At 46.2% G+C, this 51922-nt stretch carries 47 protein-coding genes and 5 tRNA genes; 36 read left to right on the forward strand and 16 right to left on the reverse strand.

Going from position 1 to position 51922, the window contains the following annotated elements:
• The 7 genes from aroK to trpS all read left to right on the forward strand — a co-directional run.
• A partial coding sequence (aroK, locus tag VNE01S_RS17065) for a shikimate kinase AroK (RefSeq protein WP_061781656.1) occupies positions 1 to 408 on the forward strand: 408 nt, incomplete at its 5' end.
• 30 nt (positions 409 to 438) lie between these two features.
• On the forward strand, positions 439 to 1542 hold the full coding sequence (aroB, locus tag VNE01S_RS17070) for a 3-dehydroquinate synthase (RefSeq protein WP_053396544.1): 1104 nt from the start codon (positions 439 to 441) through the stop codon (positions 1540 to 1542).
• A 91-nt stretch (positions 1543 to 1633) separates the two neighbouring features.
• Positions 1634 to 3091, forward strand: coding sequence for an SPOR domain-containing protein (locus VNE01S_RS17075; protein WP_053396545.1), 1458 nt, complete (start codon positions 1634 to 1636; stop codon positions 3089 to 3091).
• Positions 3092 to 3158: 67 nt separating this feature from the next.
• The gene (locus VNE01S_RS17080; RefSeq protein ID WP_053396546.1) at positions 3159 to 3986 is read left to right on the forward strand and encodes a Dam family site-specific DNA-(adenine-N6)-methyltransferase; all 828 of its coding nucleotides are present in this window, start codon (positions 3159 to 3161) and stop codon (positions 3984 to 3986) included.
• A 103-nt stretch (positions 3987 to 4089) separates the two neighbouring features.
• Positions 4090 to 4761 carry a ribulose-phosphate 3-epimerase gene (gene rpe, locus VNE01S_RS17085; RefSeq protein ID WP_053396547.1) on the forward strand — a complete coding sequence of 224 codons (672 nt, stop codon included), beginning with the start codon at positions 4090 to 4092 and terminating at the stop codon, positions 4759 to 4761.
• A complete protein-coding gene (locus tag VNE01S_RS17090) occupies positions 4762 to 5448 on the forward strand; it encodes a phosphoglycolate phosphatase (protein WP_156309896.1) in 687 nt (228 codons plus the stop codon).
• Positions 5449 to 5564: 116 nt separating this feature from the next.
• Positions 5565 to 6581, forward strand: a complete 1017-nt coding sequence (gene trpS / locus VNE01S_RS17095; RefSeq protein ID WP_053396548.1) for a tryptophan--tRNA ligase — start codon at positions 5565 to 5567, stop codon at positions 6579 to 6581.
• Positions 6582 to 6650: 69 nt separating this feature from the next.
• Here trpS and trmL read toward each other — a convergent pair whose 3' ends face one another.
• From trmL to VNE01S_RS17115, 4 genes are all read right to left on the reverse strand, one after another.
• Positions 6651 to 7130, reverse strand: coding sequence for a tRNA (uridine(34)/cytosine(34)/5-carboxymethylaminomethyluridine(34)-2'-O)-methyltransferase TrmL (gene trmL / locus VNE01S_RS17100; protein ID WP_053396549.1), 480 nt, complete (start codon positions 7128 to 7130; stop codon positions 6651 to 6653).
• Positions 7131 to 7237: 107 nt separating this feature from the next.
• Positions 7238 to 7855, reverse strand: a complete 618-nt coding sequence (locus VNE01S_RS17105) for a superoxide dismutase (RefSeq protein ID WP_053396550.1) — start codon at positions 7853 to 7855, stop codon at positions 7238 to 7240.
• 77 nt (positions 7856 to 7932) lie between these two features.
• Positions 7933 to 9315: an envelope stress sensor histidine kinase CpxA gene (gene cpxA, locus VNE01S_RS17110; RefSeq protein WP_053396551.1), complete on the reverse strand. Its 1383-nt coding sequence runs from the start codon at positions 9313 to 9315 to the stop codon at positions 7933 to 7935.
• Positions 9315 to 10001 carry a response regulator gene (locus VNE01S_RS17115; protein WP_053396552.1) on the reverse strand — a complete coding sequence of 229 codons (687 nt, stop codon included), beginning with the start codon at positions 9999 to 10001 and terminating at the stop codon, positions 9315 to 9317. Before VNE01S_RS17115 ends, cpxA begins: the two co-directional genes overlap by 1 nt.
• Before the next feature lie 185 nt (positions 10002 to 10186).
• On the opposite strand from VNE01S_RS17115, the gene VNE01S_RS17120 reads away from it, so the two are divergent.
• The 3 genes from VNE01S_RS17120 (at position 10187) to pfkA (ending at position 12942) form a co-directional block, all read left to right on the forward strand.
• Positions 10187 to 10690, forward strand: coding sequence for a CpxP family protein (locus VNE01S_RS17120; RefSeq protein WP_053396553.1), 504 nt, complete (start codon positions 10187 to 10189; stop codon positions 10688 to 10690).
• A gap of 110 nt (positions 10691 to 10800) precedes the next feature.
• Positions 10801 to 11709 (forward strand): CDF family cation-efflux transporter FieF, encoded by a 909-nt coding sequence (gene fieF, locus VNE01S_RS17125; protein ID WP_053396554.1) that lies wholly within the window; start codon positions 10801 to 10803, stop codon positions 11707 to 11709.
• A gap of 270 nt (positions 11710 to 11979) precedes the next feature.
• Positions 11980 to 12942, forward strand: a complete 963-nt coding sequence (gene pfkA, locus VNE01S_RS17130) for a 6-phosphofructokinase (RefSeq protein ID WP_053396555.1) — start codon at positions 11980 to 11982, stop codon at positions 12940 to 12942.
• 124 nt (positions 12943 to 13066) lie between these two features.
• On the opposite strand, the gene epmB is transcribed toward pfkA, so the two are convergent.
• Positions 13067 to 14089, reverse strand: a complete 1023-nt coding sequence (epmB, locus tag VNE01S_RS17135) for an EF-P beta-lysylation protein EpmB (protein ID WP_053396556.1) — start codon at positions 14087 to 14089, stop codon at positions 13067 to 13069.
• A 33-nt stretch (positions 14090 to 14122) separates the two neighbouring features.
• On the opposite strand from epmB, the gene efp reads away from it, so the two are divergent.
• The 3 genes from efp to rraA all read left to right on the forward strand — a co-directional run bounded on the left by efp (position 14123) and on the right by rraA (position 16319).
• Positions 14123 to 14689, forward strand: coding sequence for an elongation factor P (efp, locus tag VNE01S_RS17140; protein WP_053396557.1), 567 nt, complete (start codon positions 14123 to 14125; stop codon positions 14687 to 14689).
• 114 nt (positions 14690 to 14803) lie between these two features.
• A complete protein-coding gene (locus VNE01S_RS17145) occupies positions 14804 to 15721 on the forward strand; it encodes a 1,4-dihydroxy-2-naphthoate polyprenyltransferase (protein WP_053396565.1) in 918 nt (305 codons plus the stop codon).
• Between the two features lie 76 nt (positions 15722 to 15797).
• A complete protein-coding gene (gene rraA, locus VNE01S_RS17150) occupies positions 15798 to 16319 on the forward strand; it encodes a ribonuclease E activity regulator RraA (protein WP_053396558.1) in 522 nt (173 codons plus the stop codon).
• A gap of 41 nt (positions 16320 to 16360) precedes the next feature.
• Here rraA and VNE01S_RS17155 read toward each other — a convergent pair whose 3' ends face one another.
• Together VNE01S_RS17155 and tpiA are read right to left on the reverse strand one after the other, a co-directional pair.
• Positions 16361 to 17713 carry an MATE family efflux transporter gene (locus VNE01S_RS17155; RefSeq protein ID WP_053396559.1) on the reverse strand — a complete coding sequence of 451 codons (1353 nt, stop codon included), beginning with the start codon at positions 17711 to 17713 and terminating at the stop codon, positions 16361 to 16363.
• Between the two features lie 102 nt (positions 17714 to 17815).
• A complete protein-coding gene (gene tpiA / locus VNE01S_RS17160) occupies positions 17816 to 18586 on the reverse strand; it encodes a triose-phosphate isomerase (protein ID WP_053396560.1) in 771 nt (256 codons plus the stop codon).
• A 301-nt stretch (positions 18587 to 18887) separates the two neighbouring features.
• Here tpiA and VNE01S_RS17165 point away from each other — a divergent pair, with 301 nt between their 5' ends.
• Together VNE01S_RS17165 and VNE01S_RS17170 are read left to right on the forward strand one after the other, a co-directional pair.
• Positions 18888 to 19235: a 5-carboxymethyl-2-hydroxymuconate Delta-isomerase gene (locus tag VNE01S_RS17165; RefSeq protein ID WP_053396561.1), complete on the forward strand. Its 348-nt coding sequence runs from the start codon at positions 18888 to 18890 to the stop codon at positions 19233 to 19235.
• A 33-nt stretch (positions 19236 to 19268) separates the two neighbouring features.
• Positions 19269 to 19694 (forward strand): DUF805 domain-containing protein, encoded by a 426-nt coding sequence (locus VNE01S_RS17170; protein WP_053396562.1) that lies wholly within the window; start codon positions 19269 to 19271, stop codon positions 19692 to 19694.
• A gap of 76 nt (positions 19695 to 19770) precedes the next feature.
• Here the strand turns inward: VNE01S_RS17170 and coaA are convergent, their stop codons facing one another.
• Complete coding sequence (coaA, locus tag VNE01S_RS17175; protein WP_053396563.1) at positions 19771 to 20694, reverse strand: type I pantothenate kinase; 924 nt, start codon at positions 20692 to 20694, stop codon at positions 19771 to 19773.
• A gap of 207 nt (positions 20695 to 20901) precedes the next feature.
• On the opposite strand from coaA, the gene VNE01S_RS17180 reads away from it, so the two are divergent.
• The 13 genes from VNE01S_RS17180 (at position 20902) to rpoC (ending at position 34919) form a co-directional block, all read left to right on the forward strand.
• A tRNA-Thr gene (locus VNE01S_RS17180) sits at positions 20902 to 20977 on the forward strand.
• A 36-nt stretch (positions 20978 to 21013) separates the two neighbouring features.
• Positions 21014 to 21098: transfer RNA gene (locus VNE01S_RS17185), tRNA-Tyr, on the forward strand.
• A 35-nt stretch (positions 21099 to 21133) separates the two neighbouring features.
• Positions 21134 to 21208: transfer RNA gene (locus VNE01S_RS17190), tRNA-Gly, on the forward strand.
• 12 nt (positions 21209 to 21220) lie between these two features.
• Positions 21221 to 21296 (forward strand) — tRNA-Thr (locus VNE01S_RS17195).
• Positions 21297 to 21432: 136 nt separating this feature from the next.
• Positions 21433 to 22617, forward strand: a complete 1185-nt coding sequence (gene tuf, locus VNE01S_RS17200) for an elongation factor Tu (RefSeq protein WP_061781645.1) — start codon at positions 21433 to 21435, stop codon at positions 22615 to 22617.
• A gap of 273 nt (positions 22618 to 22890) precedes the next feature.
• Entirely contained in the window at positions 22891 to 23271 is a 381-nt protein-coding gene (gene secE / locus VNE01S_RS17205; RefSeq protein WP_053397180.1) for a preprotein translocase subunit SecE, read from the forward strand.
• 13 nt (positions 23272 to 23284) lie between these two features.
• Positions 23285 to 23833: a transcription termination/antitermination protein NusG gene (nusG, locus tag VNE01S_RS17210; protein WP_053397181.1), complete on the forward strand. Its 549-nt coding sequence runs from the start codon at positions 23285 to 23287 to the stop codon at positions 23831 to 23833.
• Between the two features lie 144 nt (positions 23834 to 23977).
• On the forward strand, positions 23978 to 24406 hold the full coding sequence (gene rplK / locus VNE01S_RS17215) for a 50S ribosomal protein L11 (protein ID WP_008078231.1): 429 nt from the start codon (positions 23978 to 23980) through the stop codon (positions 24404 to 24406).
• Positions 24407 to 24410: 4 nt separating this feature from the next.
• Complete coding sequence (gene rplA / locus VNE01S_RS17220) at positions 24411 to 25112, forward strand: 50S ribosomal protein L1 (RefSeq protein WP_053397182.1); 702 nt, start codon at positions 24411 to 24413, stop codon at positions 25110 to 25112.
• Between the two features lie 318 nt (positions 25113 to 25430).
• Positions 25431 to 25925, forward strand: a complete 495-nt coding sequence (gene rplJ / locus VNE01S_RS17225) for a 50S ribosomal protein L10 (protein WP_053397183.1) — start codon at positions 25431 to 25433, stop codon at positions 25923 to 25925.
• A 57-nt stretch (positions 25926 to 25982) separates the two neighbouring features.
• Positions 25983 to 26351 carry a 50S ribosomal protein L7/L12 gene (gene rplL, locus VNE01S_RS17230; protein WP_053397184.1) on the forward strand — a complete coding sequence of 123 codons (369 nt, stop codon included), beginning with the start codon at positions 25983 to 25985 and terminating at the stop codon, positions 26349 to 26351.
• 230 nt (positions 26352 to 26581) lie between these two features.
• The gene (rpoB, locus tag VNE01S_RS17235) at positions 26582 to 30610 is read left to right on the forward strand and encodes a DNA-directed RNA polymerase subunit beta (RefSeq protein WP_053397185.1); all 4029 of its coding nucleotides are present in this window, start codon (positions 26582 to 26584) and stop codon (positions 30608 to 30610) included.
• A 106-nt stretch (positions 30611 to 30716) separates the two neighbouring features.
• Positions 30717 to 34919 carry a DNA-directed RNA polymerase subunit beta' gene (gene rpoC / locus VNE01S_RS17240; RefSeq protein WP_053397186.1) on the forward strand — a complete coding sequence of 1401 codons (4203 nt, stop codon included), beginning with the start codon at positions 30717 to 30719 and terminating at the stop codon, positions 34917 to 34919.
• Positions 34920 to 35144: 225 nt separating this feature from the next.
• Here rpoC and VNE01S_RS17245 read toward each other — a convergent pair whose 3' ends face one another.
• Positions 35145 to 35639 (reverse strand): Rsd/AlgQ family anti-sigma factor, encoded by a 495-nt coding sequence (locus VNE01S_RS17245; RefSeq protein ID WP_053397187.1) that lies wholly within the window; start codon positions 35637 to 35639, stop codon positions 35145 to 35147.
• A 178-nt stretch (positions 35640 to 35817) separates the two neighbouring features.
• Here VNE01S_RS17245 and nudC point away from each other — a divergent pair, with 178 nt between their 5' ends.
• The 6 genes from nudC to VNE01S_RS17275 all read left to right on the forward strand — a co-directional run bounded on the left by nudC (position 35818) and on the right by VNE01S_RS17275 (position 41113).
• Positions 35818 to 36600: an NAD(+) diphosphatase gene (nudC, locus tag VNE01S_RS17250; protein ID WP_053397188.1), complete on the forward strand. Its 783-nt coding sequence runs from the start codon at positions 35818 to 35820 to the stop codon at positions 36598 to 36600.
• 121 nt (positions 36601 to 36721) lie between these two features.
• Positions 36722 to 37213 carry a hypothetical protein gene (locus tag VNE01S_RS17255; RefSeq protein WP_053397189.1) on the forward strand — a complete coding sequence of 164 codons (492 nt, stop codon included), beginning with the start codon at positions 36722 to 36724 and terminating at the stop codon, positions 37211 to 37213.
• Positions 37214 to 37217: 4 nt separating this feature from the next.
• Positions 37218 to 37961, forward strand: coding sequence for a hypothetical protein (locus tag VNE01S_RS17260; RefSeq protein ID WP_053397190.1), 744 nt, complete (start codon positions 37218 to 37220; stop codon positions 37959 to 37961).
• A 303-nt stretch (positions 37962 to 38264) separates the two neighbouring features.
• Positions 38265 to 39332, forward strand: a complete 1068-nt coding sequence (gene hemE, locus VNE01S_RS17265) for a uroporphyrinogen decarboxylase (protein ID WP_053397191.1) — start codon at positions 38265 to 38267, stop codon at positions 39330 to 39332.
• Between the two features lie 113 nt (positions 39333 to 39445).
• Entirely contained in the window at positions 39446 to 40081 is a 636-nt protein-coding gene (locus VNE01S_RS17270; RefSeq protein ID WP_053397192.1) for a TetR/AcrR family transcriptional regulator, read from the forward strand.
• A gap of 75 nt (positions 40082 to 40156) precedes the next feature.
• The gene (locus VNE01S_RS17275; RefSeq protein WP_053397193.1) at positions 40157 to 41113 is read left to right on the forward strand and encodes an acetyltransferase; all 957 of its coding nucleotides are present in this window, start codon (positions 40157 to 40159) and stop codon (positions 41111 to 41113) included.
• An 86-nt stretch (positions 41114 to 41199) separates the two neighbouring features.
• Here the strand turns inward: VNE01S_RS17275 and VNE01S_RS17280 are convergent, their stop codons facing one another.
• From VNE01S_RS17280 to rsgA, 7 genes are all read right to left on the reverse strand, one after another.
• A complete protein-coding gene (locus VNE01S_RS17280) occupies positions 41200 to 42336 on the reverse strand; it encodes a murein hydrolase activator EnvC family protein (RefSeq protein WP_053397194.1) in 1137 nt (378 codons plus the stop codon).
• Positions 42337 to 42479: 143 nt separating this feature from the next.
• Positions 42480 to 44012, reverse strand: a complete 1533-nt coding sequence (gene gpmM, locus VNE01S_RS17285) for a 2,3-bisphosphoglycerate-independent phosphoglycerate mutase (protein ID WP_053397195.1) — start codon at positions 44010 to 44012, stop codon at positions 42480 to 42482.
• A 250-nt stretch (positions 44013 to 44262) separates the two neighbouring features.
• Positions 44263 to 45150, reverse strand: coding sequence for a DMT family transporter (locus tag VNE01S_RS17290; protein ID WP_053397196.1), 888 nt, complete (start codon positions 45148 to 45150; stop codon positions 44263 to 44265).
• A gap of 74 nt (positions 45151 to 45224) precedes the next feature.
• Entirely contained in the window at positions 45225 to 47105 is a 1881-nt protein-coding gene (locus VNE01S_RS17295; protein WP_053397197.1) for a methyl-accepting chemotaxis protein, read from the reverse strand.
• A gap of 259 nt (positions 47106 to 47364) precedes the next feature.
• On the reverse strand, positions 47365 to 48780 hold the full coding sequence (locus VNE01S_RS17300) for an SLC13 family permease (protein ID WP_053397198.1): 1416 nt from the start codon (positions 48778 to 48780) through the stop codon (positions 47365 to 47367).
• 171 nt (positions 48781 to 48951) lie between these two features.
• On the reverse strand, positions 48952 to 49815 hold the full coding sequence (gene asd, locus VNE01S_RS17305) for an archaetidylserine decarboxylase (RefSeq protein WP_053397199.1): 864 nt from the start codon (positions 49813 to 49815) through the stop codon (positions 48952 to 48954).
• A gap of 110 nt (positions 49816 to 49925) precedes the next feature.
• A complete protein-coding gene (gene rsgA / locus VNE01S_RS17310) occupies positions 49926 to 50981 on the reverse strand; it encodes a small ribosomal subunit biogenesis GTPase RsgA (protein ID WP_053397200.1) in 1056 nt (351 codons plus the stop codon).
• Between the two features lie 111 nt (positions 50982 to 51092).
• On the opposite strand from rsgA, the gene orn reads away from it, so the two are divergent.
• Together orn and VNE01S_RS17320 are read left to right on the forward strand one after the other, a co-directional pair.
• A complete protein-coding gene (gene orn / locus VNE01S_RS17315; protein WP_053397201.1) occupies positions 51093 to 51638 on the forward strand; it encodes an oligoribonuclease in 546 nt (181 codons plus the stop codon).
• A gap of 179 nt (positions 51639 to 51817) precedes the next feature.
• Positions 51818 to 51893, forward strand: a tRNA-Gly gene (locus VNE01S_RS17320).
• Positions 51894 to 51922 lie beyond the last annotated feature (29 nt).

Consider the following 51922-nt stretch of genomic DNA (forward strand, 5'->3'; position numbering starts at 1 on the left):
GTGATCGAAGAGCGTACAGGTGCAGATATCGCTTGGGTATTTGATGTTGAAGGTGAAGAAGGCTTCCGCGTTCGCGAAGAGAAGGTGATTAACGATCTGACTGATGAGCAAGGTATCGTACTTGCGACAGGCGGCGGCTCAATCAAGAGCAAAGAAAATCGTAATCGTTTATCTGCTCGCGGTATTGTTGTGTACCTTGAAACAACTATCGAAAAGCAACTTGCACGAACTAACCGTGACAAGAAGCGTCCTCTGCTGCAAACTGACAATCCACGTGAAGTATTGGAAAGTCTAGCAGAAGAGCGTAACCCACTGTACGAAGAAATTGCAGATTACACGGTACGTACAGACGATCAAAGTGCAAAAGTGGTAGCCAACCAGATTGTAAAAATGCTAGAAGAACGTTAAGACGTAATTTTTAGCAACTGGAGACGCACCATGGAACGGATTACGGTCAGCTTAGGCGAACGTAGCTATCCCATTTCAATTGGCGCCGGATTATTTAATGATCCGGCCCACCTTTCATTCCTTAATCATTTCCAACAATCAGCCAAACAAAAAGTGGTGGTGATCAGTAATGTGACTGTCGCACCTTTGTACGCTGATAAAATCCTTTACCTTCTCGAACAGCAAGGTTGTGAAGCCTCATTGCTTGAACTGCCTGATGGAGAGCAATACAAATCGCTGGATACTTTCAATACGGTGATGAGTTACCTATTGGAAGGGAGCTACGCCCGTGATGTTGTGATCATTGCCCTTGGCGGTGGTGTGATTGGCGATTTAGTCGGATTCTCGGCGGCTTGTTATCAACGCGGTGTGGATTTCATCCAAATCCCGACTACGCTGCTATCACAAGTCGATTCTTCCGTTGGTGGTAAAACAGCGGTTAACCACAAACTCGGTAAAAACATGATAGGGGCCTTTTATCAGCCCAAGTCGGTTATTATCGATACCGATTGTTTAGCGACATTGCCTAAACGCGAGTTTGCTGCGGGTATTGCGGAAGTCATTAAGTACGGCATCATCTACGATGAAGCGTTTTTCGTTTGGCTAGAAGAACACCTAGACAAGCTTTATGCCCTAGATGAACAAGCCCTGACTTACGCCATCGCGCGATGCTGTCAGATTAAAGCGGAAGTGGTCGCGCAAGATGAGAAAGAGTCTGGCATTCGCGCTCTGCTTAACCTTGGCCATACATTTGGCCATGCGATTGAAGCGGAGCTTGGCTACGGCAACTGGCTACATGGCGAAGCGGTATCTGCCGGGACGGTGATGGCGGCAAAAACGGCCCACCTGCAAGGTTTGATCTCAGAGCAACAACTCGAGAGAATGATCAACTTACTCAAAAAAGCTCAGCTGCCCGTTCATACTCCGGCACAAATGATGTTTGCCGATTTCATGAAGCACATGATGCGTGACAAAAAAGTGTTGGCAGGTGAACTCAGATTGGTGCTTCCAACCAGTATTGGGACTGCCGAAGTCGTGAAGGGCACTCCAGAATCCATCATTGAGCAAGCGATTGATTTTGGTCGCGGTTTATAATCTTGCTGTCTGTTAACCAGCTTACTGGCGTTGTTAATATAAGCGCAAAGGGCACGTAAGCTGGTTTATCGATTTATTTTTCAAGGATCTCATGGGTATGGTGCTAAATTCACATGTTTTGGAGTTAGACTCTCAGTCGGAATTGCTTGAACGTTTGCAACTACTGACCCACTTCAGCTCCAACCTTGTCACCATCTCTGGAGAGAAAGGCGCGGGTAAAACTTGGCTGGCTCAGCGTTATTTAGAAGTTTGGGCTCCGGAGAAAAACCAGGCCTTATTGATTAACTTTGCGGCTCAGGATGACTCGCAGCGCAGAGTGATGCTCCTTTCCCAACTCGTCTCTGAACCACTTTTTAATCCTGCTGATAGTATTGCTGAATCGTTTGTTCACCTGATGGAGGGCAAAACTTGCGATATAGTTATTGCTATAGATGACGCACATTTGCTCTCAGATGCGTTTATCTCTGAGCTTTGGGTGTTGGTACTGGAAGCGCAACAAAACCCGCTGTGGACGGTTAATGTCCTGTTATTTGTGCAGGCCAAAGCCGCAGCAAAGATCGATGCTCTATTAACGCGTTTTAGCTACGGTCAAGCACAAAAGCCGATCAACTTAGAGATAGAAACGTTTAGAGAACAAGAAGCGGACCGTTTTTTTGAGCAACTGGTGATCCGCTTTGTTGAGGACGACATGGAAAAAAGAGTGCGCCATGCCTACCGCTCTGTTGCGCGTCGTCCCGGAGAGATCATGGCCTTGGGAGATTATAGCGTGGAAAAAAGGATCATTATTCGATCGATCGTCGGCTCGCCATTGAATATCGCTTTAGTGGTACTCACTTTGCTGGCTTTGATTGGTGGCGGGTATTGGTGGTTAATGTCACAGCCATCTCCTGATGATAAAGCCAGCCAAATCACGAGCACAGTGGAACAAACTGTGATTCCGACACTGCCTGAGAATGACGATCTCGACGATATTGCTAGTGAAGATGACTCACACGCTTTGCCGCCGTCAGTAACCAAAGAAGTGTCCACAGTCGGTGATTCTGAACTTCAGCAGCAACGTGTTGTGATCAACTCAGAAGTCGTTGATGCCTTGCTGGAAGGTCGCGCGGACTCTGTCGATACCAGTAAAATTGATAAAGTGGTCGAAGACTCTATTCCAAAGCCTGAGGTTGAGCAAGCTGCTGAGGTTGTGGAGCCAGAAGTTAACAAAGAGATCGTCCAGTCGGTTGCCAAACCTAGCCCCCAAGTTTCTTTTACAAGCGAGCAATTAGCGCAGTTTTCTCCGCGCAGTTACACATTGCAACTAGCGGCTGTGACTACGCTAGAAGAAGTAAAAGCCTTCCTTGAAGAATATGACTTAACGGAGAAAATTTATATTTATCCGACAGTTCGCGATGACGTTGATTGGTACATCGTGACCTACGATAACTTTCCAACTATACAAACTGCGCGTGATGCGGTAGCTACGCTGCCAAAAGCGTTGCAGCAGGCAGATCCTTGGGCAAAATCGCTGAGCCAAGTTCAGAGTGAAATAGAGCAAGGAAAATAGTCGGAGATTCAATGCAAAATATGTTACATTCCGCAGCCTTGTTTTTGGTTGATAGATAGAGCAATAGATGAAGAAGCAGCGTGCCTTCCTGAAATGGGCGGGTGGTAAATACGGACTTGTCGAAGATATTCAGCGTTGTTTGCCTGAAGGGCGTAAGCTGGTAGAACCGTTCGTAGGTGCTGGTTCGGTGTTTCTTAATACCAATTACGAGCAATATTTGCTGGCGGATATTAACCCCGATCTGATCAATCTCTACAATTTGCTAAAAGAGAAGCCAGAAGAATACATTGTCGAAGCGAAACGTTGGTTCACGCCGGAAAACAACCGCAAAGAGGCCTACTTGCACTTCCGTGCAGAGTTTAATGCCACAGACGATGTCATGTTTCGCTCTTTGGCCTTTTTATACATGAACCGATTCGGTTTTAACGGGTTATGCCGTTATAACAAAAAAGGTGGCTTTAACGTCCCATTTGGTTCATACAAAAAGCCTTACTTCCCAGAAGCTGAGTTGGAGTTTTTTGCGGAAAAGGCCAAAAAGGCCACGTTTGTCTGTGAAGGTTATCCTGAAACGTTTTCACGCGCACGTAAAGGCAGCGTGGTGTATTGCGATCCACCTTACGCACCACTTTCAACGACCGCCAATTTCACTTCCTATGCAGGTAACGGCTTTACGTTAGATGACCAAGCTGCGCTAGCGGATATTGCGGAGAAAGCAGCCACTGAACGTGGAATTCCGGTGCTTATCTCTAACCACGATACGACGCTAACACGCCGTTTGTATCATGGCGCGGACCTCAATGTTGTCAAGGTAAAGCGTACCATCAGCCGTAATGGCGCAGGGCGCAATAAAGTGGATGAGCTGCTGGCCCTCTTCAAACCTGTCGATAACGTATAATCACATTTCTCTTTCTTCACCTACCATCTGACTGCTAGCTTAGGTAGAATTGCGCTCAACTCTTATCCAGTGCAATGATGCCAATTAATTCTAGAGGTCAGGTATGAAAGATTTCCTTATCGCTCCATCGATTCTGTCTGCAGACTTTGCTCGCCTTGGCGAGGATGTCGAAAAAGTACTCGCAGCCGGTGCGGATGTGGTTCACTTTGATGTTATGGACAACCACTACGTGCCAAACCTGACTTTCGGTGCACCAGTGTGTAAAGCGCTGCGTGACTACGGCATTACCGCGTCGATTGATGTTCACTTGATGGTGAAACCTGTCGACAGCATCGTGCCTGACTTCGCTAAAGCTGGCGCATCTATGATCACCTTCCACATCGAAGCGTCCGATCACGTTGACCGTACCCTTCAGCTCATCAAAGAGCACGGCTGTAAAGCGGGTGTGGTTCTTAACCCGGCGACTCCGCTTGCGCACTTGGAATACATCATGGATAAAGTGGACATGATCCTGCTGATGTCGGTCAACCCAGGTTTTGGTGGCCAGTCGTTTATTCCAAATACATTAGACAAGTTACGCGCAGTGCGTAAGATGATCGACGAGTCTGGCCGCGATATCCGCTTGGAAATCGATGGTGGCGTTAAGGTAGACAACATCAGAGAAATCGCAGAAGCGGGTGCGGATATGTTCGTCGCAGGCTCAGCGATTTTCGGTCAGCCGGATTACAAGGAAGTGATTGACCAAATGCGAGCACAATTAGCAGAGGTAAATTAATTGATTTCTAACAATATTAAACTGATCGCGTTCGATCTTGATGGCACTCTTTTAGATAGCGTGCCCGATCTTGCTGTTGCGGCAGACCAAGCCGTACAAGCGCTAGGCTACCCAGGCGTTTCAGAAGAGAAAGTGCGTGATTATGTTGGTAACGGTGCAGACGTTCTTGTCGGTCGCGCATTAAGTCAAAGTATGACCATCGACCCGGCACTGAGCAGTGAATTGCTGGTAAAAGCTCGCGAGCTGTTTGATGACTTTTATGACAAAAGTGGTCACAAACTCAGCCATCTATATCCAGCAGTGAAAGAGACGTTGTCTGAGCTGCAACAAGCTGGATTCACGCTGGCGCTAGTCACCAATAAACCGTCTAAGTTTGTTCCAGAGATCCTAGAGCAACATGGCATTGATAAGTTCTTTGTTGATGTTTTGGGTGGCGATGCGTTCCCAGAGAAGAAACCAAACCCAGTCGCGTTAAACTGGTTGATGGAGAAACATAACTGTCAGCCGCAAGAAATGCTGATGGTCGGTGACTCTAAAAACGACATTTTGGCAGCGAAGAATGCGGGTTGTTACTCGTTTGGCCTGACTTACGGTTATAACCACGGTGAGCCAATTTCGGCGTCTAAGCCAGACTTTGTCGCGGACATCATCGCAGATTTGGTCGACGTTGTAGCGGTTTCGGCTTAGTTGCAACAAAAGATCTTCCAAAATACTTGTTAATGAGTACACTGAGTAAACCGTGTGAAGAGAACTCACACGGTTTTTTTCATTTATTAAGCTAAGAAGTCAAAGGAATTATTCCCATGAGCAAACCCATTGTATTGAGTGGTGTTCAACCGTCAGGTGAACTAAGTATCGGTAACTACTTGGGTGCTCTACGTCAATGGCAGCAGATGCAAGATGATTATGATTGCCAGTACTGCGTTGTGGATCTTCACGCGATTACGGTTCGTCAGGACCCGAAAGCACTACATGAAGCGACACTAGACGCACTCGCAATTTGCCTTGCAGTTGGTGTTGATCCGCAAAAGAGCACGCTATTTGTTCAGTCACACGTACCAGAGCATGCTCAGCTAGGTTGGCTTCTTAACTGCTACACCCAAATGGGTGAACTGAGCCGTATGACTCAGTTTAAAGACAAGTCCGCTCGCTACGCGAATGATGTCAACGCGGGTCTATTCAGTTACCCAGTGCTGATGGCGGCTGATATTCTGCTGTACCAAGCGAACCAAGTACCAGTGGGTAATGATCAGAAGCAACACTTAGAGCTAGCGCGTGATATCGCGACTCGCTTTAACAACATTTACTCACCAGAGAACCCAATTTTCACGATTCCTGAACCTTACATTCCAAAGGTGAACGCTCGTGTCATGAGTCTTCAGGATGCGACGAAGAAAATGTCGAAATCGGATGATAACCGTAAGAACGTGATCACTCTGTTGGAAGACCCTAAATCGATCATCAAGAAGATCAATAAAGCTCAAACTGATACGGAAACACCACCGAGTATCCGCCATGATATTGAGAGCAAAGCCGGTATCGCAAACCTAATGGGCCTGTATTCTGCGGCGACGGGTATGAGCTTTGAAGAGATTGAAGCGAAGTACAAAGGCGTTGAAATGTACGGTCCATTCAAGAAAGATGTGGGTGAAGCGGTTGTGGCAATGCTTGAACCAATCCAATCTGAATTCCACCGTATTCGTGCCGATCGCGCTTACATGAACGAAGTCATGCAGCAAGGCGCAGAGAAAGCTTCAGCGCGTGCAGCAATTACGCTAGAGAAAGTATACAAAGCGGTTGGTTTTGTGGGTCGTCCATAAGTAATACGCGAATGTCCTATTAAAAATCCCGGCTGTCATGGCCGGGATTTTTGGTTTCTATCGCTCTGTTTATTGGGCGCCTTCAAAGCCCATCTGACGCCAAGCTTCAAAGGCAATGATGGCGACTGCATTTGAAAGGTTCAGGCTGCGCGCGTCGGGCATCATTGGAATACGAATACGCTGTTCCATCGGCATGCTGTCAATCAAATCGGCAGGCAGTCCGCGCGTTTCTGGGCCAAACAGCAACACATCTCCCTGTCGGAAGTTGGCATCAACATGATGACCCGTCGTTTTCGTCGTACAAGCAAAAATACGGTAACCGTCTTTGCGTTCGTTTTCTAAATACTCAATAAAGGCTTGGTAGTCTTTGTGGCGAGTAACTCGGGCCAGATCATGGTAGTCCAAGCCGGCGCGGCGTACTTTCTTCTCTTCTAAATCAAACCCTAGTGGCTCAATCAAATGCAGGTTAGCGCCGCAGTTCGCACAAAGGCGGATAATGTTACCGGTGTTGGGTGCGATTTCTGGCTCGTATAGGGCGATATCGAACATAGTGTTAGTGTCTTATCTGCTGATGGATGTGAGACGAGAAGTATAAGGCGGCTTGCTTAGGCCGCCAAGTCTGACACTGTTAGATTGTGTTCCGGCTTTTTATACAGTTACGCATGCTGGGCTAGCGCAACGGCGTAGTTTTCACTGACGGCATCCCAGTTCACCACATTCCACCATGCATCAACGTATTCAGGGCGGCGGTTTTGGTAGCTAATGTAATATGCGTGTTCCCACACATCGAGTGCAAGAATCGGTTCGCCTTGTGCTTCAACGACATCCATCAGAGGGTTATCTTGATTACTGGTGGAAGTAATCGCCAGTTTGCCATCTTGAACGATGAGCCAAACAAATCCTGAGCCAAAGGTATTGACTGCGGCTTCAGCAAACATCTGCTGGAATTGCGCAATGCTGCCAAAATGCTCAATGATAGCGTCAGCCAAGTCACCGTCGGGTGCGCCGCCGCCATACTGTGACATGCAGTTCCAATAAAGAATGTGGTTGTAATAACCGCCACCGTTATTTCTGACGGCTGGTGGATGTTTGGAAATATGCTTAAAGATATCACTCAGAGGGGTTTTCTCTAGCTCAGATCCCTTAATTGCGGTGATGAATTTGTCGTAGTAGGTGCGGTGATGCTTGCTATAGTGCACTTCCATGGTTTTGGCATCGATATATGGTTCAAGTGCGTCATAAGAGTAGGGCAGGTCTGGGAAAACGTGAGACATAGTAAATCCTCCATAATTGAAGGATTTACTTTATATGATAATGAGATTTATTATCAACTGTATTTTTGGTGAGGTTATTATTCGATGACCAATGGAAGGATGACTTCCACACATAGACCACCCAGTGCGCTGCGCTTCGCTTTAATGGTTCCGCTATGCTGACGAACAGCACTTTCAGTAATAGTCATACCGAGTCCTGTTCCACCGCTGTGTCGATCACGGGCGGTCGAGACGCGATAAAACGGCCTGAAAATCGCTTCCAGTTCATCTTCCGGAACCCCATCGCCATTATCATCGACGGTGATCAGGAGGTGATCGTCGTATTCGGTCATCGTGATCTGAATGACATCTTCCCCATAGTAGATGGCATTCCGCACAATGTTATCGAGCGCACTCATCAGGAGCTTAGGGTTACCAGATATCTTCCGTTCTGGAATCTCGTTATACGTGAGCGTCTTCTGCATTTGCTCAGCTTCGAATTGAGCATCAGACAGTATCGCTTCCCATAAACTGGCGATGGGCTGCTCTTCTCGGCTGATATGGTTATCCACTTGCATGCGTGACAATTCAAGCAGTTCGCTGATCATTTTTTCGAGTCGCTGCGCTTCTGTGTCGATACGCGTTAATTCTGGGCTTTCTCCTTGTTTACGAGTCGCAAGCGCTGTTGCCATGCGTAGACGGGTTAAAGGCGATCTCAGCTCGTGTGAGATATCGGACAGCAAACGTTGTTGGCCAGAGATCATTTGATTGACGGCTTCAACCATCTGATTGAAGCTCGCTCCTGCTTGCCTGAATTCTGAGGTGCCTTTTTCCAACTCAGGATCCACCGCAAACTCGCCTTTTGCGACTCGCTGCGCGGCGCGCTCTAACTTTCGTGCCGGCTGACTTAAAGCCCAAGCCAGCCAGAGCAGCAGCGGTGTGCTGACCAGCATGACCGCCAGTAAGAGTTGGAAAGGTCTATCGAACATTCTTAACAAAAATGGTGGCGGCTCATTCCACTTAAAACCCACATAGATCAGCAAATCTTGATTGGCCAAAACGATGGGAAGCGGCCCCGCGACCAAATAGCGTCCATAGAGTTTTTGTTTTGGGCTTTCTGGACCATCGATGGTGGTAACGAAATTGCGCAGTGCTTTTAACTTAAAATCTTTCGGGCTGCGGGTGGTCAGAATATTACCTTCTACATCCGTTAAAAAGTAACGAGGCCGACCATCCCGATGAGAGCGATTGCCCCCTTCTAATTCAAAGATGATCCGACCTAAATCGGTACTGTTTTTATAACGTTGTTCAATATTCTTTTTCGCTTCCAGCATGCGCTGGAAGTGCTCTGGAGGAATATCGCGTGCTTTACGCGGATCTAGGTGCGGCAGTGCTAACACGGCCAGCAATACCAAAAACATGGTGAACCAGAAAATCGCAAAAATTCGCCCATATAGACTGCTGATCTTGGGGAGTCGCATTAATCCTCCTCAACCAGAAGATAACCACGTCCTCTGAGCGTTTTTATTCGAGGCTTTCCATCCGCTCTTTCTGGCAACTTCTTACGTAGGTTCGAGACATGCATGTCGATAGCGCGGTCAAACGCTGATAGTCGTTTACCTAACACATCCATGCTTAGTGTTTCTTTTGTCAGTGTTTCACCCGGATTCTGTACTAGGTGATTGAGTAGAGCAAATTCGGTGGTGGTAAGATCGAGCAGTTGATCGTTGCAGTATGCCTCTAATTTGCCAGGGTACACTTTAAGATCTTGATACTGGATGTAATCACTGTGTTTGGTGTGAGTGCTGTGTTGAGTTCGGCGTAAAATAGCGCGGATACGAGCCAGTAGTTCACGGTCACTAAACGGTTTGGGTAGATAATCGTCCGCGCCTAACTCTAATCCGATCACGCGGTCTATTTCTTCCCCTTTTGCCGTCAACATGAGGACGGGGGTTTCCCATTGTTCTCGTAAGCGTTTTAGCGTTTCCATGCCATTGAGTTTTGGCATCATGACATCCAGCAGAATGAGGTCGATGTCTGGAGTCAGGGCGGCTAACCCGGCTTCACCATCATTGGCTTCAGATACAATAAAGCCCTCATAAGAGAGCACCTCGTTTAACAGGCTGGTGAGTTCTGTATCATCATCAATTAAAAGTATGTGTGCCATGAAAACGTCTCTATTAAGTTCTATACCTTTTATAGTACTGGGAAACTCCAGTCATATTTAGCTTAATTTTTACTCTTTACGTTCATTTACTCTTCCTCAACGCCACTTTACATATGAAGTCGTAATCTATAGTTAAGCGCTGTAAAGATAGATCCATTCAATCACGAAATTTGAAAGGTATGATTATGAAAACTGCAAAAAAATTGGTATTGGCTGCTGTTGTTCTTCCACTAACGCTTGGTACGGCGAGCGCATTGGCTTACGGTGGAAAAAACCATCACCGAGGCCCGAACGATGACTGTGGTATCAGTGGTATAGGTTTTGAACGTGGCATGATGCGCCAGCTTGATCTCACTTCAGATCAGCAAGAAAAACTACGAGCAATGCGTGGAGCCGGAAAGAATAACTTTAAAGGCAATTATGAAGCCATGCGCGCAGAAATGCAGGCCCATCGCGATCAAATGCACGCGTTGATGCTCGCTGATGATTTTGATAAAGCGGCGGCTAATGAGCTGGCTAAGCAAATGGTTGAGCAGCAAAGTGAGCGCAGAGTGCAAATGATGGAAAGGCAGCATCAGATGCTCAGTATTTTAACGCCAGAACAGAAAGCGAAGTTTGTTGAGATGCACAACCAGCGCGTCGGGGAGTGTGACTACAGAATGAAAAACCGTATGAATGCTGATAAATAAGTAAATATCATGTAATAAAAAGGCGACGCAACAGTCGCCTTTCTTGTTTCATTTTTATTCAATCTTTGAGAGGTTATACTTAAAGAATTCGTTTGAAACTGAATTGCTTTATGAAACAAGAATATGCACGTTTGGTTACTATGGCTGCCTGGACAGCAACGATAGTAGCAACACTTCTATTAGTGGTGAAAGTTGGCGCTTGGTGGGTGACTGGCTCGGTAAGCCTACTCGCATCATTGATCGACTCAATGCTCGATATTGCCGCGTCATTGGTCAACCTTGTTGTAGTTCGCTACTCGTTGCAACCTGCAGATAGAGAGCATACCTTTGGTCACGGCAAAGCCGAGTCACTTGCGGCGCTTGCTCAGGCGATGTTCATCTCAGGGTCAGCCGTCTTTCTTATCTTGAATGGTGTTGACCGATTCTTCAGACCCCATGCACTTCAATCACCTGAATACGGTGTTTACGTCAGTTTGTTCGCAATAGCGGTGACATTCGCTCTGGTTAGATTTCAAAAGTACGTGGTGAAAAGAACCGGTAGCCAAGCGATCGCAGCAGACTCTTTGCACTATGAATCGGATCTCTACATGAATGCGGCGATCATGTTGGCGTTAGGTTTAAGCTGGTTTGGGATAGGTCAGGCCGACGCAGTATTCGCGATTGGTATCGGTGGCTACATTCTTTTCAGCGCCTTTAAAATGGTCAAAGAAGCCACGCAAACCCTACTTGATAGAAAGTTGCCTGATAGCGAACTCAAAGAGATACGTGAATGTTGTTTATCGGTTGAAGGGGTGCTTGGGGTGCATCAGCTTAGGACTCGAATGTCTGGCCCCACTCGTTTTGTCCAGCTTCACCTGGAATTGGAAGATCAAATCCCATTGATTGAAGCACATCGCATATCTGATTTGGTTGAAGACAGTTTGCTTGAGCGTTTTCCTGGCGCCGATGTCTTAATTCATCAGGATCCCTATTCGGTGGTTTTTGGCCCAGAAAGAGAGCAGAAATCGCAAGGTTGGTAATAAAAGCAGCATGAGACAAAGTGATGGTTATCGACTATCTTTTCATCGTTGAGAATTTTTACTGTGATCCTGACGTGTATCAAATTAGTTAATTTGCAAAACTGTAATACTCTTACATAAGTAGAAAAGTTACATAATTAGCTGCAAATAAAAGTAGTATTCCTAGTTGGGAAAGGTAACATATTGCGCAGTTAATAGAATTTTGTCAGAGGCTTTCGTAAGCCTCCAACGTAAAAATTGAAATAAGATTTCCAAAAATCGAGGGTGAGCATGATTAAGAAGATCGGTGTTTTGACAAGTGGCGGTGACGCACCAGGCATGAACGCAGCACTACGTGGCGTGGTTCGTACTGCACTAACGGAAGGCTTGGAAGTATACGGTGTTAAAGACGGTTACTTAGGCCTTTACGAAAACCGTATCGAGAAGCTTGATCGTTCAAGCGTATCAGACGTGATCAACAAAGGTGGTACTTTCCTAGGTTCTGCGCGTTTCCCTGAGTTTAGAGATGAAGCCGTTCGTGAAAAAGCGATCGAAAACCTGAAAGAACATGGCATTGACGCACTTGTTGTTGTCGGTGGTGACGGTTCTTACATGGGTGCTAAAAAGCTGACAGAAATGGGTTACCCTTGTATTGGTCTACCTGGCACCATCGATAACGATATTGCCGGCACCGACTACACTATCGGTTACCTAACCGCCCTGAACACTGTTATCGATGCCATTGACCGCCTACGCGATACTTCTTCATCACACCAACGTATTTCTATTGTTGAAATCATGGGCCGCCACTGTGGCGACCTTACTCTTATGTCGGCAATTGCTGGTGGTTGTGAGTACATCATCACACCAGAAACAGGCCTTGATAAAGAGAAACTAGTCAACAACATCAAAGACGGCATCAAAAAAGGTAAGAAGCATGCGATCATTGCGCTTACTGAGCTAATGATGGATGCCAATGAGCTGGCGAAAGAAATTGAAGACGCAACTGGCCGTGAAACACGTGCTACAGTGCTTGGTCACATCCAGCGTGGCGGTCGTCCGACAGCGTTTGACCGTGTTTTAGCGTCGCGCATGGGTAACTATGCGGTGCATTTGCTTCTTGAAGGTCACGGTGGTCGTTGTGTTGGTATCCAGCAAGAGCAACTGGTTCACCATGACATCATCGATGCGATTGAGAACATGAAGCGTCCAGTGCGCCACGATCTGTACAAGGTTGCAGAAGAGCTGTTCTAAGACACGATGATTTGTCTGAAGTGATAAAAAACCACCTAAACTTAGGTGGTTTTTTTGTATGTTAGCAGCGTGGCTGGTTGGTCAATGAAGACGGCTATCGAACAAATCTTTCTTGTTGCTATGATTATTCTAGATGCAGATCGAGCGGCGTTTTACTGCTACGCCCTCCAATTTCACGCGTTAGCTTCGGAACGAGGTAACCGGATACACGCTCAATGACACCAGCCATAATACTTTTCGCCATCTCGTCCGAGATAAAGAAGTGAGCCGCGCCTTGTACTTTATCGAGTACGTGCATGTAGTAAGGCAGTATACCCGCATCAAACAGAGACTCACTGAGTGCCACTTGAGCCTCGACACTGTCATTGACACCTTTGAGCATCACGCCTTGGTTCAGCAGTGTGACACCGACTTGCTTCAATTTACCCAGTGACATAGACAGCTCTTGGTTAATCTCTTGCGCATGATTGATATGGGTGACCAAAATCACCTGTAGTCGAGTCTCTGCCAACACTTTGATGAGTTGCTCGGTGACGCGGGCTGGGATCACGACGGGTAAACGGGAGTGAATGCGCAGTCTTTTGATGTGCGGTATGTCAGCAATATGATCGACCAACCACTGGATCTCATCATCTTTCGCCATCAAAGGATCCCCACCGGAAAGAATCACTTCATTGAGTTCTGGGTGATGAGCAATGTAGTCCAGACTCTGCTGCCAAGCGGCTTTGTTCCCTTTATTGTCTTGATAAGGGAAGTGACGGCGGAAGCAGTAGCGGCAGTTAATGGCACAGCCACCCTTTACGATCAGCAGGGTACGGTTTCGGTATTTGTGCAGCAAACCTGGGATCGCGTTATTTTGCTCTTCTAACGGATCGTTGGAGAAACCTGGGTGTACTTCAAACTCTTCCGTTAAGGGAAGTACCTGACGCAAAAGTGGATCAAATGGATTGCCTTTTTCCATTCTATCAACAAAACTTTGCGGCACACGCTGTGCAAAAAGCTTGCGTGCTTCAAACCCGTGTTGCCAAGGTTTGGGATCTATTTCTAGCTGTTCTAGCAGTTTTAGAGGATCGGAGATCCCATTCGCTAGCTGTTTGAGCCAGTTTTGCTCAACAGAATCAACTTTTCGGGTTATTATGTGCGGCATTAATTTTAACTCGAAGAATGGTAAGAGGAAAAAATGGCTACTGTTAGCACGAATGAATTCAAAGGCGGTCTTAAAATTATGCTTGATAATGAGCCTTGTGTCATTCTCGAAAACGAGTATGTAAAACCAGGCAAAGGTCAGGCGTTCAACCGCGTTAAAATCCGTAAGTTGCTTTCAGGTAAAGTTCTAGAGAAAACATTTAAGTCTGGTGACACTGTTGAAGTGGCAGACGTAATGGATATCGACCTAGATTACCTATACAACGACGGTGAATTCTACCACTTCATGAACAGCGAAACATTTGAACAAATCGCTGCGGACCTGAAAGCGGTAGGTGAGAGCGCTAAATGGCTAGTAGAAAACGACACTTGTATGCTGACGCTATGGAACGGCAACCCAATCGTTGTGACTCCACCAAACTTCGTTGAGCTAGAAGTGACAGACACAGACCCTGGCCTAAAAGGTGATACTCAGGGTACTGGCGGTAAACCTGCAACTCTAACTACAGGTGCAGTTGTTCGTGTTCCTCTGTTTATCTCTATTGGCGAAGTGATCAAAGTAGATACACGTAATGGCGAATACGTTGGTCGAGTGAAGTAAGTACAGCTTGCCAAAACTGCTAAAAAGGTCACTTCGGTGGCCTTTTTTGTTTTTCAGTCTGGTGTTTGATGTGCCACAATTCTTAATTCGTGCCCTGTGGTTAAACTGATGATCATGAAACAGTCCTTACGTATTTGGCTTGAAGCCGCACGACCAAAAACGCTACCTCTGGCGTTGGTCTCGATTTTAACGGGCAGCGTACTTGCCTATTCTACCCACCAGTTTTCGTTCATTGTGGCCGTACTGGCGTTTCTGACTGCCACACTGTTGCAAATCCTTTCCAATTTAGCCAACGATTATGGTGATGCGGTCAAAGGGACGGACAACGAAAAACGACTAGGGCCAGTTCGTGCTATTCAATCAGGCAGCGTATCACTGCGTGATATGAAACAGGCCATTGTCATTAATATTATTCTGACCATGGCATCAGGGTTGGTGCTTGTGTTTTACGCGTTAGAAAGCCTTAATAGCATTTTGGCTTTTATTGGCTTAGGCGTATTGGCGATCATTGCCGCCATTGCTTACACCGTGGGTAATAAACCGTATGGATATGTCGGTTTGGGGGATATTTCTGTCTTTATTTTCTTCGGCCTATTAGGTGTCGCGGGAACATATTTTTTGCATACGGGCGTTGTCGCGCCGCTACTGACCTTACCCGCAGTAGGGTGTGGGTTACTGGCAGTGGCTGTTCTCAATATCAACAATATGCGTGATATTGAAAACGACAAAGAGTGCGGTAAGCGGACGGTCGCGGTTCGGCTTGGACAAAAAAAAGCGAAGTACTACCACTCTGTCTTGCTGGCGGGGGCACTCGTTGCTTTCCTCGTGTATTTAATGCTTCACCCAGGCCCTTGGTGGATTTCTTTGCCATTCTTCTTAAGCGTGTTAGTGGCCTATAAACACGCTCGGGCTGTTTGGCTTGCAGAGCAACCAGCGCACATTGCACCTATGATGCCAGTTATTGTGAAGTGCTCACTAGTGACAAACATCCTATTTGCTGGAGTTGTTATAGCTCAAACTCTGGTGAGTTGATCTATCTTTGTCATTGCAATGACTTAATGTCTCGATATACTCGATGAAGACAATGAACGCTATGGGAAGGAACACGATGGAATACAATACGTCTGCCTTATGTGACATTTACTCTGAACAAGTAGATGTTGTTGAGCCTATGTTCAGTAATTTTGGCGGCTGTGCTTCATTTGCCGGGCAGCTCACGACTTTGAAGTGTTTTGAGGATAACGGTCTCATCCGTGAAGTCCTAGAGCAAGATGGCTTAGGACGAGTTTTGCTGATCGATGGTGGTGGTTCCCTGCGTCGTGCTTTGATCGATGCTGAATTAGCATCGCTAGCCGAAGAAAATGACTGGGAAGGTATTGTTGTCTATGGATGTGTTCGTGAAGTTGATGAGCTGGAAGATATGAGTATTGGTATCCAAGCGCTTGCCTCGATCCCCGTTGGTGCGGTGTCGCAAGGTGTTGGTGATGTCGATATCCCAGTAAACTTCGGTGGCGTTACCTTCCTTCCTGAAGATTATCTCTACGCCGATAATACCGGTGTGATTCTGTCCCAAGAGCCGCTTGATGTGGAACTTGAAGTGGCAGAAGATGATGAAGTCATCAATGGCTAAAATGAATCTCTAAACACCGGCAGTAGCCGGTGTTTTTGTATTTATGCCTGACAAGAATGAGGAGATAAGTATTCCTTTCTCAGCCTCAGTGCATAGAAGTAACCAAATATCCCACCCAAAATGTTCCCTAATGCGATGCCGATAAACAGCCCTTCGATGCCGTAAACCAAACTACCTACCCACGCTCCTGGTAGAGTAAAGCAGAACAAGCGCATAAAGCTCCACTGAAACGCTTTTAAAGGCTGGTGCAAGGCGTTTAACCCAGCAATTAGCATCATCACAATGCCTTGGAAACCATAACTAAACGGCACAACGAGCAGGTAATGCCACAATAGATTTTCGACCTCTTTCTCCTGCGAGAAGAGAGCCGCCAGTGGAATGCTGAGCGGTACCATCATGATAAAAATACCCAACTGGAAGACCACAGAAAATCGAACGCTGAGGAAAAGGCCGGCAAAACTGCGTGCGGGGTTATTAGCCCCAATATTTTGAGCGATAAAAGGGGTTAGCGCGGAGGTCAAAGACATCAGTACTAAAATGAGTATCGACTCTATGCGCTGCGCGGCACCGTAAGTGGCAACGGCAGCGGTACCATGGCTCGATAACATCATCATTAGAATCGCGCCGGAAATCGGGTTCATCGCATTAGATAGAGCGGCAGGTGTTCCAATCTTAAGGATCAGTTTCCAATCTGACAGCAGCCTTGGCAGGTAAGGGAGAGCGAGTAATTTCTCTCTTTTGACCAGCACATAGAGTGAGCCAATCAACGCGCCCAGCCAGCTAAAAGCACTGGCAATGGCCGCGCCTTGAATGCCTAACTCAGGGAAAGGGCCGATACCAAAGATGAGTAGTGGGTCGAGCACACCGTTAATGAACCCGGCCAGCATCATGATTTTTGCCGGTGTTTTGGTATCCCCAGTGGCGCGAATTGCGCTATTGCCCGCCATCGGAATGACCAGAAGCGGAATGGTGAAATACCAAATCTGCATGTATTGATGGATGAGAGGCAGCAATTCCTCCTCAGCCCCTAGTAACAAAAACAGAGGGTCAATCGTACTTAACCCGATCGCACATGCCATGGCGACGAGTGTGACCGCGAGAATCAGGCCATGACTAGAGAAACGAGCAGCATCTTGCGCGTCTCCCTGTCCTAGCAGGCGGCCAATATTGGTTGATAAGCCCATACCAATGCCCATCGTGATGCAGTTAACGCCAAATGTGACAGGAAAGGTATAGCTGATAGCGGCAAGAGCTTGAGTGCCGAGTAGGGAGATGAAAAACGTGTCGACGAGGTTAAACATCAGAATCGCGACCAGCCCGAAAATCATCGGCACTGTCATTTGGCGCAAGACTGTCGGAATAGAGCCGGTTAGTAGGCCATGCTTATCCTTCATCGTGAATAGCTACTCTAGCGGAGGAAAAACGTAGCATACTTGATTCGATGGGGAGATACAAAAAAGGCCAGCATGTCGCTGGCCTTGGAAGGTTTGCTTTAATTAAGCTTTCGCTTTTGCTGCTGCTTTTGCAATAGCCACGAAGCTCTTCGCGTCTAGAGATGCACCGCCAACTAGAGCGCCGTCGATGTCTGGTTGTGCGAAGTACGCTTCAGCGTTTTCTGGTTTAACACTGCCGCCGTATTGGATGATCACTTGCTCAGCAACTGCTGCGTCTTTTTCTGCAATCATTGCGCGGATAGATGCGTGGATACGTTGTGCATCGTCTGCTGTTGCTGCTTTACCAGTACCGATCGCCCAGATTGGTTCGTAAGCGATGATTGCGCCGTTTAGTGCTTCAACACCGTAAGCATCGATCACAGCATTGATTTGACGTGCACATACTGCTTCTGTTTCACCAGCTTCGTTTTGCGCTTCAGATTCACCGATACAGAAAACTGGTTTCAGGCCGTTTTCTTTTAGGAATGCGAATTTCTTAGCAACAAATTCGTCAGACTCGTTGTGGTACTCACGGCGCTCAGAGTGGCCGATGATGATGTGAGTTGCACCGAAGTCTTTTAGCATCTCAGGAGACATATCGCCTGTGAATGCACCGCTGTTGTTTAGGTCAGTGTTTTGTGCACCTAGGATTACTTTGTTACCGCCTTCTGCGATTACGCGCTCAGCTAGGTCGATGTAAAGTGCTGGTGGAGCGACTGCTACGTCTACACCTTCAACGCCTTCAAGCTCAGCGTTGATACCAGTTAGCAGCTCTTTAACCATCGCTTTGCTGCCGTTAAGTTTCCAGTTACCCATCACTACAGGACGACGCATAGGAATATCTCCCTTATCTTTAATATAAAAAGTTTATCAATGTAGCAAGTACATCAATGTAAAAAATCTTCGTAAGAATATAACAGATAAAATAAGCCAGATCATGACTAGTATCATGTCTTAACCGGATCTCATCCCCGGGTTAAGAGTGTCTTACAGAATAAACAATCTTAGCTTAGTTCAGTTCAGTGATCTCATAAGCAGAAAAGCGCTATTTGACTCGGAAATTAGTATGGAAATTGTTAATACTGAATAAGCAGGTATTCGCACAATTGAAACTCTCTTACAGTTAAGGAAAACTATGCCAAATCTAGTAATGGAATATTCCAACTCGGTGGATGAAAGGGTCAATGTCCAAGGGCTTTTGGAAGATTTACATAAGGTTGCGCTTCAAAGTGGTTTATTTGATATTGGATCGGTAAAGTCCAGGTCACTGCGCTGCGATCACTGGCTGATAGGGGAGGAGGGAGATAGTGTCGACTTTATACACATCAGTTTTGAACTGTTGGATGGCCGTACTCCCGAACAAAAAAGAGAACTCTCTCGCCAGTTAATGGCCGAACTTCAATGCCAGGCAAGCAGTGTGCAAAGTTTAACGGTGAATATTCGCGACATGGATAAGGAGTGCTTCCAAAAAGCACTGAACTAATTTGATTATTATTTTGTATTTTTAGGTAATGTTATGTCGATAAAAGAGCTGTTGTTTTCATTTCAGGGTCGGGTGGGTCGTAAAACCTACTGGGTATGGAACGTGATTTACTATGCGTTAATCGTTGGTTTTGCGACCGGAATTAACGCGTTATTTCCGGTTTATGCACACCTGTTACTCCCTGTTTTTCTTCTCGTCATCCTTATTCCGGATCTGGCTATTACCGCGAAACGTTGGCACGACAGAAACAAAACCAGTTGGTGGTTACTCCTAAATCTGCCCCTCGTTATTGGCAGAATGACCGTTCCGATGGGAGACCCTACCCAAGCATCGCAAACAACCACGGTTCAGCTGGTAAGCTCGCTTGCGGCTTTGATCTGTGGCGGGTGGATTTTAATTGAGTGTGGTTTTTTGAAGGGAAACGAAGGCGCAAACCAATTCGGGCCAGAGCCTAAATAGGAAAAGAATCACGATGACGGTTTTAGACTTCAGCACGCTAATTTCGAACATGGTTGCTGAAGTCTTAATAATTCAACTACTTACGCAGTAGAATCTCTTCTACTTTGTGATCCGCACCCTTTTTCAACACCAGTTGCGCGCGTCCCTTTGTTGGTAAAATATTTTGCTGGAGGTTGATGCCGTTGATCGATTGCCAGATGTCGTGGGCTTTCTTGATCGCTTCTGGCTCGGTCAGCTTGGTATAGTGACTAAAGTAGGACCCCGCACGCGTGAACGCTCCCTGACGAAACTTAAGGAAACGTTCCACATACCAGTTTTCAATCACTTCACTATTTGCATCTACATAAAGAGAAAAATCTAAAAAATCGGACACGAAGACTCGGTGTGGATCGTGAGGGTAGTCCATGCCACTTTGCAGTACGTTTAATCCCTCAATGATGAGCACATCTGGCCTGTCGACGACTTTGACTTCATCAGTAATGTCATAAGTGATGTGGGAATAGGTCGGAACCGTTAAGTTCGGTTTACCTGCTTTGACATCTGAGACAAACTCAACCAAACGCTTAATATCGTAAGACTCTGGAAAGCCCTTTCGGTGCATTATTCCACGTTCATTGAGCACTTTTTTAGGGTATAAAAAACCGTCTGTGGTGACCAGTTCAACTTTAGGGTGGTTTTCCCAGCGAGCAAGCAGCGCTCTTAGTAGGCGTGCGGTGGTGCTTTTACCGACCGCGACACTACCAGCAATCCCAATAATAAAAGGGGGAGGACTCTCTTGGTTACTGAGGAAGTTATTTAAGACCGTATTGCGGCTTTGTCTAGCGGCAACATAAAGATTTAATAATCGTGCCAGGGGAAGGTAAATTTCGACCACTTCTTCCATTGTCAGACTTTCATTGACCCCTTGAAGTTCAATTAGATCCTCTTTGGATAAGGTCATCGGAACAGAGTTACGTAGCTCTGCCCACTGCTGACGAGTAAAAGAGAGAAATGGAGTCATAGTCTTCCTAACCAGAATTCGCGATAAGAGCTGCGAAAATACAACAACAAGCCCTGTTTGCAAATGACAAGCGCGGTTTAAAGTGGTTTTTGTCTGCTATTTTGTGTGAATTTTCATCAAATAAACAGAAAGTGGTCAAAAAGGTGATTTTTTTTAAATTTACTCTTGCAAGGCAGAAAATCATTCAATAGAATGCGCACCACTTATGCCGACTTAGCTCAGTAGGTAGAGCAACTGACTTGTAATCAGTAGGTCACCAGTTCGATTCCGGTAGTCGGCACCATTCTTTCCTTTAGTAGTTAGAATGGCTTAAAAATTTGGAGGGGTTCCCGAGTGGCCAAAGGGAGCAGACTGTAAATCTGCCGGCACTGCCTTCGATGGTTCGAATCCGTCCCCCTCCACCATATTCTTTAGGAAATAGCTCACAGAGTTACGTGTTGCGGGCATCGTATAATGGCTATTACCTCAGCCTTCCAAGCTGATGATGCGGGTTCGATTCCCGCTGCCCGCTCCACTCATTTAGAGTGCTGATATAGCTCAGGTGGTAGAGCGCATCCTTGGTAAGGATGAGGTCGGCAGTTCGAGTCTGCCTATCAGCACCAGCTCTCAAGCAAACTTTTCCTTTTGATACTTTCTTTTAACTAAACTACGTTTAGTGTTTGAGAGTAAGTTTAACACCAATACTTTTGGTTGCGTGGTCATCAAAGCCACCTAAATCCGTACCTAGAGGGACAACTCATGTCTAAAGAAAAATTTGAACGTACGAAACCGCACGTAAACGTTGGTACTATCGGCCACGTTGACCACGGTAAAACAACTCTAACTGCAGCAATCTGTACTACTCTTGCTAAAGTTTACGGCGGTGACGCGAAAGACTTCGCATCTATCGATAACGCTCCAGAAGAGCGTGAGCGCGGTATCACAATCGCTACTTCTCACGTAGAGTACGACACTCCAACTCGCCACTACGCACACGTTGACTGTCCAGGACACGCGGACTACGTTAAAAACATGATCACTGGTGCTGCTCAGATGGACGGTGGTATCCTTGTAGTTGCTGCGACAGATGGCCCAATGCCACAAACTCGTGAGCACATCCTACTAGGCCGTCAGGTTGGTATCCCTTACATCATCGTATTCATGAACAAATGTGACATGGTTGATGATGAAGAGCTACTAGAACTAGTAGAAATGGAAGTACGTGAACTTCTATCTGAATACGATTTCCCAGGTGATGACCTACCAGTTATCCAAGGTTCTGCACTAGGCGCACTAAACGGCGAAGAGCAGTGGGAAGCGAAAATCGTTGAACTAGCAGAAGCACTAGACAACTACATTCCAGAACCAGAGCGTGCAGTAGATCAGCCATTCCTAATGCCTATCGAAGACGTATTCTCAATCCAAGGTCGTGGTACAGTAGTAACTGGCCGTATCGAGCGTGGTATCCTAACAGTAGGTGACGAAGTTGCTATCGTAGGTATCAAAGACACTACTACAACTACATGTACTGGTGTTGAGATGTTCCGTAAGCTTCTAGACGAAGGCCGTGCTGGTGAGAACGTTGGTGCACTTCTACGTGGTACTAAGCGTGACGAAGTTGAACGTGGTCAAGTACTAGCGAAGCCTGGTTCAATCACTCCACACACTAAGTTCGAATCAGAAGTATACGTACTGTCTAAAGATGAAGGTGGTCGTCACACTCCATTCTTCAAAGGCTACCGTCCACAGTTCTACTTCCGTACAACTGACGTAACTGGCGACATCCAGCTACCAGAAGGCGTAGAAATGGTAATGCCAGGTGACAACGTACAGATGACTGTAGAGCTAATCGCACCAATCGCAATGGACGAAGGTCTACGTTTCGCGATCCGTGAAGGTGGCCGTACAGTAGGTGCTGGTGTTGTTGCTAAGATCTTCGACTAATTCTTAGAATTGTCGAAGACTTCTGAAAAATCTTTGAATAAGATTTGACGAACCAGTAGCAAAAAGGGCATCATTTGATGCCCTTTTTCTGCACTCAAAATAATGTTTGCTGATTTGTTGTACAAGCAGACGTTAAGCAGGATTTTTTGATAGAAGACGGGCTTTTCTATCAAAGAAAGAGTACGACGGTTAATTCAGACCGTTGTTTATGGATTTGCCCTGCAACAGCGGGGTTGTTGTCGTCTATATTAAGACTTGTGACAGGTTGGTTTTATGAAAGCAAATAATGCTGAAACTCCTGAGAGCTCAAATGGCGCAGATATCTTTAAGTGGATTGTCACTTTCGTTCTGCTAGCTGCCGCTGTTGTGGGTAATTACCTGTATGGTGAGATGTCTGTAGTGGTTCGAGCTGCGGGTGTTGTTGTTTTGATTGCTGCTGCACTTGGTGTCGCTGCAACAACAACTAAGGGTAAAGCGTCGATCAGTTTTGCTAAAGAATCGCGTATGGAAGTTCGCAAAGTAGTTTGGCCAACTCGCCAAGAAACTATGCAAACGACTCTGATTGTTTTAGCTGTAAGTATTGTAATGGCTCTAGTGCTATGGGGTATTGACGGCATTATGGTTCGTCTTGTGTCTCTAGCAACTGGGGTATAGAGGGTAGTAATTCATGAGTGAAGCTCCTAAAAAACGCTGGTATGTGGTTCAAGCCTTCTCTGGATTTGAAGGTCGTGTAGCTCAGTCTCTTCGCGAGCATATCAAGATGCATGGCATGGAAGAGCTATTTGGTGAAGTATTAGTCCCAACTGAAGAAGTTGTGGAAATGCGCGCAGGCCAACGTCGTAAGTCTGAGCGTAAATTCTTCCCAGGTTACGTCCTAGTTCAGATGATCATGAACGATGAATCATGGCACTTAGTACGCAGTGTGCCGCGTGTCATGGGCTTCATTGGTGGTACCTCTGACCGTCCAGCTCCTATCACTGATAAGGAAGCTGACGCGATTCTAAATCGTCTTGAGAAAGCGAGCGAAGCACCTCGTCCACGTACTATGTACGAAGCGGGTGAAGTGGTACGTGTTACTGACGGTCCATTTGCTGACTTCAACGGTACAGTTGAAGAAGTGGATTACGAGAAGAGCCGCCTGAAAGTGTCTGTGTCGATCTTTGGTCGCGCAACACCAGTTGAGCTTGAATTTGGTCAGGTTGAAAAACTTGATTAAAAATACACCTTTTTAAGGTTGTATAAGGCGCGAATTATGACTATAATTTCGCGCCTTTTTACTTCTAGTGAAGTAAAAAGTTATTTACGTAAACGGGGAGCTGATCGGTTGATTAGCGTCTGAACCCAAAACTTAGGAATTATCATGGCTAAGAAAGTTGAAGCTTACATCAAGCTGCAAGTTGCTGCTGGTATGGCGAACCCAAGTCCACCGGTTGGTCCTGCACTAGGTCAACACGGTGTGAACATCATGGAATTCTGTAAAGCGTTTAACGCGAAGACAGAATCTATCGAGAAAGGTCTACCGACTCCAGTTGTTATCACTGTATACAACGACCGTTCTTTCACGTTCGTAACTAAGACTCCACCTGCTGCTGTTCTTCTGAAGAAAGCTGCTGGCGTTAAGTCTGGTTCAGGTCGTCCAAACACTGAAAAAGTTGGTACTGTAACTGACGCTCAAATCCAAGAAATCGCAGAAACTAAAGCTGCTGATATGACTGGTGCTGACATCGAAGCGATGAAACGCTCAATCGCTGGTACTGCTCGTTCAATGGGCCTAGTGGTAGAGGGTTAAGATCATGGCAAAACTAACTAAGCGCATGCGCGTAATCCGCGAAAAAGTTGACGTAACTAAAGAATACGAAATCAACGAAGCTGTAGCTCTTCTTCAAGAACTAGCAACTGCTAAATTCGTTGAGTCTGTAGACGTTGCTGTTAACCTTGGCATCGATGCTCGTAAATCTGACCAGAACGTACGTGGTGCAACTGTACTGCCTCACGGTACTGGCCGCGAAATCCGCGTTGCAGTGTTCACTCAAGGTGCAAACGCTGAAGCAGCTAAAGAAGCTGGCGCAGATATCGTTGGTATGGAAGATCTTGCTGAGCAAGTGAAGAAAGGCGAAATGAACTTTGACGTAGTTGTTGCTTCTCCAGATGCAATGCGCGTTGTAGGTCAACTAGGTACTATCCTAGGTCCTCGCGGTCTAATGCCAAACCCTAAAGTTGGTACTGTAACTCCTAACGTTGCTGAAGCGGTTAAGAACGCTAAAGCTGGTCAGGTTCGTTACCGTAACGACAAAAACGGCATCATCCACACTACTATCGGTAAAGCTAACTTCTCTGCAGAGCAGATCAAAGAGAACCTAGAGTCTCTTCTAATTGCTCTTAAGAAAGCTAAACCATCTTCAGCGAAAGGTACTTTCCTGAAGAAAGTAAGCATCTCTACTACTATGGGTGCTGGTGTTGCTGTTGATCAGGCTAGCCTGAACACAGTTGCGTAATTAAATATTACCGCACACTTATTTACTTAGGCGTGAAATATATGTATAATTTTGCGCCTAATATTTGTGGTTGGGGCTGAACTTTGGTTCATTGAATTCTTCTAGAGTTCATTGTGAATTATGACCCAGTCTCCGTCCAAGACCGTAGGTGTCTGAGTTTATTTTATAAATGAAGGCTTAATTTACCTACGTAGATGGTGCCCGAACTGACAGAAAGCTCTATGTAATATAGTTACCTTTCTTCTGGGAAGCACCTCAATAGCTCTCACTGTTGTGATAATAGTGAGTGGTGTAACGACAACCAGGAGTAAATCCAAGATGGCTTTAAACCTTCAAGACAAAAAAGCAATTGTTGCTGAAGTCAACGAAGCTGCCAGTGGTGCACTTTCTGCAGTTGTAGCTGACTCTCGTGGCGTTGAAGTAGGCGCGATGACTTCTCTACGTAAACAAGCTCGTGAAGCGGGCGTTTACATTAGAGTTGTTCGTAACACGCTTATGCGTCGTGCGGTTGAAGGTACAGACTACGAATGTCTAACTGAGACATTTACTGGTCCTACTCTAATCGCATTCTCTAACGAGCACCCAGGTGCTGCAGCGCGTCTTTTCAAAGACTTCGCTAAAGAGAACAAAGACTTCGAGATCAAAGCTGCTGCATTTGAAGGCGCGCTAACTGACGCTGAAGTACTAGCGACACTACCAACTTACGACGAAGCTATTGCACGCCTAATGATGTGCATGAAAGAAGCTTCTGCAGGCAAGCTGGCACGTACGTTCGCTGCTATCCGCGATCAAAAAGAAGAAGCAGCGGCATAAGCCTTGCTTTTTACTGGTTGCTTAATAAACTTATTGTTGACTTAAAAGAGAATTGTTATGTCTATTACTAACGAGCAAATCCTAGATGCAGTTGCAGAAATGTCTGTAATGCAAGTTGTTGAACTAATCGAAGCAATGGAAGAGAAATTCGGTGTTTCTGCTGCAGCTGCTGTTGTAGCTGGCGGCGCTGCTGGCGGCGAAGCTGCTGAAGAGCAAACTGAATTCGACGTAATCCTAGAATCTGCTGGCGGTAACAAAGTTGCTGTAATCAAAGCAGTACGTGGCGCAACTGGTCTAGGCCTTAAAGAAGCTAAAGGTCTTGTAGACGGCGCTCCAGCACCTCTTAAAGAAGGTGTTGATAAAGCAGAAGCTGAAGCTCTTAAAGCTCAGCTAGAAGAAGCTGGTGCAAGTGTTACTGTTAAGTAATTATTGCATAGTTTCTTAGCCTAACGGCTAATGGCTGGTGGTTTTTTAACCACCGGCCTTTTTGCGCTGTAGGGCACAGGTGAATTTTCCGCTGTTTAGTCACCTATGTCTGAGCAAAAAACGTTTCATTACACCTTAATGAAACGCCACTACAGTCAAACAGTTGTTTAGTCACTGTCTCATACTACCCGAGACAGTTTGGGTCACTTATCAGCGAGCTGAGGAACCCCATGGTTTACTCTTATACCGAGAAAAAGCGCATCCGTAAGGACTTTGGTACTCGTCCACAAGTTTTGGACATTCCATACCTGCTATCGATCCAGCTCGATTCGTTCGAAAAATTCATCGAACAGGATCCTGAGGGGCAATACGGTCTTGAGGCTGCTTTCCGTTCTGTATTCCCTATTCAGAGCTACAACGGCAATTCCGAGCTGCAATACGTTAGCTACCGTCTTGGTGAGCCAGTTTTTGACGTTAAAGAATGTCAAATCCGCGGTGTAACTTATTCGAAGCCACTGCGCGTAAAACTACGCCTAGTTATCTTTGATAAAGACGCGCCAGCAGGTACTGTAAAAGACATTAAAGAACAAGAAGTCTACATGGGTGAAATCCCGCTCATGACTGACAATGGTACCTTCGTAATCAATGGTACCGAGAGGGTTATCGTATCCCAGCTGCACAGAAGCCCAGGCGTTTTCTTCGACAGCGATAAGGGTAAGACCCACTCATCAGGTAAAGTTCTCTACAATGCGCGTGTTATTCCTTACCGTGGTTCATGGCTTGATTTCGAGTTTGACCCTAAGGATAACCTATACGTACGTATTGACCGCCGTCGTAAACTTCCAGCATCGATCATTCTGCGCGCATTAGGTAAGACGACAGAAGAGATTCTGGATATCTTCTTTGAGAAGATTAACTTCCAGGTTAAAGATCAAACTCTATTGATGGAGTTGGTTCCTGAGCGTTTACGCGGTGAAACGGCGTCATTCGATATTGAAGCGAATGGTAAAACGTACGTTGAGACAGGTCGTCGTGTTACAGCACGCCACATCCGTCAACTTGAAAAAGATGGCGTTGCCCACATCGAGGTACCAGTAGAGTACATCGTAGGTAAAGTTGCATCGAAAGATTACATCAACGAAGCAACGGGCGAGATCATTGTTGGTGCTAACCAAGAAATTAGTCTTGAAGCGCTAGCAAACCTTTCTCAAGCAGGCCACAAAGCGCTAGAAGTTCTGTTTACGAACGATCTAGACCACGGTCCATTCATGTCAGAGACAGTACGTATCGACAGCACTGTTGATCGTATTTCTGCATTGGTAGAAATCTACCGCATGATGCGCCCAGGTGAGCCGCCAACGAAAGAAGCTGCTGAAGCTCTATTCGAAAGCCTATTCTTCTCTGAAGAGCGTTACGATCTATCGACTGTTGGTCGTATGAAGTTCAACAGCTCTATCGAACGTGAAGATGCTCAAGAGCAGGGCACACTTGATGAAACTGATATCATCGAAGTGATGAAGAAGCTTATCGCTATCCGTAACGGCATCGGTGAAGTGGACGATATCGACCACCTAGGTAACCGTCGCATCCGTTCTGTTGGCGAAATGGCAGAAAACCAGTTCCGTGTAGGTCTAGTACGTGTTGAACGTGCTGTTAAAGAGCGCCTAAGCCTTGGTGATCTTGACGCTATCATGCCTCAAGACCTGATCAACGCTAAGCCTATCTCTGCTGCGGTTAAAGAATTCTTTGGTTCTTCTCAGCTTTCACAGTTCATGGACCAAAACAACCCGCTTTCAGAAGTAACGCACAAACGTCGTATTTCTGCATTGGGTCCTGGCGGTCTAACTCGTGAACGCGCTGGCTTCGAAGTGCGAGACGTACACGTAACGCACTACGGTCGTTTATGTCCGATCGAAACGCCTGAAGGTCCAAACATCGGTCTGATCAACTCTCTATCTGCATTTGCGCGTTGTAACGAGTACGGTTTCCTAGAAACCCCGTACCGTCGTGTAGTAGATGGTGTAGTGACAGACGAAGTAGATTACCTATCTGCAATCCAAGAAGGTCAGTACGTTATCGCGCAGGCGAACACGGTTCTGACTGAAGAAGGCACATTCGCTGATGAGCTAATCACTGCTCGTCAGAAAGGTGAATCTGGTCTTCACCCACGTGAACACGCTCAATACATGGACGTTGCAACTAACCAGGTTGTATCGATCGCTGCATCGCTTATCCCGTTCCTAGAACACGATGATGCGAACCGTGCATTGATGGGTGCGAACATGCAACGTCAGGCAGTTCCAACTCTTAAAGCTGACAAGCCTCTAGTTGGTACTGGTATTGAACGTAACATCGCGGTTGACTCAGGTGTTACTGCCGTTGCGAAACGTGGTGGTGTAATCCAGTCTGTAGATGCTTCTCGTATCGTTGTGAAAGTGAACGACGACGAGCTGATCCCTGGTGAAGCAGGCATCGATATCTACAACCTAACTAAATACACTCGTTCTAACCAAAACACGTGTATCAACCAGCGTCCATGCGTGATGCCAGGTGAACCAGTACTACGTGGCGACGTTCTTGCTGACGGTCCTTCAACCGACCTTGGTGAGCTAGCGCTTGGTCAGAACATGCGTATCGCATTCATGCCTTGGAACGGTTACAACTTCGAGGACTCGATCTTAGTATCTGAGCGCGTAGTTCAAGAAGACCGTTTCACGACTATCCACATTCAAGAGCTATCTTGTGTGGCACGTGATACTAAGCTTGGTGCTGAAGAAATCACAGCTGATATTCCAAACGTAGGTGAGTCTGCTCTGTCTAAACTGGACGAGTCAGGTATCGTTTACATTGGTGCTGAAGTGAAAGGCGGTGACATCCTTGTAGGTAAAGTAACGCCTAAAGGTGAAACCCAGCTCACTCCTGAAGAGAAGCTACTACGTGCAATCTTCGGTGAGAAAGCGTCAGACGTTAAAGACACGTCTCTACGCGTACCAAACTCAGTTTCAGGTACTATCATCGACGTTCAAGTATTTACTCGTGACGGCGTTGAAAAAGACAAACGTGCACTTGAAATTGAACAGATGCAGCTGAAAGAAGCGAAGAAAGACCTAACTGAAGAATTCCAGATTCTTGAGGGTGGCCTTCTAAACCGCGTGAAAGCTGTATTGATCGACGGTGGCTACACTGAAGCGAAACTAGACTCTATCGACCGTAAGAAATGGCTAGAGCTAACGCTTGAAGATGACGCTCTACAAACTCAGCTTGAGCAACTAGCTGAGCAGTGGGACGAGCTAAAAGCTGACTTCGATAAGAAGTTCGAAACCAAGCGTCGTAAGATCACACAAGGTGATGATCTAGCACCGGGCGTACTGAAGATCGTTAAGGTTTACCTAGCGGTTAAACGTCGCATTCAGCCTGGTGATAAGATGGCGGGTCGTCACGGTAACAAGGGTGTAATCTCTAAGATCAACCCTGTTGAAGACATGCCTTACGATGAAAAAGGTCAGCCTGTTGATATCGTACTGAACCCACTGGGTGTACCTTCGCGTATGAACATCGGTCAGATCCTAGAAGTACACTTAGGTCTGGCAGCGAAAGGTATCGGTGACAAGATCAACCAGATGGTGAAAGAGCAGCAAGAGCTAGCTAAGTTCCGTGACTTCCTACAGAAAGTTTACGATCTTGGTGAGACTCGTCAGAAAGTAGACGTCGCGTCGCTATCTGATGATGAAGTTCGCACGCTGATCAAGAACCTACGTGGTGGTCTACCGATCGCAACGCCAGTATTTGACGGTGCGAATGAGACATCAATCAAAGAGCTACTAAAACTAGGTGACCTACCAGAATCTGGTCAGCTAACGCTGTTTGATGGTCGCACAGGTGATGCGTTTGAGCGTCCTGTAACGGTTGGTTACATGTACATGCTGAAACTGAACCACCTTGTTGATGACAAGATGCACGCTCGTTCAACTGGTTCTTACAGCCTAGTAACTCAGCAACCACTTGGTGGTAAAGCTCAGTTCGGTGGTCAGCGTTTCGGTGAGATGGAAGTATGGGCACTGGAAGCATACGGTGCAGCTTACACCCTACAAGAAATGCTAACGGTTAAGTCGGATGACGTTAACGGCCGTACTAAGATGTATAAGAACATCGTAGACGGTAACCACAGCATGGAACCTGGCATGCCAGAATCGTTCAACGTATTGTTGAAAGAGATCCGCTCGCTAGGTATCAACATCGAGCTAGAAGACGAAGAGTAATCTCTTTCTCTCTTGATTAAGGTCGAGAGAAATAAAAGCGATTATCTGGTAGAAAGGTGCTCACTTTTGCGGGTGAGCTCCTTTTAACTCCTTACAGGAGCTGATTGTGAAAGACTTATTAAACTTTCTAAAAGCACAGCATAAGACCGAAGAATTTGATGCAATCAAAATCGGTCTATCTTCACCGGACATGATCCGTTCATGGTCTTTCGGTGAAGTGAAAAAACCTGAAACGATCAACTATCGTACGTTCAAACCTGAACGCGATGGTCTTTTCTGTGCGCGTATCTTTGGTCCAGTAAAAGACTATGAATGTCTTTGTGGCAAATATAAGCGTCTGAAACACCGTGGTGTTATCTGTGAGAAGTGTGGCGTTGAAGTTACACAAACTAAAGTTCGCCGTGACCGTATGGGCCACATCGAGCTTGCTTCACCAGTTGCTCACATCTGGTTCCTAAAATCACTACCGTCTCGCATCGGTCTACTAATGGATATCCCACTACGTGATATCGAGCGTGTTCTTTACTTCGAAATGTACGTAGTAACTGAACCGGGTATGACTGATCTAGAAAAGTCTCAGATGCTTACTGAAGAAGAGTATCTAGACCGCCTAGAAGAGTGGGGTGATGAATTCACGGCTAAGATGGGTGCAGAAGCGATCAAAGATCTCCTAGCGGCGATGGATCTTCCTGCAGAAATCGAAGAAATGCGTGAAGAGCTTCAGTCTACTAACTCAGAGACTAAGCGTAAGAAAATCACCAAGCGTCTGAAGCTAGTTGAAGCGTTCGTTCAATCGGGTAACAACCCAGAGTGGATGATCCTAACTGTGCTTCCGGTACTTCCGCCAGATCTACGTCCTCTAGTACCACTAGACGGCGGTCGTTTTGCGACTTCAGATCTGAACGATCTATACCGTCGTGTGATCAACCGTAACAACCGTTTGAAGCGCCTTCTAGAGCTAGCGGCTCCGGACATCATCGTACGTAACGAAAAACGTATGCTGCAAGAGTCTGTTGATGCGCTACTAGATAACGGTCGTCGCGGTCGTGCGATCACAGGTTCGAACAAACGTCCTCTGAAATCTCTTGCTGATATGATCAAGGGTAAACAAGGTCGTTTCCGTCAGAACCTTCTAGGTAAACGTGTAGACTACTCTGGCCGTTCTGTAATCACAGTAGGTCCATACCTTCGTCTGCACCAGTGTGGTCTTCCTAAGAAGATGGCACTTGAGCTATTCAAACCATTTATCTACAGCAAGCTAGAGACTCGTGGTCTTGCGACTACAATCAAAGCGGCTAAGAAAATGGTAGAGCGTGAAGAAGCGGTTGTTTGGGATATCCTAGACGAAGTAATCCGTGAACACCCAGTACTGTTGAACCGTGCACCTACACTTCACCGTCTAGGTATCCAGGCGTTCGAACCAGTACTAATCGAAGGTAAAGCGATCCAGCTACACCCACTTGTGTGTGCGGCGTACAACGCGGACTTCGATGGTGACCAAATGGCGGTTCACGTACCTCTAACTCTAGAGGCACAGCTTGAAGCTCGTACTCTGATGATGTCGACAAACAACATTCTGTCGCCAGCGTCAGGTGATCCGATCATCGTACCTTCTCAGGACGTTGTATTGGGTCTGTACTACATGACTCGTGACAAGATCAACGTGAAAGGTGAAGGCATGTACCTTGCTGGCCCAGAAGAGGCTGAGAAGGCATACCGCACTAAGAGCGCTGAGTTACACGCACGCGTGAAAGTACGTATTACAGAAACAGTTGTAGACGAAGACGGCAACAGCACTACTGAAACTAAGATGGTAGATACTACTATCGGTCGTGCAATGTTGTGGCAAATCGTACCGAAAGGTCTGCCGTTTAGCATCGTTAACCAAAAGCTAGGTAAGAAACAGATCTCTAACCTACTTAACGAGGCTTACCGTAAACTTGGTCTTAAAGACACCGTTATCTTCGCTGACCAAATCATGTACACAGGTTTTGCTTACGCGGCACTATCTGGTGTTTCTGTTGGTATTGACGATATGGTTGTACCTGCAGCTAAGTACACTGAGATCTCTGAAGCTGAAGAAGAAGTTCGCGAAATCCAAGAACAGTACCAATCTGGTCTGGTAACAGCGGGCGAACGCTACAACAAAGTGATCGATATCTGGGCATCGACCAACGATCGCGTTGCGAAAGCGATGATGGAAAACCTATCTTCTGAAACGGTTATCAACCGTGACGGTGAAGAAGAGCAGCAAGAGTCATTCAACAGCATCTACATGATGGCGGACTCGGGCGCTCGTGGTTCTGCAGCACAGATTCGTCAGCTAGCCGGTATGCGTGGTCTGATGGCGCGTCCAGATGGTTCAATCATCGAAACGCCGATCACTGCGAACTTTAAAGAAGGTCTAAACGTACTTCAGTACTTTATCTCAACGCACGGTGCTCGTAAGGGTCTTGCGGATACGGCACTGAAAACAGCGAACTCGGGTTACCTAACTCGTCGTCTAGTAGACGTTGCTCAAGACGTTGTTGTTACTGAACACGATTGTGGTACACACGAAGGTGTTGACATGATGCCTCACATCGAGGGTGGTGATGTTAAGGTAGCACTTACTGAACTTGCTCTTGGTCGTGTTGTTGCAGAAGACGTGCTTAAACCAGGCACTGAAGATGTTCTGATCCCACGTAACACTCTAATTGATGAGAAGTGGTGTCAGATCATGGAAGAGAACTCTGTAGACAGCATGCGCGTACGCTCTGTCGTAACGTGTGACACAGACTTCGGTTGTTGTGCACAGTGTTACGGTCGTGACCTAGCACGCGGTCACCTAGTTAACCAAGGTGAGTCTGTGGGTGTTATCGCGGCTCAGTCAATCGGTGAACCAGGTACACAGCTAACGATGCGTACGTTCCACATCGGTGGTGCGGCATCGACAGCAGCAGCAGAGAACAGCATCCAAGCTAAGAACAACGGTTCTGTTAAGCTACACAACGCTAAGTTCGTAACGAACAAAGATGGCAAGCTAGTGATCACTTCTCGTGCTTCTGAACTAACCATCATCGATGAGTTTGGTCGTACGAAAGAGAAACACAAACTGCCATACGGCTCGCTACTAAGCAAAGGTGACAACGACGCAGTTGAAGCTGGCGAAACAGTAGCGAACTGGGAAGCGCACACCATGCCAATCATCACTGAAGTGGCAGGTCGCATCCAGTTTGTAGACATGATCGACGGTGTAACAGTATCTCGTCAGACAGATGACCTAACAGGTCTATCTTCAAGCGAAGTGACTGATCCAGCAGCTCGTCCTTCAGCAGGTAAAGATATGCGTCCAGCAATCAAACTTGTTGATGAGCAAGGTAACGATGTAACGATCCCTGGTACAGATATGCCAGCTCATTACTTCCTACCTGGTAAAGCGATCGTGAACATCGAAGACGGCGCAGAAGTAGGTGTGGGTGATACACTTTCACGTATTCCTCAGAAGTCTGGCGGTAACAAAGATATCACCGGTGGTCTTCCACGCGTTGCTGACCTATTCGAAGCACGTAAGCCTAAAGAGCCTGCAATCCTTGCTGAGCACACAGGTACTGTGAGCTTCGGTAAAGAGACCAAAGGTAAGCGTCGTCTAGTGATCACTCGCGAAGGCGGTGATACATACGAAGAGATGATTCCTAAGCATCGTCAGCTTAACGTATTCGAAGGCGAGAAAGTTGAACGTGGTGACGTGATCGCAGATGGTCCTGAGTCTCCGCACGACATTCTACGTCTACGTGGCGTACACGCTGTGACGCAATACATCGCGAACGAAGTTCAAGAAGTATACCGTCTGCAAGGCGTTAAGATTAACGATAAGCACATCGAAACTATCGTTCGTCAGATGCTACGTAAGTGTACTATTACTCACGCTGGTGACTCTGAGTTCCTAGCGGGCGAGCAAGTAGAATACGCGAACGTTAAGATTGCTAACCGCAACCTAGAAGCTGAAGGCAAAGAGCCAGCACGCTTCGAACGTGAACTACTAGGTATCACGAAAGCATCGCTAGCAACTGAATCGTTCATCTCTGCGGCATCGTTCCAGGAGACAACTCGCGTACTAACAGAAGCTGCCGTTTCTGGTAAGCGTGATGAACTGCGTGGTCTGAAAGAAAACGTAATTGTAGGTCGTCTAATCCCTGCAGGTACGGGTTTCGCTTACCACCAAGAGCGTCAAGCGAAGCGTGCTGAAGAACAAGATGGTCCGTCTGCTGAGCAAGCGACAGATAACCTTGCAGCACTACTAAACGCTGGTTTCTCTTCTGACGAGTAATCGTACGAATTGAATCGAGTCGATAATAAAAGGCACCCTAGGGTGCTTTTTTGTTATTTGGAGGGCATAAGATGATTAACTCCCAGCAACGTAACCCGCTCACAGAGTCTCAATCTAATTTAAGGCCAATGAACGACAGTTCCACCAACAAGGCTTTGTTGATGGAATTAGGCTGCCCATGTAAATATGACACGACAGGTATACGTGCGTCTTGTACGCCTCGACTTAAGCTCCAGGTGGAACCGCAAGGCTGTTCGCAATAAGTTGGATGAGTTCATCTTCCACTTCAAAGCGCGCTTCAATAATCTCACCAATTAATGATAAGTCTTCATCGAAGTTATCGAGATCATCATCCTCGGGGACATCAGCATATCGATCGGTAAAGTTGAGCAATGGTTCTGTTGTCAGAACAATGTGTGCGTAGGTCTGATTAATTTCATCTGTTGCTTCAAAACCAGTTGAACGCCATTTATCCATGACCATATCGTAGATTTTAAAGTGGCCTTCAGAGATGTAGTCAACGAGGTGCTGGCAGAAAATTTGAAGTTCTTGTGGTGTAGGAAGAGTAGAAAGTGATTCTTTTGCAGTCGATGGTTTCAACGCTGCAAGTTTACAATACTCAACGATGAGTGATTGTCGTGTTTCTAGCCAATGATCGATGACTTCACTTGAGCCACCCCACTGTTCTTGAGTTTGTTTGAATTTATTTAGCATGACCATGCCCTCATGATCGGATCACACTCCGGTGATCATTAGGCTTTACTTAGTAAAGCTATTCTAGAGATACAACCTCTTGTCCTTACTAGAATTTATAGCCAGAAAATTGCTTAACTACAAACTCTGGTATGAATTTAGATTGCCAGTAAAATGGTTGAACTGCAAGCGAAGAGGATGGGTAATGTTAAAGAATAGTGACACAAACCGTACGAAAAATGCTTATTGGTGTGTCGTATCAGGAAGTGATATTTGGCTGGTTGATCATCAACTCCCCTTTGGTCATGCGCAGCATCTATCACTACCAGCAGAAAAAGCGATTCAAGTTGGTCATTATCAACACCACCCTGTGTATTGGCTGAACGCTTCAGATGTAGATTCTGAGTTAGAGTTTTGCTCATTAAGGGAGTGCTTAGACTTCCCAGAGTCCTTATTTATGCTAATGAGCAAAGCGGTTCAATATGGCCACATGAGCCAATCAATGCGCTTCTGTCCAGTTTGTGGTGGGCGAAACCACCTCAATCACAACCAGCTAGCTATGCAGTGTGGTGATTGTCGTACCCTTCATTACCCAAGAATATTCCCATGTATTATTGTGGCTGTGCGCAGTGAGCAACATATCCTATTAGCACAGCATCCGCGGCATCGAAACGGTATGTATACCGTCATTGCAGGATTCTTAGAAGTGGGAGAAACGTTAGAGGAGTGTGTGGCGCGTGAAGTCAAAGAAGAAACCGGGATAGAGGTTAAGAATATTCAATATTTCGGCAGTCAGCCTTGGGCCTTCCCTTCTAGCATGATGATGGGCTTTCTGGCCGAGTATGAATCTGGAATTTTAAAGCCAGATTACAGCGAACTCACCGATGCTCAGTGGTTTTCTATTGAAGAGATGCCACCCGTAGCGCCAAAAGGCACCATTGCCAGAGCTCTTATTGAGCATACCATTACTGTCATAAAAGGAGACTGAGGTCTTTACCCCAAATAAGAAAGAGAAGGGTAAATGAATCATTTTTGAGACATGACTATTGATAGACTACTCCTGAATATGAGTGTGTTTGTATATTTTCATTGTTAAAGGAGTGTTCAAAATGAAATTGAAGTCAGTGCTAGTGTTAGGTATCGCATCATGCTCAATGATGAGTCTTTCAGCGCATGCAAGTATTGAAGTTAAAGCGAAGCGTATGTTAACGGAAAACGTGATGGCGGAGAATGTTGCAAAGGTTAAACAGGCATGTGGTAACCCAGTATTAGACACAAATTTCGATTGGTCTGCTTGGGATAACTATGACTTTGCAGAAGCGCGCCTTGATAAGGTTAAAACAACAGGCTGGTTAGGTGGCCTAGTTAACTACATTTATGATGACATGGTTAAACTGTGCACAACGACTGAGCATGCTGCATTGTACAAAGCAGAGTTTGAAAAGGTTAAGAAAATTCAGTTTGTTGGCCAAGAATCTGTGAAGGCTCGTAAAGCAGAATTTGCTTTGGCTGAGGGCGGTAGTGTTCTTAATGTAGCATTAAATCCGAACGCAGCTTACGACTCATCGACACTTAAGTACCTGAAACAAGCCTGGAACTAATGCAATGAAAAAAGCATTATTACCTTTATGCATTGCTTCGGTGAGTTTTTCTGCTTGGTGTAGTGACACGCAATACACAATGGAAGACTTACAAGCACTGAGTGATGCGAAAAATTGGAATGAGTTACTCGCTCATGTCGGCGATATCCGCCCGTCGCAGCGCAACAAAGATTGGCAAGTTTTGGTTGAAAAAGGGGCGGTTGGTGCCTTTGATGGTTATGTTGCGGCAGGTGCCACAGATAACGCGCTTGGCCTTGGACAACACCTTCTAGCGACTTATCCGTTCCTGAGTGAGTCTCAATCTTTCACTCAGGGGTTTACTAAACAGCTAATCCCTGCTGCTCAGCCATGCATTCAATACTCGATGGAAGGGTGTGTCGAGAACTACGGAAAGTTGATGGTAACTTTGTCTCCATCAGGAGAACTCAGCCTTGAAGAAGGTACCAAAGTTTTCCAGGCCGTCTCCAAGTCGTTAGCTGTGCCTTTCTTTGCAAGTGCCGTTAATCACTCAGCACAGAACTGCTCTAATGAAACAGTAGCCAATGCTTTACTGTATACATTAGACCGACCAAAAAATGTGAATTTCAACTTGGCTAAAGATGTCGCTATTAACGGGTGTGCAAATACGACACTGAAGAATTTTGAAAATTACATTATTGAGTCTCAATCGGTTCGACAAGCGCTTTGCCCTACGTATCTATCTAAAGGGTATGTTAAGGGAATAATGAAAAAAGTCTGCGAATCGTAAGTTTCTGAAAGCCACCGCGAGGTGGCTTTTTTAATGCGTTGAAAAACAGGCAAAAAAAACCCTCCGAGAGGGAGGGGGTAAGTAAGATGTCGTTATGAGATGCTGAACACTCACGTGTCCAGTTTATAATTGTAGTTTTCGCTAGCGAACAAATTTTTAACACCGTTACAGAGTGGGTGCAAATTAAGCACTGATTTTATAGTTGATAACTTGATCTAGGTTGCAAAGCACACAGCTTTTGAGAGGAAAACGATGTTAGAATAGCGGCCACTCAAAGTAAGTCTTATGAATCGGAAGAACGGAATGACTGAATTAAAAAATGATCGCTACCTGCGTGCGTTATTAAAAGAACCAGTAGATTACACACCAGTATGGATGATGCGTCAGGCTGGTCGATACCTACCAGAATACAAGGCGACTCGTGCAGAAGCGGGTGATTTCATGTCTTTGTGTCGAAATGCAGAATTAGCATCCGAAGTGACACTTCAACCATTACGCCGTTTTCCACTTGATGCAGCGATCTTATTCTCTGACATTTTAACGATTCCAGATGCGATGGGGCTTGGTTTGCGTTTTGCTGCTGGTGAAGGCCCAGTATTTGATAACCCAATCACGTGTAAAGCGGATGTAGAAAAGATTGGTCTACCTGATCCGGAAGGCGAACTGCAGTACGTAATGAACGCTGTGCGTCAGATCCGTAAAGATCTACAAGGCGAAGTGCCTCTGATCGGCTTCTCTGGCAGCCCTTGGACTCTTGCTACGTACATGATCGAAGGTGGGAGCTCAAAAGCATTCACTAAGATCAAGAAAATGATGTATGCCGAGCCACAAACGCTGCACCTTCTGCTTGATAAGCTAGCTGACAGCGTGATTGAGTATTTAAACGCGCAAATCAAAGCCGGTGCACAATCTGTGATGGTATTTGATACATGGGGTGGCGTACTAACACCTCGTGACTACAACCTATTCTCACTGCAATACATGCATAAAATTGTGGATGGCCTAATTCGTGAAAATGACGGTCGTCGTGTGCCAGTCACGCTATTCACTAAGAACGGCGGTATGTGGTTAGAGCAAATCGCAGCAACAGGTTGTGATGCTGTAGGTCTAGATTGGACAATCAACATTGCAGATGCTAAAGCACGTATCGGCGATAAGGTTGCGCTGCAAGGCAATATGGATCCATCTATGCTTTATGCTCAGCCTGAGCGTATTCGTGAAGAAGTCGCCACTATTCTAGAAGGTTTTGGTGAGGGTGGTACGGGTCACGTCTTTAACCTGGGTCATGGCATCCACCTAGACGTGCCGCCAGAGAATGCAGGTGTATTTGTTGAAGCGGTACATGAGCTGTCTAAGCCTTACCACAAGTAACAAACAGTACCATGACTCTAGTGAAAGCGCCTGATATGACCAGGCGCTTTTTTGTTTCGGGTTACACTAGCCGCTATACTGACAAGAATAATGGAAGAGGATATGGAAAACGAATGAAGACACGCGACAAAATTGTGCTTGCTGCCTTGGAACTTTTTAATCAATACGGTGAACGTAATATCACGACGAACCATATTGCGGCACATATTGATATTAGTCCGGGCAACCTTTATTACCATTTCCGTAACAAACAAGAGATTGTGCGGGAGATCTTCTCGTTATACTCCAATGAGTTATTAGAGCGCTTTACACCCGTTCAAGGTCAGCAAGAAAGCTTAGTACTTCTCAAACACTATTTAGACTCCATTTTCACCTTAATGTGGAAGTACCGTTTTTTCTATGCCAACTTGCCGGAAATTCTTCAGCGTGATGACCATTTGCACGAAGACTACATTCAAGTGCAAGAGAAGCTTCAAGCCAACCTGATCAACATCATGCGCGCGTTTGTTAAGTTGGAACTACTAAAGGTGGAAGAAGATGAAATGAAGTCATTGGTGACGACTTTGCACTTAATTGCCTCTAGTTGGCTGGGTTATCAGGCGGCGATGTCGCAAAAAACACAAGTGACCGAGCAAATTATCCACCAAGGTATGTTGCAGATGATTGCTGTGGTCAAACCCAAAGCAACAGAACAAGGTTTGGAGCAACTGCAACTTTTAGAAGATGGCGTTAAAGCGATTCATGCTTAGTCATAACTAATTAAAATTGTTTGTTTATTTCTAACCCATTAAAGTACATCAAGGTATTTTAATGGGTTTTTATTTATGCACTACGACGTTTTTAATGGTGATGCTGATGGCATTATCGCTCTACTTCAGCTACGTCTGGCTGAGCCCAAAGAGTCCACATTAGTCACAGGCGTGAAGCGCGATATTCAGTTGCTGGAAAAGCTGTCTCTTCAGGCTGGAGATACGGTTACTGCGCTAGACATATCGATGGAAAAAAACAAGGATGGCCTCAACGCGGCTTTAGGTGCGGGTGCACACGTGTTTTATGCCGATCATCATAAAGCAGGACAGATACCTGAAAGTGCTCTTCTGGATGCTCATATCGACTTGGATGCCAATGTCTGTACGGCGCTTATTATTGATCGGTTGCTTGGTGGGCAGTACCATCTCTGGGCTATCACCGCCGCGTATGGAGATAATCTGATTTCAAGAGCGGATGAACTGGCGGACAAAGCCAATTTGACCTCAGAGCAAAAAGCTCAGCTCAAAGAGTTAGGCACTTTGATTAACTATAATGGCTATGGCGCGCAATTGGATGATTTGCACTTTTCGCCAGCCACCTTGTTTACCGAGCTTTTAGCCTACGATGATCCTTTTGCTGTGATCGCTGACCAAGAATCCCCATATCATGTATTGAAGCGCGCGTATCAAGAGGATATGGCGCAAGCGCTGTCCATCAAAGCTAAATACCAAAGCCCACTTTTAGGTGTGTTTGAACTCCCCGATGAACCCTATTCTCGTCGAGTCAGTGGCGTTTATGGCAACTTGCTCGCCAACCAATCCCCTGATTCAGCCCATGTCGTGTTGACTGCCAATGCTGGTGGGGCGTACACCGTCTCTTTACGTGCGCCTTTAAACAACAAACAAGGGGCGGGTGATATCTGTTCTCAGTTTGCAACAGGTGGCGGAAGGGCAGCAGCAGCGGGAATTAATACACTTGAGAGAGCCGATTTGAATCGATTAATTGAAGAGATTGAACGCTACTACGGCTAAACGATGTGTTCCAGGTAGTGTTACTCCTGGAATATTAATGGGCTTAGTTAATGAATAGCGTATTAGCGTATTAGCGTATTAGCGTATTAGCGTTTTAGCCAATGCGTCGGGTTTTGTGTTTTACTATTACGACGAATTTCGAAATAGAGCGATGGCCGAGATTGACCGCCAGTATCTCCAGCAAGAGCAATGGTCTCATTGGCTTTTACTTTATCGCCTTCTTTTTTCAGTAAGCTCTGATTAAAGCCGTAGAGCGTCATGTCTCCCTTGCCATGGTCAAGCAAGACAACTAACCCATAACCTCTTAGATAATCAGAAAACACCACCCGGCCAGAATAAACGGCTTTTACTGCTTGGCCGTAATTGGCATCAATCACCATACCTTTCCAGTTCAGTTGACCCGTTTGACGCGTACCATATCGGTGAAGCACTTTGCCTTTCAGCGGCCAAGGCAGTTTCCCCTTACGCTTGGCGATGCCATCCATTAATACCGCATTCCGTTTAGCGGCTTTGGCTATCTCGGCTTTTAGGCGGGTTTCGTTTCGCTGCAATTCTGAAAGATAGACGCGATCGTTGGAAATGCTCTTTTTGATTGTCCCCAGCGTACTTTTGCGTTTTGACTGTACTTTAGCGAGCTGATCTCGCTTTTCAGTCTGTGATGCCAGTAGACGCGAAATTTGTGCTTTTTCCGCGTTGAGTTGTGCTCGGCTATCGGCCAGTTCTTGGACTGTGCTTTCCAGCTCTTTGATCGTTTGCGTTCTTTGTTTCGCTAAGTGCTGAAAATACTGACTAATACGATCTTCTTCCACGCCTTGATTGAGGAGGTTAGACGCGTCTTTCGCGCGCTGCGTTACATAGTAGGTTTGCAGCAGTTCAGCGAGCTTGTCGCTCTGTTGTTGCTTCTCGTCCTCTAGAGTTGCGACCTTTTCTTCTAATGCTGAAATGTTGCGATTGGTTGCGCTAAGCGAGGTTTTTGTTTCTTTAATGTCTTTCTCTATGCGAGCAATGCCAACTTCTTGCTGCTTAAGGGATTTTTGCAGTGAGTCCAGTTTTTTTTGCTGAGCACTCAGAGAACTCTTTTGTCGAGATATCTCGCTGGAAACGCCTTTTAACTCAGACTGAGAAGCCGACCAAGCAGGGAAGGTGAATGTTGTAGCAACAGCCAGCACAAGTGCAGATAGCTTAGGGAGAGCCCAGAGTCGTCCGTGTTGTCGTGTTGCCATTGGTGAATTCAATCCTGAGTTTTGAGGGAAAGTCAGTATACCTAAACACATTCCTCTGAAGGAAGGAGAATATCAAAACTTGTTGACCTAGATATAAGAAAGCCCGAGCAATTGCCCGGGCTAAACATTGGTGCTGACGTGGATTATTTAACGATCACTTCGCCAGTCATTTCTGCTGGGATTTCTAGGCCCGCAAGCGTCAGCATCGTTGGAGCTAAGTCAGACAGTTTGCCGCCTTCTTTAAACTCAACCGCTTTATCACCTACGTAGATTAGAGGTACAGGCAGGTTAGTGTGAGCCGTGTGCGTACCGCCTGTCACTGGGTCAACCATCATCTCTGCGTTGCCGTGGTCAGCAGTGATCAGCATTTGACCACCCACTTCGTTGATTGCTTCAACCACTTTACCGACGCTTGCGTCAAGAGCTTCGATTGCTTGCTCAGCTGCTTCGTACACGCCCGTGTGACCTACCATATCTGCGTTCGGGTAGTTACAGATGATAGTGTTGTACTTACCAGATTTTATCGCTGCAACCATTTTTTCTGTCAGCTCAGCTGAACTCATTTCTGGCTGTAGGTCGTAAGTGGCTACTTTTGGAGATGCAACCAGCTGACGTTCCTCGCCATCAAATTCATTTTCAACACCACCGTTGAAGAAGAAAGTGACGTGTGCGTATTTCTCTGTTTCAGAGATACGTAGCTGAGTTTGACCTTGTTTAGATAGCCACTCACCGTAAGTGTTTTCTAGTGACGCCGGTGGGAATGCAATTGCCAGTGGAATATCTGCTGCGTATTGAGTCAACATCACGAAGTTAACTGCTGGGAATACGGCACGTTCAAAACCATTGAACTCAGGAACGAATGCACGTGTGATTTGACGCGCACGGTCAGCACGGTAGTTCATGAAGATAACCGCATCACCATCTTGCATGATTGCGTCTTCTTGGCCTTCTGCTTTGATTGCTGTTGCTCTTACGAACTCGTCATTTTCTTCACGAGCGTAAGCCGCTTCTAGACCAGCTACCGCAGAGTCGTAAGTGAACTCAGATTTTGCTTGTGTCAGAAGGTCGTAAGCAACTTGAACGCGTTCCCAGTTGTTATCACGGTCCATCGCGTAGTAACGACCAACAAGAGATGCTACGCGGCCTTTACCAAGTTTAGCGAATAGTTCGTCAAAGCGTTTCAGTGAGTTTTCTGCACTGCGCGGTGGTGTGTCACGGCCGTCTAGGAAGCAGTGTAGGTAGATTTTTTCTGCGCCACGCGCTGCTGCCATCTCAACCGCTGCGTAGATGTGGTCTTCGTGAGAGTGAACACCACCTGGAGACATCAGACCCATGATGTGTACAGCTTTTTCCGCTTTTACTGCTGCATCAACGGCTTCAATCAGTGCAGGTGTTTCAGCAAACTCACCGTCAGCAATAGATTTAGTGATGCGAGTTAGGTCTTGGTAGACAACGCGACCAGCACCAATGTTCGTGTGGCCAACTTCTGAGTTACCCATCTGACCATCAGGTAGACCTACGTCCATACCTGAAGCTGAGATTAGCGTGTTTGGGTTATTTGCAAGCAGTGCATCCAATACCGGTGTTTTTGCATTTGCAATTGCGTTGCTTGCTGTGTCTTCACGGTGGCCGTAACCGTCAAGAATAACTAGAGCCAATGGCTTCTTAGCTGACATAGTGATGTCCTCGTTAAAATTTCAAAGTAACTTTGGAAACAAAATTAGCGTAATTTTACTACACTTTTTAACCAAAACTGTAGGTCAAGATCAAATATTGTTTGTGAAGTGCCGTTACTATCTTTCATATACAGTGCAGTGTAAGTTGTTCGTATTGCTCACTTTGCCTTTTATTGTGCTGTATTCTCTCACTCTCAACCTAAAAGGAAAAATCGGTTATTTCTATTTGTCTGATAGCATAAAGGTTGAGTTAACTGACTAGGATACCTGTTCCCGTTACTGCGACGCAGGCCCCTAACCAAGCATAGCGATTAGGTCTCTGTTTGGTGTAAATCCAAAGTATAGGCAATAGCATGATGGGCGTTGTGGATGAGAGCAGTGCGACCATGCCGACGTTCCCTTCACGCAGCGCATAAAGTATCAAAGTCATCCCTACCGCCATGGCTAGGAAGCCATTCACCGCCGTAATGGAAAAGATTCTTAAGTTCATTGGTTGTGTCGCCCGAGCAAGCTTAGCTCCTGAAGCAAAAAATAAGCAATGCGCGAGAAAGGCCGTCATCATGCGTATGGCGGAGGCGGCGATAGGGTCAATGCTCGTTTGCATGACGGGTTTGGCAATGATGCCTCCCATAGCTTGGCAAAGTGCCGCGAGCAGTCCGAGCCCCACGCTGATCCAAACGTTACCTTTGATGGATTCTAAGTGGTTATTTGCTCGCCCTTTGCGGCCGAAAAAGATGGCGGTCAGTACTCCAGAAAACACCAGAGCCGCTCCAATCAGCTCTAGCACTGTCATGCTTTCATGAAAGAGAAAGTACCCCAGTACAGCGGAGAAAACCGCGTGGCAAGAAAACAGTAAGCCAGCTTGACGCGGCCCCATGCGATTAAGACAAGCGAAAAGTGCGGTGTCACCAATAAAAATGCCGATCAGACCAGAAAAAGCCATGGCAGAAATCGCACCACTTTCCACTGTACCCCAGCCACCAGTAAGCAGTGCCATGGTGGCGAGAATGACGGATGTGCACCCCATTCTCCAGCGGCTGTAGGCAAAGGTACCTAAGTGCTGAGCAGGTACGACAGAAAGTAAACTGGCGACTGCCCAGAGAAAAGCAGCCGCCAGCGCCAGCCATTCATATCCCATTGCTATCTCATCCTTGTGAGCGTTGAAAGGTTAATGGCTGATAATATGCATCAAATGGTTGCTTATACAAAGCGCTAAACTTTAAAGCGCTCCACTTCTTTACGTACCGTGTTCGCAGAGTCGAACATGTCCGTTGCACTCTCGCTGCTGCGCAGGGCTTGATCTGCAAGAATGTCAGACGCATCTTTAATGCCTTGAGTATTTCTGCTGATGTCTTCACTCACCGCTCTTTGCTCTTCAGCCGCGCTGGCGATCTGTAGCGCCATGTCGTTGATTTCAGTGATCGCTGCAGTAATGGTGTTGAGGCTTTCTGACGCTTGCTGCGCGTAGTTGACACTGGTATCGGCCAGGGCGGTACTGCTTTCCATGCTAGATACCGCCAGCTTGGTGTTGCTTTGCAGTGTTTCTATCATTTGGCGAATTTCTTCCGTTGAACCATGTGTTCTTTGGCTCAACACCCTGACTTCATCGGCGACAACTGCAAAGCCTCGCCCTTGGTCACCCGCTCGGGCAGCTTCGATGGCGGCATTTAGAGCGAGAAGATTGGTTTGCTCAGCAATGCCCTGAATGGTCGATAGAATTTGGTTGATACTTTGTGTGTTGTGTTCAAGTTCAGCAATCACACCAGACGCAGCAGAGACTTGCTCAGCGAGTTCAACAATGGACTGACGGTTCTTCTCAATCACTTGTTTACCATCGTCACATGCAGATGCCGAGCCTTGTGATGCGCTCGCGGTGAGTTCGGCATGGCTGGCCACTTCCGCCGCAGTTGCTGACATCTCATGAATGGCAGTGGCGATTTGGTTGACATCGTTCTGCTGGACTTCAACTTGCTGAGAAGATTCACTGGAGAGTTTGTTCGCTTGTTCCGCTTGCGTCGCTAATTGCTGGCTACGCTGAATAATGCTCGCTAACATTTTTTGCATTTGGCTGAGGAACTGGTTGACGTGCTGCGCAACTTCGCCAATTTCATCTTTACGACGGATCTCAATGCGTTGTGTGAGGTCACCTTCTCCTTGTGACAGCGCAGATAGTGCGTCAGACAAAGTCTGTAAAGGTCTGAGCAACTGAGTTACCACATAGGTACTGATGGAGGCGATCACAATGTATAGGACAAGAGAGGCAAGGGCCGTAAACTGAATTTGCTCAGAAACGGAAGCAAACGCCATCTCTTTATCCACCACAATGCCTAATGACCAATCTGTTGACGGAACGTTTGCCACGAAGATCAGTTTGTCACCTTGAGATGGCCAACTTACCGTGGAAATATCGCCAGCGTTAATCAGCTCAGTGATTTTATTGGTGGTTAACTCAGGGTTTAGTTTCGTCAGTGGTTGCTGGCTTAGTTTCTCATCTTTATAAGCGACGATGTTGTTGTTGCCATCGACGAGAAATGAAAAACCATCGTTGTCTAAACTGACGTTCAATACCTCATCAATGATGTTGGTTACAGTCAGGTCGGCGGCCAGTACCCCTTGCTCTGAGCCAGTAAAGGCTTTGGCAAAACTGATCACAATACTTCCGTCGAAGTCTTGATAAGGCTCTGTGATAATCAGTTCAGAAGTCGACATGGCGTCTTGATACCAAGGACGTGTGCGTGGGTCGTAGTTGGCAGGCCAGTCTTCGGTTTTATCCCCGTAAGCGATAGAACCGTCTTCGAAACCTGCGTATACCGATAGGAATCCGCCAGCTCGTTTGGTCACAAGCATTTCACGGTCAGCGTCGCTGGAGTCTAGTATGACTTTCTCGTTAGCCAGCATCATGTCGCTGCGGATAGCTAACCAATCAGAAATATAACGAGCGGTCGCTTGACTGACATTTTCCATTTCGCTGTTTAGCGCAGAGGTAGTCTCTTGCCTAAGCTGGCTTACGGATATCCAGGCTTGGACGCCACTCACCACGGCAATAATGATTGCAATGGCGATTTGTATCTTTAGTTTTATGGTATTTTTCATTGCCTTTCCTTCATTGTTTAGACAACAAGCAAAAAATGAGGTGGACTCAAAGTGATTTGCCTCCCAGCAGTAAAGATCGAGATGTGAGTGCTGATATTGATCAGGGAGGCGGCTGCAATGGCTAGATGTTATACAAAACTGGCAGTGTTATTTTTGATCCAAATAGAACTTTAGTTGGTGTAATTCTCAGTAAAACTGGCTTTTTCCGGTTTTGTGACTTCTTGCTCTAAATTAGGTCAAGAAGTCACAAAGTACTCGATTAGGTCAATATAAGAGCGGCAGCATAGACGATGATTAAGCCGATAAGGCCGAGGATGACACCTGTTTTAGCCATATCTCGGCTTTCGATTAACCCCGTCGAGTAAGCGAGCGAGTTTGGTGGTGTTGAGACGGGTAAAATCATCCCCAGTGACGCCGAGAACGCCACCACAATCAGCAGACCTTGTAATCCGCCGACAGAAGCGAGACTTTCCATCGAGGCACCAATGGCAGCCGCAATAGGCATCAACAAGTTAGCTGTGGCGGTGTTGGACATGAAGTTTGCCATCAGCCAGCACACCACCGACATGGTGATCACGACAGAGACAGGAGACAACGCTTCATAGTTAATGGCATGAGCCAGGGCTGCCGCTAAGCCCGTCTTGTCCAAACCAATACCAATCGCGATCCCCCCGGCCACTAACCAGAGTACGTCCCAATTGATCTGTTTGAGTTCTGTTTTGCCCATAATTCCTGTGAGCGTGAATACGGCAAGTGGGATAATGGAGACAACATAGGTGTTCATGCCGTGCAGACTGGTGGTCATCCAAAGTAATATTGTGGCCGCAAACGTGACGTAAACCACCATCGCACGCCAGCTTTTTTGAAATGTTCCATCCAACTTTAACTGCATCGTCTGGTGCGAAGAGGGAAAGAGTTTTTGTAATAAGAACCAAGCGATGGTGAGTTGAATGATCACAAATGGAAGACCCATCATCATCCAATTTAAGAAGCTAATACTGTGTTCACCAGTCAGGTATTGTAGGGCTATCGCATTTGGAGGAGTACCGATAGGCGTTGCAATGCCGCCCGTGTTTGCCGCGATAGGAATACACAGTACCAGTGCTTTGATGCCGAGGTCACCTTTAGGCGCTGAAGCGACAATTGGGCCAAGTAGAGCCAACATCATCACTGTCGTTGCTGTATTAGACATAAACATCGAGAAAACAGCCGTGATCAGCATGAGGCCGAGCATGATAAATTTAGGCTGTTGACCAAAAGGTCGCAGTAAGACTCGAGCTAGGTTGTTGTCTAACTCATACTTTGATGCGGCAATGGCTAACGCGAATCCGCCCATAAATAAGATGATAATAGGCGATGAAAAGGCGCTGAAAATATCGGTATAGTTCATTAATATGCCGAGATCGTGCCCAGAGGGTGGGGTCCGGAAGAGGTGCAGGCCTTTGTCGGAGATCATAATGAGCTCAAGCGCGATGATCAAAATGGAAGTGGCGAAAACAGGAACAGGCTCGAGTACCCAGAGTAGGGCGGCTAATAAGAAAATAGCCAACAGCCGGTGCTGGATCAGGGTCAGGTCATCTATTGGGATCGTATCGATCGGCATAAACAGAACACCTAGTGGTATTCCAAAACAAATCAATAGCTTGACCAGAATTTTATGGTCTAGTTTCAGCATACATTCTTTACCTTAAAGCAGAAATCTGCGCTCAAGAATAATTAATAAACAAATTAGGGTCTTAGACTAAGGTTCGAGTTTTGCAATGCCGTTAAAGAATGTTGCAAATGTATTGCTTTTGGTCAAAAAAAAGCCTTGGAATGACCAAGGCTTTTTTTAGTAAGATAAGGCTTATTTTTCGCTTAAGTGAGCGTAGGCCGTACCCATAACCGTTGACTTGCCATTGTCCATTGAATCGTCAAACGTAATGGCATCTTTGGTGAATAGGTTGATGACGGTTGAACCAAGCTTAAAGCGGCCCATCTCTTCACCTTTCTTCAAGATTACAGCTTTATCGCCTTCTGCCGGGTAATCCCACTTATAAACAGTGTTACCGCGTGGCGGTGTGACAGTGCCAGCCCAAACTTGTTCAATACTACCCACAATCGTGGCGCCCACAAGCACTTGAGCCATAGGGCCAAAATCCGTATCAAAGATACACACCACACGCTCGTTGCGGGCAAATAGGTTAGGTACGTTTTCAGCGGTTAATGGGTTTACGGAGAATAAATCGCCTGGAACATAAATCATCTGACGTAACACACCATCGCATGGCATATGAACACGGTGATAATCTCGAGGAGATAGGTAAAGCGTAGCAAACTCACCGTCTTTGAATTCATCTGCGAGCTTTTCATCACCACCCAGCAGTTCTTGGGCGGTAAAACTATGACCTTTCGCCTGGATCAATTTGCCATCTTTAATTGGACCAAATTGACTAACACACGCGTCAGCTGGGTGTGTTATTACCGAGTCGCCTTCGGTAATTGGACGTACGCCCTCTTTTAGCTCACGCACAAAAAACTCATTGAACGATTTAAAATGCTTAGGATCGGAGTGCTTCGCTTCGTCCATGTTTACGTTGTACTGTTTGATGAACCAGCGAATAACTGCTGTTGTTAGACTGCCAGCTTTTGCTGAAGCTAGTTTGCCCATAAAACGGGTTAAACCGTGTTGTGGGATCCAGTATTGCAGTCCAACTTTAATTTTATCCATTGTTTTCATTTCCAATGTTAACTGTATGTTGCTCACTTTTGGGCGCGAGATACTACTCAAATTCAATCTAAAAGTCAGTATCAATTGATGGCGAATTATGCAAGAAGCCGTTACAGATCGGCTTTCTTATTACGAGAATACTGACGGTTGGCTTTCATCTCCGCCATGCTCTCAAGAATACGATGGTAGTTTTCGAATCTTACTTCGCTGATTTCGCCGTCTTCAACTGCTTTGATCAGGATGCAACCTGGATCGTCTAGGTGTTTGCAGTCACGGAATTTACAGCCACCAAGATACGGTTGGAACTCGATGAACGCCTTGGTGATTTCTTCCGGTTCCAGGTGCCATAGACCAAATTCTCGTACTCCTGGTGAGTCTATTAAGTCACCACCTGATGGAATGTGGTACAGACGAGAAGCGGTGGTCGTATGTTGACCGAGCCCAGAGTTGGTAGAAACCGCGCCTTCTTCTATATCAAAGCCAGGCATGAGCGCATTGACTAAACTTGATTTACCAACGCCAGATTGACCGACAAAAATATTAATTCGGTTACTCAACTCTTGCTCTAATTCTGGAATACCTTCGCCGGTTTCTTTACTGACCAGCAAGACCTTGTAGCCAATGCGTTGGTAATCACTCAGCCACTCTTTGTATTGCTCTAATTGTTCTTCTTCGAGCAAGTCAATTTTGTTCAGTACGATAAGTGGCGCAATGTGTAATGTTTCGGCAGCTATCAAGTAACGATCAATGATATTGAGTGACAATTCCGGCAGGACGGATGAAACGATGATCATTTGATCCACGTTAGCCGCGACGGGTTTAAGACCGTCGTAATAATCAGGTCGAGTGAGTACAGAACTACGAGGCTCTACGGCTTCAACCACGCCGTTTATACCTTCCATTGACTCTAAGCCTGGACGCCAAATGACTTTGTCACCAGAGACCAGAGTCTCGATGCCGCGTCGAAGGTTGCAGCGATGAATTTCTCCGCTTTCCTGATCTTCGATATCGGCATGTTGACCAAAGCGAGTGATCACTAACCCCTTCTGCGCTGTGCCCAGCATCGATTCATCCCATTGAATGGACTCTTCTTTTTTTAGCTTACGCTTCTGGTTGCTGCGTACTCGTCTTACTTGACCTTTGGTGAGCTTTTTTTTCTTTGCCACAATTGTCTACTTAACTATTTGTCATTACTTAGGACCCATCAGATAGCTATCTAGTGGATCAGAATTTGGGTATAGTACCCTTTTTATCATAAAACCAATAGGCAACGATTTATGTCCTTTAGCGATCAAAATTTAATTTGGATTGATTTAGAGATGACAGGATTAGATCCTGAAACTCACAAAATTATCGAAATCGCGACTATCGTCACCGATAGTGAATTGAATATTTTAGCTGAAGGGCCGGTACTCGCAATACACCAACCAGAAGCTGAACTGGATAAAATGGATGAATGGTGCACCACAACGCATACAGGGAGTGGGTTAGTCGAACGTATTCGTAAGAGCAAAGTGGATGAGCAAGAGGCGATTCGCCAGACCATTGAATTCTTAGAAAAGTGGGTGCCTAAAGGTAAATCGCCAATTTGTGGTAACAGCATAGGTCAAGACAGACGCTTCTTATACAAGCATATGCCTGAATTAGAAGAGTACTTTCACTATCGCTATATTGATGTCAGCACTCTGAAAGAGCTTACTCGCCGTTGGAAGCCGGAGGTACTAGATGGTTTTACTAAAACAGGCAGTCATTTAGCGTTGGATGATATTCGCGAGTCTATTGCTGAGTTAAAGTACTATCGAAAAACAATTTTTAGTATCTAAAGTTCTCCTCTCAAAGATAGGGCTGGTCTGTTAAGGCAACGTTTTGGAACGAAAAATGTTCGATTCTGTGTGCTTTTTCATCAAAAGAGAAAAAATCGATTTTTTTTTGCAGGAAGGACTTGCATCACAAAATAAAGCTCTTATAATTCGCAGCCCTGAACGACGGAAACGTTGTTTATGCGACACTAGCTCAGTTGGTAGAGCGCAACCTTGCCAAGGTTGAGGTCACGAGTTCGAACCTCGTGTGTCGCTCCACTTTCTTTCTAAGTGGACAGTATAGCCCT

Origin of the sequence: Vibrio nereis NBRC 15637 (assembly GCF_001591105.1) — a bacterium.
GTDB lineage: Bacteria > Pseudomonadota > Gammaproteobacteria > Enterobacterales > Vibrionaceae > Vibrio > Vibrio nereis.

What these genes read in the sequence shown, in the direction of transcription:
- aroB (WP_053396544.1), top strand. Translation starts at nt 439, where the DNA reads ATGGAACGGATTACGGTCAGCTTAGGCGAACGTAGCTATCCCATTTCA.
- VNE01S_RS17075 (WP_053396545.1), top strand. Translation starts at nt 1,634, where the DNA reads ATGGGTATGGTGCTAAATTCACATGTTTTGGAGTTAGACTCTCAGTCG.
- VNE01S_RS17080 (WP_053396546.1), top strand. Translation starts at nt 3,159, where the DNA reads ATGAAGAAGCAGCGTGCCTTCCTGAAATGGGCGGGTGGTAAATACGGA.
- rpe (WP_053396547.1), top strand. Translation starts at nt 4,090, where the DNA reads ATGAAAGATTTCCTTATCGCTCCATCGATTCTGTCTGCAGACTTTGCT.
- trpS (WP_053396548.1), top strand. Translation starts at nt 5,565, where the DNA reads ATGAGCAAACCCATTGTATTGAGTGGTGTTCAACCGTCAGGTGAACTA.
- trmL (WP_053396549.1), bottom strand. Translation starts at nt 7,130, where the DNA reads ATGTTCGATATCGCCCTATACGAGCCAGAAATCGCACCCAACACCGGT.
- VNE01S_RS17105 (WP_053396550.1), bottom strand. Translation starts at nt 7,855, where the DNA reads ATGTCTCACGTTTTCCCAGACCTGCCCTACTCTTATGACGCACTTGAA.
- cpxA (WP_053396551.1), bottom strand. Translation starts at nt 9,315, where the DNA reads ATGCGACTCCCCAAGATCAGCAGTCTATATGGGCGAATTTTTGCGATT.
- VNE01S_RS17115 (WP_053396552.1), bottom strand. Translation starts at nt 10,001, where the DNA reads ATGGCACACATACTTTTAATTGATGATGATACAGAACTCACCAGCCTG.
- VNE01S_RS17120 (WP_053396553.1), top strand. Translation starts at nt 10,187, where the DNA reads ATGAAAACTGCAAAAAAATTGGTATTGGCTGCTGTTGTTCTTCCACTA.
- fieF (WP_053396554.1), top strand. Translation starts at nt 10,801, where the DNA reads ATGAAACAAGAATATGCACGTTTGGTTACTATGGCTGCCTGGACAGCA.
- pfkA (WP_053396555.1), top strand. Translation starts at nt 11,980, where the DNA reads ATGATTAAGAAGATCGGTGTTTTGACAAGTGGCGGTGACGCACCAGGC.
- epmB (WP_053396556.1), bottom strand. Translation starts at nt 14,089, where the DNA reads ATGCCGCACATAATAACCCGAAAAGTTGATTCTGTTGAGCAAAACTGG.
- efp (WP_053396557.1), top strand. Translation starts at nt 14,123, where the DNA reads ATGGCTACTGTTAGCACGAATGAATTCAAAGGCGGTCTTAAAATTATG.
- VNE01S_RS17145 (WP_053396565.1), top strand. Translation starts at nt 14,804, where the DNA reads ATGAAACAGTCCTTACGTATTTGGCTTGAAGCCGCACGACCAAAAACG.
- rraA (WP_053396558.1), top strand. Translation starts at nt 15,798, where the DNA reads ATGGAATACAATACGTCTGCCTTATGTGACATTTACTCTGAACAAGTA.
- VNE01S_RS17155 (WP_053396559.1), bottom strand. Translation starts at nt 17,713, where the DNA reads ATGAAGGATAAGCATGGCCTACTAACCGGCTCTATTCCGACAGTCTTG.
- tpiA (WP_053396560.1), bottom strand. Translation starts at nt 18,586, where the DNA reads ATGCGTCGTCCTGTAGTGATGGGTAACTGGAAACTTAACGGCAGCAAA.
- VNE01S_RS17165 (WP_053396561.1), top strand. Translation starts at nt 18,888, where the DNA reads ATGCCAAATCTAGTAATGGAATATTCCAACTCGGTGGATGAAAGGGTC.
- VNE01S_RS17170 (WP_053396562.1), top strand. Translation starts at nt 19,269, where the DNA reads ATGTCGATAAAAGAGCTGTTGTTTTCATTTCAGGGTCGGGTGGGTCGT.
- coaA (WP_053396563.1), bottom strand. Translation starts at nt 20,694, where the DNA reads ATGACTCCATTTCTCTCTTTTACTCGTCAGCAGTGGGCAGAGCTACGT.
- tuf (WP_061781645.1), top strand. Translation starts at nt 21,433, where the DNA reads ATGTCTAAAGAAAAATTTGAACGTACGAAACCGCACGTAAACGTTGGT.
- secE (WP_053397180.1), top strand. Translation starts at nt 22,891, where the DNA reads ATGAAAGCAAATAATGCTGAAACTCCTGAGAGCTCAAATGGCGCAGAT.
- nusG (WP_053397181.1), top strand. Translation starts at nt 23,285, where the DNA reads ATGAGTGAAGCTCCTAAAAAACGCTGGTATGTGGTTCAAGCCTTCTCT.
- rplK (WP_008078231.1), top strand. Translation starts at nt 23,978, where the DNA reads ATGGCTAAGAAAGTTGAAGCTTACATCAAGCTGCAAGTTGCTGCTGGT.
- rplA (WP_053397182.1), top strand. Translation starts at nt 24,411, where the DNA reads ATGGCAAAACTAACTAAGCGCATGCGCGTAATCCGCGAAAAAGTTGAC.
- rplJ (WP_053397183.1), top strand. Translation starts at nt 25,431, where the DNA reads ATGGCTTTAAACCTTCAAGACAAAAAAGCAATTGTTGCTGAAGTCAAC.
- rplL (WP_053397184.1), top strand. Translation starts at nt 25,983, where the DNA reads ATGTCTATTACTAACGAGCAAATCCTAGATGCAGTTGCAGAAATGTCT.
- rpoB (WP_053397185.1), top strand. Translation starts at nt 26,582, where the DNA reads ATGGTTTACTCTTATACCGAGAAAAAGCGCATCCGTAAGGACTTTGGT.
- VNE01S_RS17245 (WP_053397187.1), bottom strand. Translation starts at nt 35,639, where the DNA reads ATGGTCATGCTAAATAAATTCAAACAAACTCAAGAACAGTGGGGTGGC.
- nudC (WP_053397188.1), top strand. Translation starts at nt 35,818, where the DNA reads ATGTTAAAGAATAGTGACACAAACCGTACGAAAAATGCTTATTGGTGT.
- VNE01S_RS17255 (WP_053397189.1), top strand. Translation starts at nt 36,722, where the DNA reads ATGAAATTGAAGTCAGTGCTAGTGTTAGGTATCGCATCATGCTCAATG.
- VNE01S_RS17260 (WP_053397190.1), top strand. Translation starts at nt 37,218, where the DNA reads ATGAAAAAAGCATTATTACCTTTATGCATTGCTTCGGTGAGTTTTTCT.
- hemE (WP_053397191.1), top strand. Translation starts at nt 38,265, where the DNA reads ATGACTGAATTAAAAAATGATCGCTACCTGCGTGCGTTATTAAAAGAA.
- VNE01S_RS17270 (WP_053397192.1), top strand. Translation starts at nt 39,446, where the DNA reads ATGAAGACACGCGACAAAATTGTGCTTGCTGCCTTGGAACTTTTTAAT.
- VNE01S_RS17275 (WP_053397193.1), top strand. Translation starts at nt 40,157, where the DNA reads ATGCACTACGACGTTTTTAATGGTGATGCTGATGGCATTATCGCTCTA.
- VNE01S_RS17280 (WP_053397194.1), bottom strand. Translation starts at nt 42,336, where the DNA reads ATGGCAACACGACAACACGGACGACTCTGGGCTCTCCCTAAGCTATCT.
- gpmM (WP_053397195.1), bottom strand. Translation starts at nt 44,012, where the DNA reads ATGTCAGCTAAGAAGCCATTGGCTCTAGTTATTCTTGACGGTTACGGC.
- VNE01S_RS17290 (WP_053397196.1), bottom strand. Translation starts at nt 45,150, where the DNA reads ATGGGATATGAATGGCTGGCGCTGGCGGCTGCTTTTCTCTGGGCAGTC.
- VNE01S_RS17295 (WP_053397197.1), bottom strand. Translation starts at nt 47,105, where the DNA reads ATGAAAAATACCATAAAACTAAAGATACAAATCGCCATTGCAATCATT.
- VNE01S_RS17300 (WP_053397198.1), bottom strand. Translation starts at nt 48,780, where the DNA reads ATGCTGAAACTAGACCATAAAATTCTGGTCAAGCTATTGATTTGTTTT.
- asd (WP_053397199.1), bottom strand. Translation starts at nt 49,815, where the DNA reads ATGGATAAAATTAAAGTTGGACTGCAATACTGGATCCCACAACACGGT.
- orn (WP_053397201.1), top strand. Translation starts at nt 51,093, where the DNA reads ATGTCCTTTAGCGATCAAAATTTAATTTGGATTGATTTAGAGATGACA.